This is a genomic window from Caballeronia jiangsuensis, from assembly GCF_046030135.1.
Lineage (GTDB): Bacteria > Pseudomonadota > Gammaproteobacteria > Burkholderiales > Burkholderiaceae > Caballeronia > Caballeronia jiangsuensis.
This window is the reverse complement of sequence record NZ_JAQQDB010000009.1, coordinates 113,229-168,867: the sequence shown is the minus strand read 5'-3', so window position 1 is coordinate 168,867 and position 55,639 is coordinate 113,229. Positions and strand designations below refer to the sequence as shown.

At 64.0% G+C, this 55,639-nt stretch carries 54 protein-coding genes and 1 pseudogene (1 of these 55 running past the window's edge); 28 read left to right on the top strand and 27 right to left on the bottom strand.

Going from position 1 to position 55,639, the window contains the following annotated elements; all coding sequences use genetic code 11:
- A protein-coding gene (locus PQR08_RS12165) for a class I SAM-dependent methyltransferase (protein ID WP_250483320.1) crosses the window boundary here: on the top strand, positions 1 to 281 show its end. The gene continues 457 nt to the left of window position 1, outside the view; only the last 281 of its 738 coding nucleotides appear in the window; the start codon falls outside the window, past its left edge; its stop codon occupies positions 279 to 281.
- 14 nt (positions 282 to 295) lie between these two features.
- Here the strand turns inward: PQR08_RS12165 and PQR08_RS12160 are convergent, their stop codons facing one another.
- Positions 296 to 478, bottom strand: a complete 183-nt coding sequence (locus PQR08_RS12160; RefSeq protein ID WP_250483321.1) for a rubredoxin — start codon at positions 476 to 478, stop codon at positions 296 to 298.
- 243 nt (positions 479 to 721) lie between these two features.
- Here PQR08_RS12160 and PQR08_RS12155 point away from each other — a divergent pair, with 243 nt between their 5' ends.
- The 6 genes and pseudogenes from PQR08_RS12155 (at position 722) to PQR08_RS12130 (ending at position 8,350) form a co-directional block, all read left to right on the top strand.
- Positions 722 to 1,105 carry a DUF4399 domain-containing protein gene (locus tag PQR08_RS12155; RefSeq protein WP_371881110.1) on the top strand — a complete coding sequence of 128 codons (384 nt, stop codon included), beginning with the start codon at positions 722 to 724 and terminating at the stop codon, positions 1,103 to 1,105.
- Positions 1,106 to 1,307: 202 nt separating this feature from the next.
- Entirely contained in the window at positions 1,308 to 3,242 is a 1,935-nt protein-coding gene (locus PQR08_RS12150) for an ATP-binding cassette domain-containing protein (protein ID WP_250483323.1), read from the top strand.
- Positions 3,243 to 3,499: 257 nt separating this feature from the next.
- On the top strand, positions 3,500 to 5,479 hold the full coding sequence (locus PQR08_RS12145) for a DNA topoisomerase IV subunit B (RefSeq protein ID WP_035506368.1): 1,980 nt from the start codon (positions 3,500 to 3,502) through the stop codon (positions 5,477 to 5,479).
- A gap of 44 nt (positions 5,480 to 5,523) precedes the next feature.
- On the top strand, positions 5,524 to 7,842 hold the full coding sequence (parC, locus tag PQR08_RS12140) for a DNA topoisomerase IV subunit A (RefSeq protein WP_250483324.1): 2,319 nt from the start codon (positions 5,524 to 5,526) through the stop codon (positions 7,840 to 7,842).
- A 66-nt stretch (positions 7,843 to 7,908) separates the two neighbouring features.
- A pseudogene (locus tag PQR08_RS12135) lies at positions 7,909 to 8,040 on the top strand (type II toxin-antitoxin system RelE/ParE family toxin); the annotation flags it as partial.
- Complete coding sequence (locus PQR08_RS12130) at positions 8,027 to 8,350, top strand: helix-turn-helix domain-containing protein (protein ID WP_250483325.1); 324 nt, start codon at positions 8,027 to 8,029, stop codon at positions 8,348 to 8,350. The pseudogene PQR08_RS12135 and the gene PQR08_RS12130, both read left to right, overlap by 14 nt.
- A 74-nt stretch (positions 8,351 to 8,424) precedes the next feature.
- Here the strand turns inward: PQR08_RS12130 and PQR08_RS12125 are convergent, their stop codons facing one another.
- Together PQR08_RS12125 and PQR08_RS12120 are read right to left on the bottom strand one after the other, a co-directional pair.
- Entirely contained in the window at positions 8,425 to 9,000 is a 576-nt protein-coding gene (locus tag PQR08_RS12125) for a PIN domain-containing protein (protein ID WP_250483326.1), read from the bottom strand.
- Positions 8,997 to 9,464: a helix-turn-helix domain-containing protein gene (locus PQR08_RS12120; protein WP_250483327.1), complete on the bottom strand. Its 468-nt coding sequence runs from the start codon at positions 9,462 to 9,464 to the stop codon at positions 8,997 to 8,999. Before PQR08_RS12120 ends, PQR08_RS12125 begins: the two co-directional genes overlap by 4 nt.
- Before the next feature lie 74 nt (positions 9,465 to 9,538).
- Between PQR08_RS12120 and PQR08_RS12115 the strand changes: the two genes are divergently transcribed.
- Positions 9,539 to 9,997 (top strand): CopD family protein, encoded by a 459-nt coding sequence (locus PQR08_RS12115; protein ID WP_238288120.1) that lies wholly within the window; start codon positions 9,539 to 9,541, stop codon positions 9,995 to 9,997.
- Positions 9,998 to 10,005: 8 nt separating this feature from the next.
- Here the strand turns inward: PQR08_RS12115 and PQR08_RS12110 are convergent, their stop codons facing one another.
- A complete protein-coding gene (locus PQR08_RS12110) occupies positions 10,006 to 12,435 on the bottom strand; it encodes a bifunctional diguanylate cyclase/phosphodiesterase (RefSeq protein ID WP_250483329.1) in 2,430 nt (809 codons plus the stop codon).
- Between the two features lie 68 nt (positions 12,436 to 12,503).
- On the opposite strand from PQR08_RS12110, the gene PQR08_RS12105 reads away from it, so the two are divergent.
- Positions 12,504 to 12,791 (top strand): hypothetical protein, encoded by a 288-nt coding sequence (locus PQR08_RS12105; RefSeq protein ID WP_408161312.1) that lies wholly within the window; start codon positions 12,504 to 12,506, stop codon positions 12,789 to 12,791.
- Positions 12,792 to 12,890: 99 nt separating this feature from the next.
- On the opposite strand, the gene PQR08_RS12100 is transcribed toward PQR08_RS12105, so the two are convergent.
- From PQR08_RS12100 to PQR08_RS12080, 5 genes are all read right to left on the bottom strand, one after another.
- On the bottom strand, positions 12,891 to 13,781 hold the full coding sequence (locus PQR08_RS12100) for a PhzF family phenazine biosynthesis protein (protein WP_250483332.1): 891 nt from the start codon (positions 13,779 to 13,781) through the stop codon (positions 12,891 to 12,893).
- Positions 13,782 to 13,866: 85 nt separating this feature from the next.
- Positions 13,867 to 14,328 (bottom strand): RidA family protein, encoded by a 462-nt coding sequence (locus PQR08_RS12095; RefSeq protein WP_035506296.1) that lies wholly within the window; start codon positions 14,326 to 14,328, stop codon positions 13,867 to 13,869.
- Positions 14,329 to 14,352: 24 nt separating this feature from the next.
- Positions 14,353 to 15,549 carry an aminotransferase-like domain-containing protein gene (locus PQR08_RS12090; protein WP_250483333.1) on the bottom strand — a complete coding sequence of 399 codons (1,197 nt, stop codon included), beginning with the start codon at positions 15,547 to 15,549 and terminating at the stop codon, positions 14,353 to 14,355.
- 106 nt (positions 15,550 to 15,655) lie between these two features.
- On the bottom strand, positions 15,656 to 16,597 hold the full coding sequence (locus PQR08_RS12085) for a DMT family transporter (RefSeq protein ID WP_250483334.1): 942 nt from the start codon (positions 16,595 to 16,597) through the stop codon (positions 15,656 to 15,658).
- A gap of 35 nt (positions 16,598 to 16,632) precedes the next feature.
- Entirely contained in the window at positions 16,633 to 17,433 is an 801-nt protein-coding gene (locus tag PQR08_RS12080) for a VOC family protein (protein WP_250483335.1), read from the bottom strand.
- A 177-nt stretch (positions 17,434 to 17,610) separates the two neighbouring features.
- Here PQR08_RS12080 and PQR08_RS12075 point away from each other — a divergent pair, with 177 nt between their 5' ends.
- From PQR08_RS12075 to PQR08_RS12040, 8 genes are all read left to right on the top strand, one after another.
- Positions 17,611 to 19,074 (top strand): aminotransferase-like domain-containing protein, encoded by a 1,464-nt coding sequence (locus PQR08_RS12075; RefSeq protein ID WP_408161311.1) that lies wholly within the window; start codon positions 17,611 to 17,613, stop codon positions 19,072 to 19,074.
- A 781-nt stretch (positions 19,075 to 19,855) separates the two neighbouring features.
- Positions 19,856 to 21,760, top strand: a complete 1,905-nt coding sequence (htpG, locus tag PQR08_RS12070) for a molecular chaperone HtpG (protein WP_250483337.1) — start codon at positions 19,856 to 19,858, stop codon at positions 21,758 to 21,760.
- 99 nt (positions 21,761 to 21,859) lie between these two features.
- Positions 21,860 to 22,501, top strand: coding sequence for a chorismate--pyruvate lyase family protein (locus PQR08_RS12065; protein ID WP_250483338.1), 642 nt, complete (start codon positions 21,860 to 21,862; stop codon positions 22,499 to 22,501).
- Positions 22,498 to 22,992, top strand: coding sequence for a DNA-deoxyinosine glycosylase (locus PQR08_RS12060; protein ID WP_250483339.1), 495 nt, complete (start codon positions 22,498 to 22,500; stop codon positions 22,990 to 22,992). Before PQR08_RS12065 ends, PQR08_RS12060 begins: the two co-directional genes overlap by 4 nt.
- On the top strand, positions 22,989 to 23,891 hold the full coding sequence (locus PQR08_RS12055; RefSeq protein WP_250483340.1) for a class I SAM-dependent methyltransferase: 903 nt from the start codon (positions 22,989 to 22,991) through the stop codon (positions 23,889 to 23,891). The genes PQR08_RS12060 and PQR08_RS12055 overlap by 4 nt, the downstream gene beginning before the upstream one ends.
- A gap of 225 nt (positions 23,892 to 24,116) precedes the next feature.
- Complete coding sequence (locus PQR08_RS12050) at positions 24,117 to 24,365, top strand: DUF3311 domain-containing protein (protein WP_008350708.1); 249 nt, start codon at positions 24,117 to 24,119, stop codon at positions 24,363 to 24,365.
- Entirely contained in the window at positions 24,365 to 25,915 is a 1,551-nt protein-coding gene (mctP, locus tag PQR08_RS12045) for a monocarboxylate uptake permease MctP (RefSeq protein ID WP_035506375.1), read from the top strand. Before PQR08_RS12050 ends, mctP begins: the two co-directional genes overlap by 1 nt.
- Positions 25,916 to 26,057: 142 nt before the next feature.
- Entirely contained in the window at positions 26,058 to 27,161 is a 1,104-nt protein-coding gene (locus PQR08_RS12040) for an FUSC family protein (RefSeq protein ID WP_187609478.1), read from the top strand.
- A 35-nt stretch (positions 27,162 to 27,196) separates the two neighbouring features.
- On the opposite strand, the gene PQR08_RS12035 is transcribed toward PQR08_RS12040, so the two are convergent.
- The 7 genes from PQR08_RS12035 to PQR08_RS12005 all read right to left on the bottom strand — a co-directional run bounded on the left by PQR08_RS12035 (position 27,197) and on the right by PQR08_RS12005 (position 33,137).
- Positions 27,197 to 27,625: a VOC family protein gene (locus tag PQR08_RS12035; protein WP_187609477.1), complete on the bottom strand. Its 429-nt coding sequence runs from the start codon at positions 27,623 to 27,625 to the stop codon at positions 27,197 to 27,199.
- A 177-nt stretch (positions 27,626 to 27,802) separates the two neighbouring features.
- On the bottom strand, positions 27,803 to 28,756 hold the full coding sequence (tal, locus tag PQR08_RS12030; protein WP_187609476.1) for a transaldolase: 954 nt from the start codon (positions 28,754 to 28,756) through the stop codon (positions 27,803 to 27,805).
- Between the two features lie 205 nt (positions 28,757 to 28,961).
- Positions 28,962 to 29,210 (bottom strand): energy transducer TonB, encoded by a 249-nt coding sequence (locus tag PQR08_RS12025; RefSeq protein WP_250483342.1) that lies wholly within the window; start codon positions 29,208 to 29,210, stop codon positions 28,962 to 28,964.
- A 72-nt stretch (positions 29,211 to 29,282) separates the two neighbouring features.
- Complete coding sequence (locus PQR08_RS12020; RefSeq protein ID WP_250483343.1) at positions 29,283 to 30,479, bottom strand: benzoate/H(+) symporter BenE family transporter; 1,197 nt, start codon at positions 30,477 to 30,479, stop codon at positions 29,283 to 29,285.
- Positions 30,480 to 30,494: 15 nt separating this feature from the next.
- Positions 30,495 to 31,670 carry a vWA domain-containing protein gene (locus tag PQR08_RS12015; protein ID WP_250483344.1) on the bottom strand — a complete coding sequence of 392 codons (1,176 nt, stop codon included), beginning with the start codon at positions 31,668 to 31,670 and terminating at the stop codon, positions 30,495 to 30,497.
- 25 nt (positions 31,671 to 31,695) lie between these two features.
- Positions 31,696 to 32,286 (bottom strand): GNAT family N-acetyltransferase, encoded by a 591-nt coding sequence (locus PQR08_RS12010; protein ID WP_187609472.1) that lies wholly within the window; start codon positions 32,284 to 32,286, stop codon positions 31,696 to 31,698.
- Between the two features lie 8 nt (positions 32,287 to 32,294).
- On the bottom strand, positions 32,295 to 33,137 hold the full coding sequence (locus tag PQR08_RS12005) for an AAA family ATPase (RefSeq protein ID WP_238210206.1): 843 nt from the start codon (positions 33,135 to 33,137) through the stop codon (positions 32,295 to 32,297).
- Positions 33,138 to 33,534: 397 nt separating this feature from the next.
- Between PQR08_RS12005 and PQR08_RS12000 the strand changes: the two genes are divergently transcribed.
- Positions 33,535 to 33,900 carry a c-type cytochrome gene (locus PQR08_RS12000; protein WP_014190874.1) on the top strand — a complete coding sequence of 122 codons (366 nt, stop codon included), beginning with the start codon at positions 33,535 to 33,537 and terminating at the stop codon, positions 33,898 to 33,900.
- 43 nt (positions 33,901 to 33,943) lie between these two features.
- Positions 33,944 to 34,321, top strand: a complete 378-nt coding sequence (locus PQR08_RS11995; RefSeq protein WP_187609470.1) for a c-type cytochrome — start codon at positions 33,944 to 33,946, stop codon at positions 34,319 to 34,321.
- A gap of 87 nt (positions 34,322 to 34,408) precedes the next feature.
- Here the strand turns inward: PQR08_RS11995 and PQR08_RS11990 are convergent, their stop codons facing one another.
- The 3 genes from PQR08_RS11990 to rsxB form a co-directional block, all read right to left on the bottom strand.
- Complete coding sequence (locus PQR08_RS11990; RefSeq protein WP_187609469.1) at positions 34,409 to 34,840, bottom strand: DUF1841 family protein; 432 nt, start codon at positions 34,838 to 34,840, stop codon at positions 34,409 to 34,411.
- A gap of 73 nt (positions 34,841 to 34,913) precedes the next feature.
- The gene (gene nth / locus PQR08_RS11985; protein WP_250483345.1) at positions 34,914 to 35,558 is read right to left on the bottom strand and encodes an endonuclease III; all 645 of its coding nucleotides are present in this window, start codon (positions 35,556 to 35,558) and stop codon (positions 34,914 to 34,916) included.
- A 16-nt stretch (positions 35,559 to 35,574) separates the two neighbouring features.
- Positions 35,575 to 36,453: an electron transport complex subunit RsxB gene (gene rsxB / locus PQR08_RS11980; RefSeq protein WP_250483346.1), complete on the bottom strand. Its 879-nt coding sequence runs from the start codon at positions 36,451 to 36,453 to the stop codon at positions 35,575 to 35,577.
- Between the two features lie 361 nt (positions 36,454 to 36,814).
- On the opposite strand from rsxB, the gene PQR08_RS11975 reads away from it, so the two are divergent.
- The gene (locus tag PQR08_RS11975) at positions 36,815 to 37,447 is read left to right on the top strand and encodes a TetR/AcrR family transcriptional regulator (protein WP_035506335.1); all 633 of its coding nucleotides are present in this window, start codon (positions 36,815 to 36,817) and stop codon (positions 37,445 to 37,447) included.
- 105 nt (positions 37,448 to 37,552) lie between these two features.
- Here PQR08_RS11975 and PQR08_RS11970 read toward each other — a convergent pair whose 3' ends face one another.
- Both PQR08_RS11970 and PQR08_RS11965 read right to left on the bottom strand, forming a co-directional pair.
- A complete protein-coding gene (locus tag PQR08_RS11970) occupies positions 37,553 to 38,824 on the bottom strand; it encodes a polyhydroxyalkanoate depolymerase (RefSeq protein ID WP_035506338.1) in 1,272 nt (423 codons plus the stop codon).
- A 355-nt stretch (positions 38,825 to 39,179) separates the two neighbouring features.
- Positions 39,180 to 41,054: a glycoside hydrolase family 15 protein gene (locus PQR08_RS11965; RefSeq protein WP_250483347.1), complete on the bottom strand. Its 1,875-nt coding sequence runs from the start codon at positions 41,052 to 41,054 to the stop codon at positions 39,180 to 39,182.
- 475 nt (positions 41,055 to 41,529) lie between these two features.
- Here PQR08_RS11965 and PQR08_RS11960 point away from each other — a divergent pair, with 475 nt between their 5' ends.
- The gene (locus tag PQR08_RS11960) at positions 41,530 to 41,778 is read left to right on the top strand and encodes a hypothetical protein (protein ID WP_035506343.1); all 249 of its coding nucleotides are present in this window, start codon (positions 41,530 to 41,532) and stop codon (positions 41,776 to 41,778) included.
- Between the two features lie 157 nt (positions 41,779 to 41,935).
- Here the strand turns inward: PQR08_RS11960 and PQR08_RS11955 are convergent, their stop codons facing one another.
- Entirely contained in the window at positions 41,936 to 42,088 is a 153-nt protein-coding gene (locus tag PQR08_RS11955; protein ID WP_074168899.1) for a DUF3096 domain-containing protein, read from the bottom strand.
- A gap of 204 nt (positions 42,089 to 42,292) precedes the next feature.
- Between PQR08_RS11955 and PQR08_RS11950 the strand changes: the two genes are divergently transcribed.
- The 3 genes from PQR08_RS11950 to PQR08_RS11940 all read left to right on the top strand — a co-directional run bounded on the left by PQR08_RS11950 (position 42,293) and on the right by PQR08_RS11940 (position 45,384).
- Positions 42,293 to 43,609 (top strand): lactonase family protein, encoded by a 1,317-nt coding sequence (locus PQR08_RS11950; protein ID WP_408161310.1) that lies wholly within the window; start codon positions 42,293 to 42,295, stop codon positions 43,607 to 43,609.
- A gap of 69 nt (positions 43,610 to 43,678) precedes the next feature.
- Positions 43,679 to 44,245 carry an antimicrobial peptide resistance and lipid A acylation PagP gene (locus PQR08_RS11945; RefSeq protein WP_250483348.1) on the top strand — a complete coding sequence of 189 codons (567 nt, stop codon included), beginning with the start codon at positions 43,679 to 43,681 and terminating at the stop codon, positions 44,243 to 44,245.
- Between the two features lie 86 nt (positions 44,246 to 44,331).
- Positions 44,332 to 45,384 carry a transporter gene (locus PQR08_RS11940; RefSeq protein ID WP_187609462.1) on the top strand — a complete coding sequence of 351 codons (1,053 nt, stop codon included), beginning with the start codon at positions 44,332 to 44,334 and terminating at the stop codon, positions 45,382 to 45,384.
- A 3-nt stretch (positions 45,385 to 45,387) separates the two neighbouring features.
- Here the strand turns inward: PQR08_RS11940 and PQR08_RS11935 are convergent, their stop codons facing one another.
- Together PQR08_RS11935 and PQR08_RS11930 are read right to left on the bottom strand one after the other, a co-directional pair.
- Positions 45,388 to 48,897, bottom strand: a complete 3,510-nt coding sequence (locus PQR08_RS11935; protein WP_408161309.1) for a DNA translocase FtsK — start codon at positions 48,895 to 48,897, stop codon at positions 45,388 to 45,390.
- Positions 48,898 to 49,067: 170 nt separating this feature from the next.
- Entirely contained in the window at positions 49,068 to 49,658 is a 591-nt protein-coding gene (locus PQR08_RS11930) for an META domain-containing protein (protein ID WP_250483350.1), read from the bottom strand.
- A 274-nt stretch (positions 49,659 to 49,932) separates the two neighbouring features.
- Between PQR08_RS11930 and purT the strand changes: the two genes are divergently transcribed.
- From purT to PQR08_RS11915, 3 genes are read left to right on the top strand one after another with little or no spacing between them, the layout of a single operon-like run.
- Positions 49,933 to 51,165 carry a formate-dependent phosphoribosylglycinamide formyltransferase gene (gene purT / locus PQR08_RS11925; protein WP_238288096.1) on the top strand — a complete coding sequence of 411 codons (1,233 nt, stop codon included), beginning with the start codon at positions 49,933 to 49,935 and terminating at the stop codon, positions 51,163 to 51,165.
- Between the two features lie 25 nt (positions 51,166 to 51,190).
- Positions 51,191 to 51,367, top strand: a complete 177-nt coding sequence (locus tag PQR08_RS11920) for a DUF6726 family protein (RefSeq protein ID WP_238288093.1) — start codon at positions 51,191 to 51,193, stop codon at positions 51,365 to 51,367.
- A 44-nt stretch (positions 51,368 to 51,411) separates the two neighbouring features.
- Positions 51,412 to 51,768 (top strand): MliC family protein, encoded by a 357-nt coding sequence (locus PQR08_RS11915; protein WP_250483407.1) that lies wholly within the window; start codon positions 51,412 to 51,414, stop codon positions 51,766 to 51,768.
- Positions 51,769 to 51,835: 67 nt separating this feature from the next.
- Here the strand turns inward: PQR08_RS11915 and PQR08_RS11910 are convergent, their stop codons facing one another.
- Positions 51,836 to 52,270 (bottom strand): hypothetical protein, encoded by a 435-nt coding sequence (locus PQR08_RS11910; RefSeq protein WP_250483409.1) that lies wholly within the window; start codon positions 52,268 to 52,270, stop codon positions 51,836 to 51,838.
- On the opposite strand from PQR08_RS11910, the gene PQR08_RS11905 reads away from it, so the two are divergent.
- A complete protein-coding gene (locus tag PQR08_RS11905; protein WP_238210217.1) occupies positions 52,188 to 53,672 on the top strand; it encodes a DEAD/DEAH box helicase in 1,485 nt (494 codons plus the stop codon). The two genes, PQR08_RS11910 and PQR08_RS11905, sit on opposite strands and share 83 nt — an antisense overlap.
- Positions 53,673 to 53,737: 65 nt before the next feature.
- Here PQR08_RS11905 and gluQRS read toward each other — a convergent pair whose 3' ends face one another.
- A complete protein-coding gene (gene gluQRS / locus PQR08_RS11900; protein WP_250483351.1) occupies positions 53,738 to 54,607 on the bottom strand; it encodes a tRNA glutamyl-Q(34) synthetase GluQRS in 870 nt (289 codons plus the stop codon).
- A 7-nt stretch (positions 54,608 to 54,614) separates the two neighbouring features.
- Entirely contained in the window at positions 54,615 to 55,478 is an 864-nt protein-coding gene (locus PQR08_RS11895; RefSeq protein WP_250483352.1) for a sulfurtransferase, read from the bottom strand.
- Positions 55,479 to 55,639: the final 161 nt, after the last annotated feature.

The window sequence follows — 55,639 nt, the reverse complement described above, 5'->3', positions numbered from 1 at the left end:
GCGTCGAAGCGCCGGACGGACGAACGGTGGAAGTTTGGCAGGAACTGCACGCGCAACCCGATCCTTCGACGACAGGCCACGCTGCGTTCACGACGTACTATCGCTTCACGTCGGCGCCTGAAGATACCTTGAGCGCCACGAGCGAACTACGTTTCCGCACGCTCGATGCACTCGCGGGCCTGCTGACCGATGCGGGTTTCGCGCGTATCGACTGGTCTGGAGACTGGGATCGCGCGCCGGTGGACGAGACGAGCCGCGAACTGATCGCGGTGGCGCGGTGAAACAGCAGTGAGTATCAGAACTCGACGACGACGAAATCGGCCTTGCCCACGTCGCACAGCGGGCAGCGCCAGTCGCCGGGGATATCGCCGAAACGGGTGCCGGCGGGAATGCCTTCGTCCGGCAGACCGTCTTCCTCGTTATAGATCCAGCCGCAAATCAGGCAGACCCAGCTCTTGAATTCGATGACTTCGCTCACGACAGACTCTTGATTCGAAAGAAATAAACGGACCGCGTGCACTCGAAGACGATGCGCGGCGCGGCGACCCGGCATCTTACAGGAATCGGCGCGATCGTCCCCGGTAGCACCGTCCGCAGGATGGTCCCGATTCCGCCAAACCGAAAGCCCGGTGTATGCTTTTTGGGTCTCGGGCGCCGCATTCGCGCCAGCGACCGGTTTCACAACATGGAGAAAACGATGAACAAAAAGGTCTTGGGTGCGATGCTGACGGGCGCGATCCTGCTCGCGCAATACGCCGGTGCGGCGCATGCGCAGGCGCGCGTCTATTTCATCGAGCCGAAGGATGGCGCAACCGTCACGAGCCCCGTGCACGTGAAGTTCGGCGTCGACGGCATGTCGATCGCGCCGGCGGGGACGATGACCGATGGCACCGGCCACCACCATCTGCTGATCGATGGCAAGGCGCTGCCGAAGGGCACCGTGATTCCGGCGAACGACACGTCGCTGCACTTCGGCAAGGGCCAGACCGAAGCCGATGTGAAGCTCCCGCCCGGCGATCACACGCTGACGATGCAGTTCGGCGACGGCGCGCACCGTTCCTACGGGCCGGAAATGAGCCAGACCATCAAGGTGCATGTGAAGTAACGCGTTTTTCCGGCACGAGACATGGGAAGGCCGCCACGGATCGAATCCGGGCGGCCTTGCTGTTTTTTTGGGCTGCAAAGCCTCATCCGATCGGCCTAAGCCGCGTGCGTCGTGCGTTGTCGGGCGCGGCGCCCGGTACAATGGCCGCTTCCATCGGTCGTCGTGTTCGTCGCCGATTCTTCGCCATTCATCCGGTTTTCCCATGTCGCTTTATTCCATTTCGGACGCGCAGCTCGCGTTCGGCCACGTCGCATTGCTCGACCACGCCGACTTCTCGCTCGAAGCGGGCGAGCGTGTCGGGCTGATCGGCCGCAACGGCGCGGGCAAGTCTTCGCTCCTCAAGATCGTCGCGGGGCTCGCCGCGCCCGATGACGGCCTCGTCACGCGCCAGAGCGAGCTCACGACCGTCTATGTGCCGCAGGAGCCCGAGTTCGATCTCGACGCCTCCGTATTCGATGTCGTCGCCTCCGGCCTGACCGATGCGCGCGCACTGCTCGACGAGTACGACGCCGTAGCGCACGCCCTCGCCGACACACCCGAAGGCGCGCAGCACGACGCGTTGCTCGCGCGCATGAACGCGTTGCAATCGGCGCTCGATTTGCGCGATGCGTGGAACTGGCGCACGCGTGTCGCAACGACGCTCGCGCAAATCGGCCTCGACGGCGACGCGCGCGCGGGCGATCTGTCCGGCGGCATGAAAAAGCGCGTGGCGCTGGCGCGCGCGCTCGTCGTGCAGCCCGACGTGCTGCTGCTCGACGAGCCGACCAACCATCTCGACTTCGACGGCATTCGCTGGCTGGAAGACCTGCTCGTCACGTTGCGCACCGGTCTGCTCTTCATCACGCACGATCGCGCGTTTCTCGATCGCGTGGCGACGCGCATCGTCGAACTGGATCGCGGGCGTCTGCTGTCGTATCCGGGCAATTTCAGCGCGTATCAGACGAGAAAGGCGCAGCAACTCGAAGTCGAAAAGATCGAGCAGGACAAGTTCGACAAGCTGCTCGCGCAAGAGGAAGTGTGGATTCGCAAGGGCGTCGAGGCGCGGCGCACGCGCAGCGTCGGGCGCATCGCGCGGCTCGTGGAAATGCGCAATGAGCGCGCGGAACGCCGCAATGTGCAGGGCAACGTGAAGCTCGATGTCGGGCAGGGCGAGAAGTCGGGCAAGATCGTCGCCGAACTGACCGATGTGACGAAGCGCTACGGCGAACGCACGATCGTCGACCGCTTCACGGCCACCGTGATGCGCGGCGACAAGATCGGTCTCGTCGGCCCGAACGGCGCGGGCAAGACGACCTTGCTGAAACTCATTCTCGGCGAACTGCAGCCCGACGAAGGCCGCGTGCGTATCGGCACCAACATTCAGGTCGCGTACTTCGACCAGATGCGCGCGCAGCTCGATCTCGACAAATCGCTCGCTGACACCATCAGCCCTGGCAGCGAATGGGTCGAAGTGAACGGCGTGAAGAAGCACGTGATGAGTTATCTCGGCGACTTCCTGTTCGCGCCGGAACGCGCGCGTTCGCCGGTGCGCTCGCTTTCGGGCGGCGAGCGCAATCGCCTGTTGCTCGCGCGGCTTTTCGCGCGGCCCGCGAACGTGCTCGTGCTCGACGAGCCGACCAACGACCTCGACATTCCCACGCTCGAACTGCTCGAAGAACTGCTCGCGGATTACGACGGCACCGTGTTGCTCGTGAGCCACGACCGCGCGTTTCTCGACAACGTGGTGACATCCGTGTTCGCCGCGGAGGGCGGAGGCTTGTGGCGCGAGTATGTCGGCGGCTTCTCCGACTGGCAGATTCAGCGCGAACGTTCGGAGCGTATCGCGGAAGACGCGGCGCGTCAGACCGCGAAGGAAGCGCCGAAGGACGACACGCCGAAAGAAAGCGCCGCTGGCCGCAACGCGCAGCGCACGGTGAAGCTGTCGTTCAAGGAACAGCGTGAACTGGAAGCGCTGCCGGGGCGTATCGCCGAGCTGGAAGAAGAGCAGAAGGCGATCGGCGCGCAGCTCGAAGACGGTTCGATCTTCGCGAAGGACGCGAAAGAAGGCGCGCGTCTGTCGGAGCGCCACGCGGCGATCGAAGAAGAATTGCTCGTCGCGCTCGAGCGCTGGGAAGAACTGGAAGCGAAACGCAAGTAGGCGCGTTTTATCGGTCCGAGGTGGGCGCGGCGGGCGAAAACCGCTATTCTCCTAGCGCGGCTCGGATCGGCGGGCGGTTTTCCGCCTCCCGCACCGGCATCCGGCCAGGCATTTTCATCACGCATTCGCCGGCAGATCGGGCGTCACGTTGTGGCATTTTCCGCGAGAACGCCCGAGAGCCGGATCAACGTTCAACTATGTCCACGAAAAAATCCAGCGCAATGGCGACAGGCACTGAACGAGGCAAACGCCTCGTCATGAACGCCAAGGCAGCCGGCTACAGCGAAGCATCGATCAAGGTGCTCAAGGGCCTGGAGCCGGTCAAGCAGCGGCCCGGCATGTACACGCGGACCGAGAATCCGCTGCACATCATTCAGGAAGTGATCGACAACGCCTCCGATGAAGCGCTCGGCGGCTTCGGCAAGCAGATCATCGTCACGCTGCACAACGACAATTCCGTGTCCGTCGAAGACGACGGCCGCGGCATTCCGTTCGGCCTGCATCCGGAAGAAGGCGTGCCGGTCGTCGAGATCGTGTTCACGCGGCTGCATGCGGGCGGCAAATTCGATAAAGCGGCGGGCGGCGCCTATACATTCTCCGGCGGTCTGCACGGCGTCGGCGTCTCGGTGACGAACGCGCTCGCGACGCGCCTCGAAGTAACGGTCTGGCGCGACAACAAGGTCGCGCAACTCGCGTTTTCCAACGGCGACGTCATCGAAGCACTCACGACGCGCGCAGCCGAGCGCGGCGCCAAGAAAAGCGGCACGCGCGTGCGTGCATGGCCGAATCCGAAATACTTCGATTCCGCCAATCTGCCGCTCGGCGAATTGCAGCGTCTCCTGCGCTCGAAGGCCGTGTTGCTGCCGGGCGTCGAAGTGGCGCTCGTCATCGAGAAGACGGGCGAGCGTCAGACGTGGAAGTATGAAGACGGCCTGCGCGGCTATCTGCTCGAAGGCATGGGCGGCAGCGATCTGCTGATTCCCTTGTTCGAAGGCGAGCGCTATGCGGAAAGCTCGAAGAACACCGAGGAAACCTTCGCGGAAGGCGAGGGCGCGTCGTGGGTCGTCGCGTGGAGCGAGGAAGGGCCGCTCTTGCGCGAGTCGTATGTGAACCTGATTCCGACGCCGGCGGGCGGCACGCACGAATCCGGCCTGCGCGACGGTCTTTTTCAGGCGGTGAAGAACTTCGTCGAGATTCATAACCTGCAGCCCAAGGGCGTGAAGCTGCTCGCGGAAGACGTGTTCGCGCGCGTGTCGTTCGTGCTGTCGGCGAAGGTGCTCGATCCGCAATTCCAAGGGCAGATCAAGGAACGTCTCAATAGCCGCGACGCGGTGAAGCTCGTGTCGTCGTTCTCGCGGCCCGCGCTGGAGTTGTGGCTGAATCAGCACGTCGAGTACGGCAAGAAGCTCGCGGAACTCGTGATCCGTCAGGCGCAGGCCCGCACGCGCGCCGGCCAGAAGATCGAGAAGAAGAAGAGCTCGGGCGTCGCCGTGTTGCCGGGCAAGCTGACCGATTGCGAATCGACCGACATCGCGCGCAACGAGCTTTTCCTCGTCGAGGGCGATTCGGCGGGCGGCTCCGCGAAGATGGGCCGCGACAAGGAGTTCCAGGCGATTCTGCCGTTGCGCGGCAAGGTGCTGAACACGTGGGAAACCGAGCGCGACCGCCTCTTCGCGAACAACGAAGTGCATGACATCGCGGTGGCGATCGGCGTGGATCCTCACGGTCCCGACGATCAGATCGATCTCACGAATCTGCGCTACGGCAAGATCTGCATCCTGTCGGACGCGGACGTCGACGGCGCGCACATTCAGGTGCTGCTGCTCACGCTCTTCTTCAAGCACTTCCCGCAACTGATCGAACGCGGCCATGTATGCGTCGCGCGTCCGCCGCTCTTTCGCGTCGATGCGCCCGCGCGCGGCAAGAAGCCCGCGCAGAAGCTCTACGCGCTCGACGAAGGCGAGCTCGAAGCCATCCTCGACAAGCTGCGCAAGGACGGCGTGCGGGAAACCGCGTGGACCATCAGCCGCTTCAAGGGTCTCGGCGAAATGAGCGCGGAGCAGCTCTGGGATACGACGATGAATCCCGACACGCGCCGTCTTCTGCCCGTCGGCCTCGGCGATCTCGGCTTCGATCTCACCGTCTCGCGCATGACGATGCTGATGGGCAAGGGCGAAGCGGCGTCGCGCCGCAGCTGGCTCGAAGAGAAGGGCAACGAAGTCGAAGCGGACATCTAAATCCAAGCTCGACTCAGGCAACACACAACGGATATTGATATTCGATGGGAATCACAGACGATCTCTTCGCCGAACAGACCGCACCGGACGGCGAACAACTGACGCTCGGCGATTACGCCGAGCGCGCTTATCTCGACTACGCGGTGAGCGTGGTGAAGGGCCGCGCGCTGCCCGATGTCTGCGACGGACAGAAGCCCGTGCAGCGCCGCATTCTCTATGCGATGAGCGAGATGGGCCTCGCGTCCGGCGCGAAGCCGGTGAAGTCGGCGCGCGTGGTCGGCGACGTGCTGGGCAAGTATCACCCGCACGGCGATCAATCGGCGTACGACGCGCTCGTGCGTCTCGCGCAGGATTTTTCGATGCGCTATCCGCTCATCGATGGTCAGGGCAACTTCGGCTCGCGCGACGGCGACGGCGCGGCGGCCATGCGGTACACGGAAGCGCGCCTCACGCCCATCGCGCGTTTGCTGCTCGATGAAATCGATCAGGGCACGGTCGATTTCATGCCGAACTACGATGGCTCGTTCGAAGAGCCGAAGCTGCTGCCCGCGCGTCTGCCGTTCCTGTTGCTGAACGGCGCATCGGGCATCGCCGTGGGTCTTGCGACGGAAATCCCGTCGCACAATCTGCGCGAAGTCGCGCAGGCCGCCGTCGCGATGATCCGCGATCTGAAGCTCGGCCACGCGGGTCTAATGGAGAAAGTGCCCGGTCCCGATTTCCCCGGCGGCGGGCAGATCATCTCGTCGCCCGCGGAAATCTCGGCGGCTTACGAGACCGGTCGCGGCAGCCTCAAGGTGCGCGCGCGCTGGAAGATCGAAGAGCTCGCGCGCGGCCAGTGGCAGGTCGTCATCACGGAATTGCCGCCGGGCGTATCGAGCCAGAAGGTGCTCGAGGAAATCGAGGAACTGACCAACCCGAAGATCAAGCTCGGCAAAAAGACGCTCACGCCCGAGCAGGTTCAGACCAAGCAGACCTTGCTCGGCCTGCTCGACGCCGTGCGCGACGAGTCCGGCAAGGACGCGCCCGTGCGTCTCGTGTTCGAGCCGAAGTCGAGCCGCATCGATCAGACCGAGTTCGTCAACTCGCTGCTCGCGCATACGAGCCTCGAATCGAACGCGACGATCAACCTCGTGATGATCGGCGCGGATGGCAGGCCGCGTCAGAAGGGCATCGTCGAAATTCTGCACGAGTGGATCGGCTTCCGTTTCGTGACCGTGACGCGGCGCACGCAGCATCGCCTCGGCAAGGTCAACGACCGCATCCATATTCTCGAAGGGCGGATGATCGTCTTTCTGAATATCGATGAAGTCATTCGCATCATCCGCGAATCGGAAGAGCCGAAACAGGCGCTGATCGCGCGCTTTAACCTCACGGACCGGCAGGCCGAAGACATCCTCGAAATCCGGCTGCGTCAACTGGCGCGGCTGGAAGCGATCAAGATCGAACAGGAGCTGTCCGACTTGCGCGACGAGAAGACCAAGCTCGAAGAACTGCTCAACAGCGATGCCGCGATGAAGCGCGTGCTCATCAGGGAAATCGAAGCCGACGCGAAGCAATACGGCGACGATCGCCGCACGCTCATTCAGCAGGAAAAGCGCGCGACATTCGAGGCGCGTGTCGTCGATGAACCGGTGACGGTCGTCGTGTCGCAAAAGGGCTGGGTGCGCGCGCTGAAGGGTCACGGACTCGATCCGGCGGGCTTCACGTTCAAGCAGGGCGATGGACTCTATGCGGCGTTCCTGGCGCGCACGCCGGATTCGCTGGTCGCGTGGGGCAGCAAGGGGCGTGTCTATTCGGTGCCGGTATCGGCGTTGCCGGGCGGGCGGGGTGACGGCGTGCCCGTGACGTCGCTGATTGAGCTCGAATCGGGCACGCATCTGCTGCATTACTTCGCGGCGAATGCGGAGCAGCAGTTGCTGCTGGCATCGAGCAATGGTTTCGGCTTCCTCGCGAAGCTCGGCGATATGGTGAGTCGTCAGAAGGCGGGCAAGGCGTTCATGACGATCGACGAAGGCGCGGCTCCGCTTGCGCCGATGCCTGTCGTTCACGGCGCGACATACGTCGCGTGCCTGTCGAGTGTGGGCAAGCTGCTCGTCTTCGGTATGGACGAGATGAAGACGCTGTCGGGCGGCGGTCGCGGCGTCATTCTGATGGGCCTCGACGCGAAGGAAACGCTGCGGCAGGCGCTCGCGTTCGATGCGCGTGGCGTGATGATGATCGGCACCGGGCGTGGCGGGAAGGCGAAGGACGAGAAGCTCAGCGGGTCGCAGTTGCAATTGCATCTCGGCAAGCGCGCGAGGAAGGGGCGCGCGCCGGATTCGTCGTTGAAGGTGACGGAGTTGAGGCCGGTGTTCGAGGGGTGACGGTTTCGATCTGGCATCCCTTGAGTTCGTTTGCTCCGTACCTTGAAAGCCCGCTTCGTGCGGGCTTTTGTATTGCACTGTTTCCAGAAAAAGTCGACAGACGGCATCGCAACGCCGAAGCCGGACATCGACATCGTTCGGGCGAGGCTGAAAGCCGCGCAGGACCATGCCGCAGGAGAACGCAATGATCGAGATTGAAGAGGGCAGCGGCAACGTCTACGCCGATCTGGGAACGGCCGATGCCGACGAAATGCGAGTCAAGGCGCAACTCGCCAGCAAGATAGGCGAGATCATCAAGGCACGTCGCTGGACACAACAGCGAGCATCGGAGGTGCTGGGCATCAGTCAGCCCAAACTATCGCAACTGCTGCGCGGCCAGTTTCGGGGCATCAGCGAGGCGAAGATGCTGGAGCTGCTGGCACGTCTCGGCCGCAACGTACAGATCGTCGTTGGTCCGCCGCGGCGCTCGACGAAGGCGGGGCGAGTCGAAGTTGTTTTCGCCGCGTGACCGGGAATTCACGTTTGCGAGCGATACGGTGACGGTGGTGAGCGTCATCGCGGTGATTGCTCGCCGCGCCGCGCTCACAAGATCGCCTTGTACATCGCAAGCGCTTTGCACGTCTGAACAAGCCCCTGCTTCAGCAGGATTTCAATGAACCGCTCCGCGTCCATCGGCGGGTGCCGCAGTTGCTTGCGCTGCTGTTGCGCCGCGTGAATGACGGCGGCCGGAGCGAGATCGAAGAGCTCATCGACGAAAGCGTCCGGGTGTTGCGCCTCGATCCCGAACGGGCCCAACACCTCGTTCGGAAAGTCCCTTTCGTTGAACGTGACGATCACGCTTGCGCTGCAGCGAATGGCCGCCGCCAGAACGTGGCGATCGTTCTCGTCGGGCAAGCTCAATCCGGCGATCAAGTCTTCGTGCCCGGTGACGAGCGCATCTGGAATCGCCAGGTCCATCAGTTCAGCCGTCCGCTTCACTTGTTCTCTCGTCAGGTCGGGCCGGTTCTTCAAGAGATTGCGTTGCCACTCTTCATGAATCTGCCTGCTCCATCTTGCCCGGAACTGGCCAGATAGCCCCAGCCACATCAGAAAGTCTCGCAATGGAGCCGGATACAGCACGCAAGCGTCAAATATGACTATGAAACGGGAACTCTTCATTCGTAGTCCATTCCTAGTCTCTGTGCCTGCTCGGCCAGTGCCTTCATCGCTTCTTCGCTCGTGCGCTCGCGCTCGGACTTGTATTGCATGACATCGGCAAAGCGGATGCGTCGATGTTTGCCGGTTTTGTGAAACGGCAGCGCAGCGGCGTCCAGCAGTTTGACGAGATGTGGGCGCGAAACATTGAGCAGGTCGGCGGCTTCCTGCGTCGTCAGTTCAGCATGAACCGGCACGATCTTGACGGCGTTGCCATCGGCGAGCTCGGCGAGGATGTCGACCAGAAGACGCAGCGCCGATGTCGGCAACTCGATCTGATGCGCTTCGTCCTTGTCGTCGAAAATCTGGATCCGCTGGGTCTTGAAACTGGTCGACAGATACGTGGCAAGTGCGCGTTGTCCCTCGACTGCGGCTTGCATTTCGCGTTCGACCGGCAGGCTCACTTCGGGATGGGTACTTCGTGTCATGGCGTGCTCCGCTTGAATGAGCGTAGAACGTCATCTTATTCGAAATAAACGAAAAACGAAATAAACGAAACAAAATGAACAAAGCCATCGAAGCGGCGCTCTTTCTGCATCTGCTCGGCGTAGCCGTTTGGATCGGCGGCATGATCTTCGCGCATTTCTGCCTGCGTCCCGCGCTCGGCGATCTCACGCCGCAACTGCGCCTGCCGCTCTGGGAGTCGGTCTTCGCACGGTTCTTCAACTGGGTGGGAGCCGCGGTCATCGTAATTCTGCTCACCGGCGGCTTCCTGCTCATGGAGTTCGGTGGCGGTCACGCGGCGTGGCCATTACATGCGATGGCCGGTCTCGGCATCGTGATGATGTTGATCTTCGGTCATATCCGCTTCGCTGTGTTTCCGCGCATTCGTCGCGCGGTGCAGGCGCAGAACTGGCCCGATGGGGCGAGGGCGGTTGGGACCGTGAGACGGCTCGTCGTGATCAATCTCGTGCTGGGCGTCGTGACGATCGGCACGGCGGTGCTGTCGCGCGGGTTCTGAGTCAGCCGTCAGCCGCCGCGCTCGTCACTGAGCGCGGTGCTCGATTCGCGGCCCGCATCGTTGCGCGAGCGCGGCGACTGTCCGCGCGGCCATCCGCACACGCCGAAGCGATCGAGCAGCGCCTGCACGCCATCCGCCGGCACGGGACGTGAAAACAGGAAGCCTTGCGCTTCCACCGGCCCGAGCGCCGCAAGCCACGTAATCTGCTCTTCGCGCTCGGTGCCTTCGACGACCACCGTCAGCCCAAGCGAACGCGCCAGATTGATGATTGCCGACACCATCACGCACACGCTGCGGTCCTCGGGAATCGCCTGGACGAACGAGCGATCCACCTTGAGCGTATCGACCGAGAAGCGGTTCAGATACGACAGCGACGAATAGCCCGTGCCGAAGTCGTCGAGCGCGATGCGCACGCCCAGACGCTTCAACGCGACGATCTTCTCCTGCACGAGCTCCGGATATTCGACCATCACCGTTTCGGTGATTTCGAGTTCGAGCTTGTCGGGCGGAATGCCGCTCGCCTCGATCGCGCGCGCGACCGTCTCCAGCAAGTCGCCGCGCCAGAACTGCACGGCAGAAATGTTCACGGCAAGCGACAGCCCGTTATAACCGTCGCGCTGCCATTGCGCGAGCTGCATGCACGCCGTGTAAATCACGAAATCGCCGACCGCGACGATGAGCCCCGTCGACTCCGCCACCGGAATGAACTCGTTCGCCGGAATGAGCCCGTGCTGCGGATGATTCCAACGCACGAGCGCCTCGAAGCCGGTGATGCAGCGGCGCGTGAGATCGATCTTCGGCTGATAGACGAGGAAGAGCTGCTGCTCCGTCAGCGCGACGCGCAGTTGCTGCTCCCACTTCATCAGATGGTCCGCGCGATGCGACAACTGCGGCGAATAGAACTGATAGCAGTTCCGGCCCGCGTCCTTCGCGCTGTACATCGCGAGATCGGCCTTCTTCAGCAGATCGATCTCGCTTTCGTTCGATACCGAAAAGAGCGCGATGCCGATGCTCGCATGCAGCACGAACGCGCTGCCGCGCACGTCGAACGGCGTGGCGAACATCGTCGCGATGTCGTCGGCGAGGGTGACGGCGCGCTGTTCGACGTCGTCGCCCTTCACGACGACCACGAACTCGTCGCCGCCGATGCGCGAGAGCGTGCCGCTTTGCCCCACCGTCTCCGCGAGCCGCGACGCGGTCATCTGCAAGACGATATCGCCGGCGTTGTGGCCGAGCGTGTCGTTGACCGTCTTGAAGTTGTCGAGGTCGATGAAGAGCAGCGCGAGCCGCCCGATGTTCTCCGGCTGCGCCACGTCGTGCCTCAGCGCGCGCAGCGTCGAGTAGCGGTTGCGCAGACCGGTCAGCAGATCGAATTCGACGAGATGCGTCATCTCGCGCTCGCGCCCGAGCAGCTTGCCGATGAGCCCCGTCGCCACCGCGAAGAAGCCGAGCATCGCGAGCGAGATGAAGCTCGCCATCAGGAGATAGACATTGCGCGTGTGGTTGTAGTCGATCATCTCCTCGCGCTCGGAGAGACCGACGAGCACGCCGAGCGGATAGCCGTCGATATGCCGGTACGAGACGATGCGCTTCACGTGATCGATCGGATCGACATAGATGCCCGACGCGTGGTCCGTCGTCGGATAGACGCCGCTCGCGCTGAAGGCCGCATGCGCGCGGTCGGCCGGACCGCTGTGCGTCGCGCCCTTCGCGGCGGAGCTGGCCGCGGCGCTCTCGGCGAGGCTGCCGCCCGTGCTGCGCGCGAGCACTGAGCCGTTGTCCGATACGACCGCGATCACGCCTTCGCGCCCGATCGACGCGACGTTGTAGAAATCGCTCGTGAAATAGGCCGGATCTTCCGACACGACCACGACGCCCGCGAACGAGCCGTCCGCATGATTGAGCCGCCGCGTGATCTGCAAGGTCCACAGGCCCGACACGCGGCCGCGCACCGGGCGGCTGATGTACAGCAGGTCGTCGTTCGAATGGGCGTGGACCTTGTAGTGCTCGCGATCGGACAGGTCGATCGGCTTCGGATGCGGATCGGACGTATTGCCGATCAGCGTGCCGTATTCGTCGATCAGCGAGACTTGCACGAGGGTGTCGCTTTGCACGACGCCTTTCTCGACAGTGGCGATCAGATCGAAATTGTCGGGCGACTTCTCATACTCGTATTTGACGAAGCGGGTGATCTGGTCGACCTGATGGATCGCCTTGATGGTGTGCTGTTCGAGCGCCGACGAGAGGATCGCGGCGGAGGCCATCGATTCATGTGTCGTCGCTTCACGCTCGACGGAGAGGCGGGCGAATATCACGGCCCACAGCAGCACCAGCACGAAGGTGCCGAGCACGGGAATCGCGAGGAGCGCGCGCCGACGCCGCGCCGACGGCGCGCCGAAGAGGGTGTCGGATGAGGCGTGGGAGCGCGTGCGCTTCATGGCGCATCCGTGGGCGCTGTGTCGCGTAGCGCGTGGCGTGTTGCGAACTGCGCGAGGAGGATGAAGCGATGCATGTTTTGAGGCGTTCAGCCGAAACGGGTGAATATACCGTGCGCGGCGCGCAGCGGATGATCGGCGGCTTGTTTCTCCGAGACCCGATCCACGTCCGGATTCACGTCATGAAGCAGCACAACGGCCGTTCGGCGAGCGATTTTTTGCGGCAGCGCCCGAAGCCCGGCATGAGTGAGACGGCCAGCATTCGATGTCGTCAAGAGCATACGTTTGCGCTGCGGCGCAAGCGGCTCAATCTCGCGACGCCCATTGTCCGCCGATGTGAAACCGCGTTTGCGTTCTGATCCCCGATTGTTCAGATATTAGCGAAGCCTCGAAGATTAAGAAAGGGGCGGCGCTTGGGGGTATACGCGCGCCCTCGCGAACACGCGTAGGTCATTGTTTCAGATGCAAAATGTCCCGTCGATCACAGTTACCGACGAGCCGCCGATCCAGATCGGTGCACCGTGTGCCTCATCGTCGTACTCGATGCTCACGCGGCCGTCGCGGTCGAGCGCGGTGCCCTGGCGCACGGTGTACGAGGCGCCGGGCCGTCTGCCCTGTTGCGTGAGAAGCGTCGCGAGCGCCGCGTTCGCACTGCCCGTCACCGGATCTTCGATGTTCTCCGCGCCGAGCAGGATCACGCGCAGCTCGAAGGTCGCGGGTCCGTCGGCGTCATGCGGTCCGTACACGGCGATGCCGTGCGTATCCACTTCCGCGACGAGCGCCTGCAGCGTCTCGCGCGCCTGGCCGCGCAGCGACAGCGCGAGACACTGCGCCGCGTCTTTCACGCGCACGACGAGCCACGGCGCACCATTGTTGACGGCAGCCGGCGGCGCGCTGAAATCGATTACCGCGGGCGAGAGCGCATCGGCGAGGCGCTGGTTCTGCGCAGCGCTCAGCGGCGCGATCGTCGCGGGCGGCGCGGCGAACGCCCACTCGCCGTTGTCCCGCTCGGCGAGCGTGACGAGCCCAACGCCGCACTCCTGCACGAGCCGGCCAGGCGTCTTCGGCGTGTAGCCGCTATCGAGGAGCGCGTGCGCGCTGCCGAGCGTCGGATGTCCGGCGAAAGGCAGTTCGACCGCTGTCGTGAAAATGCGCACGCGATAGTCGGCGCGCGGATCGGTCGGCGGCATCAGGAACGCCGTCTCCGACAGATTGGTCCAGCGCGCGATTTCCTGCATGCGTTGCGTCGAAAGGCCTTCGGCGTCGAAGATCACCGCGAGCGGATTGCCCTTGAACGGAACCGGCGTGAAGACGTCGACCTGTTTGAACTGGACAGTGCGTGTAGGCATGAATGTCATCGGTTGGATCAGGACACAAAAAAACCCGACGGCCTGAGCGCATCGGGTTTCGCTGACGAGCGACGGGAGACGCGCCTTATGCGACTTCCGCGATCAGCTCGATCTCGACGCACGCGCCGAGCGGAATCTGCGCGACGCCGAACGCCGAGCGCGCATGTTTGCCCGCATCGCCGAACACTTCCGCGATCAGCTCCGATGCGCCGTTCGTGACGATGTGCTGCTCGGTGAAGTCGAATGTCGAGTTCACGAGGCTCATCACCTTGACGATGCGCTTCACCTTGTTCAGATCGCCGACGTGCGCATGCAGGGTCGCGATCAGGTCGATGGCGACGCTGCGCGCCGCGGCCTTGCCTTCTTCGGTCGTGATGTTGTCGCCGAGCTTGCCGACATGCACCTGGCCAGCCTTCTTCGCGATGTGCCCGGAGAGATACACGGTATTGCCGCTCTGCGCGCTCATCACATAAGCGGCGGCGGGCGCGCCCGCGACGGGCAGTTCGATGCCGAGTTCCTTCAGCTTGTCATACACGTTCGATGCCATCGGTTGCTCCTCTAAACGTTGAAATCAGATGCTCGCGCGAATCAGCGCGCCGAGTTTCGCCACGCCTTCGTCGATCGTCGCGGGCGGAACCGTCACGAACGAAAGACGCATCGTATTGTGCTCGGCTTCGTTCGCGAAGAACGGGCCGCCCGGCACGAAGGCCACATTTTGCGCGATCGCCTGCTCGAGCAGCTTCATCGAGTTGATGTGCTGCGGCAGCTTCACCCACACGAACATGCCGCCTTCCGGCCGGTTCCATTCGACGCCCGCGGGCATGTGACGTTCCAGCGCGTGGAGCATCGCCTCGCACTGGTCGCGATAGAGCGCGCGGATGGTCGGCACGTGCCGGTCGAGGAAGCCGTCCTTGACCACTTCGTAGACGATGCGCTGCGTGAGGCTCGGCGTGTGCAGGTCGGTTGCCTGCTTCGCCTGCACCAGTTTGAAGTGCAATTCCTCGGGCGCGATGATGTAGCCCACGCGCAGGCCCGGCGCCAGCACCTTCGAGAACGAGCCGAGATGCACGATGTGCTCGGGCGCCATCGAGAGCAGGGTCGGCAGCGGCGCGCCGGCGTAGTCGAGCGCGCCGTAGGGATCGTCTTCGATCACCGGGAACGGCGCTTTCTGCGCGAACGCGGCGAGCGCGCGGCGGCGCTCGAGCGGCAGGCGGCGGCCCGTCGGGTTCTGAAAATTCGGCTGCGCGTAGAGCAGGCGCGCATTGGCGGTGAGCGCGGCGTCGAGCGTTTCGGGGATCAGGCCGGATTCATCGGTCGGCACCTGCACGTAGTGCGGCTCGAAGAGCGAGAACGACTGCAGCGCGCCGAGATACGTCGGCGTTTCGACGAGCACGCGGCTGCCCGGATCGACGAGCGTCTTGCCGAGCAGATCGAGTGCCTGTTGCGAACCGGTCGTGATGAGCACCTGCGTCGGACGGATATGTGCGCCGTTCACCGAGTAACGCGCCGCGACCCATTCGCGCAGCGGCATGTAACCTTCGGTCGCGCTGTACTGGAGCGCGGCCGCGGGCTGATCGCGCAGGATGCGTTCCGACGCGTGGCGCATTTCCTCGACGGGGAACGTCGCGGGCGAGGGCAGGCCGCCCGCGAAGGAAATGACTTCGGGCCGCTCCGTGACCTTCAGGATTTCGCGAATCGCCGAACTGGTGAGCTTGCGTGCGCGTTCGGAGAGTTGCCACGGCGTGGCGCGGAGATCGGCTTGATTCATGAAATGCCTCGGTTGTCTCGGGGATGATGTCTCTCGCGGCGCGGGCCGCGAGTTTTTGAACCTGTTCTGACGAGGAACGGCAATCCGCAATTATCGCGCGAGTGCGTCATCTTGCGTGCGTTGTGCCCGCGCCGACGACCGCGGCTTGCGGCGCGGGACGCACGGCGGTCTTGCGCCCGAGCACGACGGTCGCGATGACGGCGGCCGCATACAGCCACGTCGATGCGCTCACGTGCTCGCCGAAGAAGAGCGCGGAAAACGCCATCGTGAAAAAGATCTGCAGCAGTTGCACCTGCCCGACGCGCGCGATGCCGCCCATCGCGAGCCCGGCGTACCACGCGAAGAAACCGATGAACTGCGAAAACAGCGTGACATAGCCGAACGCGAGCCAGGTCTTCAGCGCGAGCGGTTCGGGATGCGTCGCGTGGCTGCCGAACAACTGCGCCCACGCGAGCCAGCCGACCGGCAGCAACAGGAACGGCGCAGAGAGCACGAGCGCCCAGCAGATCACCTGCCAGCCGCCCATCTGACGGGCGAGCCGCGCGCCTTCCGCGTAACCGAGCGCGCCGATGCCGACCGCGACGAGCATCAGCAGATCGCCCGCCTGCAAACCGCCGCCGCCCGCCTGCAACGCGAACGCGACGACGATCGCGCTGCCCGCCACCGCGCTTGCCCAGAACGCCTTCGACGGCCGTTCGTGCGAGAGCCACGCGGCATAGATGGCGACGCACAGCGGTTGCAGGCCGTTCACGACCGCGCCGTGCGACGCGGGCACGGTTTTCATCGCCCATGCCGAAAACACCGGAAACGCGATGATCACGCCGAGCGCGACCACCGCGAGACTCTTGACCTGCGGCCACGTCGGCAGCTTTTCGCGACGCCACACGAGCAGGGCGGCGGCCGGAATCGCCGCGACGAGCGCGCGCCCGAGGCCGTTCAGCAGCGGATGCACCTCCGCGACCACGATGCGCGTCATCGGCAGCGTCAGGCTGAAAATGACGACGCCGATCAGGCCGAGCAACATGCCTTCGGTTTCGCGGGTTTTCATCGTGCGGTGTCTCCTTGTTTGTTCGATGCGCGGCCTCAGTCGGGCTGCGGCGGTGTTTCCGGGTCGTCCTGCGTATCGGTTTTCTTCACGCGACGTCGTTTGGACGCCTGCCGCGCGTCTTCCTCGCGCGCCATTGCCTCTTCCGCCGATTCACCGAGCGTCAGCGTCGATCCGTCCGGCAGATCGAACTGCGCGACGAGCACCGGCGCGCCCGCCGTATTCTCGACGCGCATCAGATGCGCCGCGCCGAGCCACGCGAGTTGCTCCGTCACCGCATCCGCGGCCGGATGGAATCCGGTCAGCGTGCGCAGCGCGATGCCCGTTTCCGGCAGCGCGTCGCTCGGATGACGCGGCGTGTCCCACTGGATCAGCGACGGCAGCACGCCGTCACCGGCGCCTTGCCACGCCGGAAACGCGCCGTCGTCGGGCACGGTGAGGCCCCACGTATTGCCGGCGCGCGACATGGCCGCGACAGGCGCGATGCGCGCCGGATACTGCTCACGCCAGCGCACGAGCGACTTCGGACGATCGACGCGCGCGACCCAGTGCACGAGCTGCGGACCGTCGTCTGCGAGACGACGCTGCATCGCCGGGTCGTCCAGCGCGAAAAGGCGCGGCCGGGGCGACTCGACGCCCCCCGCCGACGGATCGATCGCGATCACTTCCAGATACGCGCCGCCCCACAGATTCAGCAGCCGGTTGTGCGTGCGCATCAGCGGATGCGCACCGCCGGCTACCGTCTCGACGCCGAATTTCGCGGCGACGAACTGCGCGCCTTCTTCCAGCGTGCGGGCGGCGATCACGAGGTGATCGAGTTTGAGTCGATGATCGGTCATGACGGGGCGATGCGATAAACAGGGGCCAATAGCATAACGCTTCCGTTTCGCGCACCGGAGCGCCCGAAAGCAAAATGTAGCCGCTATCACCATAACAGTAACGGTACAATCGGCCCAATACTATTCGGTACAGTTTTCCTGGCGCACAGCCGCGCTTACGGTACACCGGAGGCCCGCATGTCCGTTCCGCTCGATCAGATTCCCGCGCCGCACGACGCCGCGCAACTCACGCTCGTCGATCAACTGGTGCAATGGGGCCGCCGCCGCATCGACGAGCGCGTGTTTCGGCCGGGGATGCGCATGCCGTCGATCCGCAAGCTCGCGCTCGACAAGGGCGTGTCGCGCTTCACCGTCGTCGAGGCGTACGAGCGGCTCGTCGCGCACGGCTATCTCGACTCGCGGCGCGGCTCGGGCTTCTACGTGCGCGAGCGCGTCGCGCCGGCGCTCGTCGCGAAAGGCGAGGCGCCTGCCGTCGCGGCGGAGCGCGAGCCCGTGCAGAACACCATCGACGTGGTCTGGCTGCTGCGCAACATGCTGCATACGTCGAGCCCGGAGAAAGGGCCGGGTCTCGGCTATCTGCCGGGCCGCTGGCTCGACGGCGAACTGATCACCAACGCGCTGCGATCGCTGTCGCGCCAGAGCGGGGCGCAGATGCTCGGCTTCGGCACGCCGCAGGGTTTCCTGCCGCTGCGCCAGCAGTTGCAGACGCGGCTCGAAGAACTGGAGATCGGCGCGTCGGCGGCGCGGCAGATCGTGCTCGTGTCGGGCATCACGCAGGCGATCGACCTGATCTCGCGTCTGTACGTGAAGCCGGGCGACGCGGTGATCGTCGGCGATCCGGCGTGGTTCCAGATGTTCGGGCGCTTCGCGTCGCAGGGCGCGCGGCTCGTCGGCATGCCGTATACGCCCGACGGTCCGGATCTCGACGCGCTCGAAACGCTCGTCGCGACATGGCGGCCGAAGATGCTGATCATCAATTCGGTGCTGCAGAATCCGACCGGCACGTCGCTGACGGCGGCGCAGGCGTTCCGCATTCTTCAGCTCGCGCAGGAATACGATTTCATCGTCGTCGAGGACGATGTGTACGGCGATCTGTGTCCGGCGGGCTTTCCCGCGACGCGCCTCGCATCGCTCGATCAGTTGAAGCGCGTGATCTTCCTCGGCAGCTTTTCGAAGACGCTCGCGGCGAATTTGCGCGTCGGCTATATCGCGGCGGCGCCGGACGTGGCGAAGGCGCTCGCGGATCAGAAGATGCTCGTCGGCATGACGAGTCCGGAAATCAACGAACGCGTGGTTTATAAGGTGCTGACCGAAGGGCATTATCGGCGGCACGTTGAACGGCTGCGCGCGCGGCTCGACGGGGTGCGCGACAAGACCGCGCGCATGCTCGAGAAAACCGGCTTGCGGCTGTTCGCGACGCCGGCGGCGGGGATGTTTCTGTGGGCCGACGCGGGTGTCGATTCCGATGGTCTCGCGGCGGCGGGACATGAGGCGGGGTTTCTGCTGACGCCTGGCAGCCTGTTTTCGCCGCATCAGTCGCCGACTACGTGGATGCGGTTCAACATCGCCAATTGTGGGGATCCGGCGTTGCCCGGGTTGCTTTCGAACTATCTGGAGAAGGCGGCGCGGCGCAGCGCCTAGGGTGTGGTTGCGGTTTTGTTTACCTGGGCTTCTATGGGTGGCCTGTGTTCTTTTTGGTTTATTAACGTTGCCCCTGTGCGGGGCGGCAGTCACTTTCTTTGCTGCTGCAAAGAAAGTAACCAAAGAAACAGCTTTCCCCAGCCTAAGCACTTCACGCCGGCCGCGGCACAGGCGATTGGCCTAATGGCCCGGCAGTAGCGAGTGCCCTCGTAGGTCTCGCGGGGCTTGGACCGCGCACGGTCTGACGCCCTAAACATCCAAGCGCGCTGGTTCAGCACGATAAAGTTCCGGCACAGCGCTACGCGCTGCCGTTGGGTATACAAGGGAAACCATCGGTATGCGTGGGCAGTGAGATGGTGGCCTCAGAAAAGAAGCGCACGCATCCCCGATTGACCCGTCGACCGCGAAGCGGGCCGGAGCTATTTGGTGCTGAACCAGCCACGCGTGTGGTGCGATGTGGCAGACCGTGCGCGGTCCAAGCCGGGTGAGTTTTGTGGGGGCACTCGCTACTGCCGGGCCATTCAGCCAATCGCCTGTGCCGGGGCCGGCGTGAAGCACTTTGGATGGGGAAAGCTGTTTCTTTGCCTACTTTCTTTGCAGCAGCAAAGAAAGTAGGTGCCGCCCCGCACAGGGGCAACACAAATAGACCGACACGAACACGGGATCCGGCGACCTCTTGAAAAACCCCCACCCGCCCTCATATCACGCAAATTGGCCGCGTCGGCCAAACACGCCGTCGCGACAATCGCACTAAACGAAATCAACACAGAGGACCCCGACCATGGCGCAAGAAACCATGAGCTTTCAGGCAGAAGTGAAGCAGCTTCTGCACCTGATGATCCATTCGCTCTACAGCAACAAGGAAATTTTCCTGCGCGAGCTGATTTCCAACGCATCCGATGCCGCGGACAAACTTCGCTTCGAAGCCATCGAAAACAGCGCGCTCTACGAAAACGATCCGGACCTGCGTATCCGCGTGTCGTTCGATAAAGCAGCGCGCACCGTCACCATCGACGATAACGGCATCGGCATGAGCCGCGAGGAAGCGATTTCCCACCTCGGCACGATCGCGCGCTCGGGCACGAAGGAATTCTTCTCGAAGCTCTCAGGCGACCAGCAGAAGGACGCGGCGCTCATCGGCCAGTTCGGCGTCGGCTTCTATTCGGGCTTCATCGTCGCGGACAAGATCACCGTCGAGACGCGCCGCGCCGGTCTGCCGGCGAACGAAGGCGTGCGCTGGACGAGCGCGGGCGAAGGCGATTTCGAAGTCGAGGACATCGAGCGCGCGCAACGCGGCACGACCATCACGCTGCATCTGCGCGCCGACGAAGACGAACTGCTGTCGTCGCACCGGCTGAAATCGATCATCCAGAAGTACTCGGATCATGTCGCGCTGCCCATTCTGATGAACAAGGAAGAGTGGGATGCCGAGAAAGGCGAGATGGTCACGAAGGACGAGGACGAGACCGTCAACCAGGCGAGCGCGCTCTGGACGCGTCCGAAGAACGACATCAGCGACGATCAGTACAAGCAGTTCTATCAGCATATCTCGCACGATCACGACGATCCGCTCTCGTGGACGCACAACCGCGTCGAAGGCCGCAGCGAGTACACGCAACTGCTGTACGTGCCGAAGCACGCGCCGTTCGATCTGTGGAATCGCGAGCATCGCGGCGGGCTCAAGCTCTACGTGAAGCGCGTGTTCATCATGGACGATGCCGAGCAACTGCTGCCCGCGTATCTGCGTTTCGTGAAGGGCGTCGTCGATTCGGCCGATCTGCCGCTCAACGTGTCGCGCGAAATCCTGCAGGAAAGCCGCGACGTGAAGGCGATCCGCGAAGGCGTGACCAAGCGCGTGCTGTCGATGCTCGAAGAGATCGCATCGTCCTCCGCCGAAGCGACCGAAGACGCCGACAAAGAGAAGTACGCGACCTTCTGGAACGAATTCGGTCAGGTGCTGAAGGAAGGCATCGGCGAGGACTTCAGCAATCGCGAGCGCATCGCGAAGCTGGTGCGCTTCGCATCGACGCAAAACGACAGCGACGCGCAAAACGTGTCGCTCGCTGATTACGTCGCGCGCATGAAGCCCGAGCAGACGAAGATCTACTACGTCACCGCCGATAGCTGGCAGGCCGCGAAAAACAGCCCCCATCTCGAAGTGTTCCGCAAGAAGGGCGTCGAGGTGCTGCTGCTGACGGATCGCGTCGACGAGTGGATGCTGTCGTTCCTCAATGAGTTCGATGGCAAGCCGCTCGCGAGCGTCGCGCGCGGCGACCTCGATCTCGGCGCGCTCGACGACGAGGAAAAGCAGCAGCAGGAGAAGGTCGGCGAAGAAATGAAGCCGCTCGTCGAGAAGATGAAGGAAGCGCTCGAAGGCAAGGCGAAGGACGTGCGTCTCACCTTCCGTCTCACCGATTCGCCGAGCTGTCTCGTCGCCGATGAAGGCGACATGAGCGGCTACCTGCAACGCATGCTGAAGGCGGCGGGGCAGAAGGCGCCGCAAGCCGAGCCGATTCTCGAAGTGAATCCGGAGCATCCGCTGGTGAAGGCCTTGAACGCGGACAGCGCCAATTTCGTCGACTGGTGCCACCTGCTCTTCGATCAGGCGTTGCTGGCCGAAGGCGGCGCGCTGGAAGATCCGGCGAGCTTCGTGAAGCGCACGAACGCGCTGTTGCTCGCGCGATAAGCTGCCTGAGCGTTTCGAATGAACGCGCCGCCGGGAAACCGGCGGCGCGTTTTTTCTTATGTTCGTGCGCCGTAAGACGCGGAATTTATAATCCGCAGCATGCTCACGCCCAACGATCCCATCGATGCGCACTGGCGCGTCGTCCCGCTTTCATCGCTCACCGATGCACAAAAGGACTGGCTCACGCGCGGCGGTTCGCTGACCGCGCATCTGCGCACGCTCGGCGCGGTGACGGTCGAAGTCACGCGCGAAGCCGTCGATATGCCCTGGCACGACGAAGCGCGCGCGCTCGATATCACGCCGCGCACGCCGGTGTGGGCGCGTGAAGTCGCGCTGAAAGTCGATGGCGTGCCGTTCGTCGTCGCGCATAGCATCGTGCCGCTCGCGCACAGCACGGGCGTGTGGCAATCGATGCGCCGACTGCGCACGCGCCCGCTCGCCGAACTGCTCTATAGCGACAGCAGCGTGTCGCGTTCGGCGCTCGCGAGCCGAAGAGTCACCGCGCGGCATCCGCTGCATCGGCTCGCGTCGGCGCAATCGGATGAGCAGCCGCACACGCTCGTCGCGCGTCGTTCGGTGTTCAAACGTCACGACGCACCGCTGATGGTCACCGAATGCATGCTCGATGCGCTCTGGGCGAAGCTCGCCACGATGCACGACCGGCATCGGCGCGAACATGCTCGCTCTTACGATCATCTGAGCTCGCATGCGAAGCGCGTCGCGCACGGCGAGGCGAAATGAAGCTCGACGCGAAGCTTGCAGGATTTGCGCCCATCGGCGATGAAGAAACGCACACGCTCATCCTCGGCAGTTTTCCGGGCGTCGCGTCCCTCGCGGCGACGCAGTATTACGCGCATCCGCGCAATCAGTTCTGGCGGCTCGTCGGCGCGGCGATCGGCGAGGATCTGCACGCACTCGTCTACGATGAACGCATCGCGCGTCTCGTCGCGCACGGCATCGGTCTGTGGGACGTGCTCGCCGCCTGCGAACGCGAAGGCAGCCTCGATACGGCGATCCGCAACGCATCGCCCAATGACTTCGCGCAGTTCCGCACGCGCTTTCCGAAGCTGCACAAGGTGTGCTTCAACGGCAAGACATCGGGCAAATTCGCGCCCATCCTGAGCGCCGCGGGCTACGCGACGCTCGTGCTGCCATCGTCGAGCGCGGCCAATGCTATCCTCTCGTTCGATCAAAAATTGCGCATCTGGCGCGACATCCTCACCACACAATGACGAATCTCATCAAGCGCGCATCGGCTGAAGCGCGCGCGTTCAGCCGTAAAAAGAACGACAGCAAGGCGAAGCGCAAGCGCAGCGACGACGATCGCGACGATCTCGCAAACGCGCCGCGCATCGACGCGCCTCGCAAGCCGCGCTTCGCGCCCGTGACGTTCTCGGAAGAGGGCGGCGTGCGCTATCTGCACTTCGGCACCGAATGGGTGCAAGGCGCGATGCGTCTGAAGAAGCCCGATCACATCGAGCTCGAATATGCGCAGCAGATGATGGCGTGGCTGCTTTTCGTCGAAACGCCGGAACGCATCGTGCAGCTCGGGCTCGGCGCCGCCGCGCTCACGAAGTTCTGCTATCGCTTTCTGAAGCACGCGAAAGTGGAAGCCGTCGAGCTGAATCCGGCGGTCGTGATCGCCGCGCGCGCGATGTTCGAACTGCCCTACGACGATGCGCGCCTCACCGTCACCGAGCGCGACGCGTGGGAGTTCGTCAACGACCGCGCGAATCACGGCACGATCGGCGCGTTGCAGATCGATCTCTACGACGCCACCGCGCGCGGCCCCGTGCTCGACAGCGTCTCGTTCTATCGCGCGTGCCGTGCCTGCCTCACGCCGCAGGCGGGCGTCGTCACGATCAACCTGTTCGGCGATCATCCGAGCTTCGTGCGCAACATGCGTCATCTCAACGAAGCGTTCGATCATCGCGTGATCGCGCTGCCCGAAGTGCACGACGGCAATCGCGTCGCGATCGCGTTCGCCGGTCCCGCGCTCGACGTTTCGTTCGAGGCGCTCGACACGCGCGCGAAGCTCATCGAAGCGCAACTCGGCTTGCCCGCGCGCAAATGGGTGAAGGGTCTCGCTGCGAGCGCGGGCGGCGCGGCGAGCGGCGCGTTCTCGATCTGATTGACCCGGCGCAAGAAGCCCTGGCCAGAACGAGGGTTTTGGCCTATTTACAAGATGCTTTCAAATCAGCGGAATAGTCGGGATTCCCCCTGCTTGACCGTGTTTTAAGGGTCCATATACTCCCTCTGTTATTTCGGGGTGCTTTCAGCGGCATGTCTACCCGACGACCGGCATCCCGCCGGGCTCGCAATAACGACGCGAATCAAAACAAAGAGGAGACCGTTCATGGCTCACGAAGCTACGACCGGCACCGGACAACCGCGCAACAAGCATTGGCTATGGCTTCTGATCCTTCCGTGGATCGGTGTGGTATGGGTGCCGTTTTACAACAAGATCGAGCCCGTTCTGTGGGGCTTTCCGTACTTCTACTGGTATCAGCTCCTGTGGGTGCTGATCAGCGCGGTCATCACCGCCGTCGTCTATAAGAAGACGAAGGCGCTGCCCTCGGGACGCAAGAACGGAGGTGCGCGATGATGAACGCCACCGCAACTTTCGTCTTCGTTCTCTTCTTCGTCGGCGTCACGATTCTCGGCTTCATCGCCGCGCACTGGCGCAAGGGCGATCTCGCCCAGCTCGACGAATGGGGTCTCGGCGGACGCCGCTTCGGCACCATCGTCACGTGGTTCCTGCTCGGCGGCGATCTCTACACCGCCTATACGTTCGTCGCGGTGCCGGCGCTCGTGTTCGGCGCGGGCGCGACGGGCTTCTTCGCGCTGCCGTACACCATCCTCATCTATCCGTTCGCGTTCGTCGTGTTTCCGAAGCTCTGGAGCATCGCGAAGCGTCACGGCTATGTGACCGCCGCCGACTTCGTGCACGCGCGCTACAACAGCCGCATGCTCGCGCTCGCGGTCGCGGTGACGGGCATTGTCGCGACGATGCCGTATATCGCGCTGCAGCTCGTCGGCATCGAAGTGGTGATCGGCGCGCTCGGATTCTCGACGCAAGGCTTCGTCGGCGATCTGCCGCTCATCATCGCGTTCGCGATTCTCGCCGCGTACACGTACACGTCGGGCCTGCGCGCGCCCGCGATGATCGCCGTGGTGAAGGACGTGCTGATCTACATCACCATCATCGCCGCGATGATCGTGATTCCGGCGCAGCTCGGCGGCTTCGGCCATATCTTCAGCGTCGTGCCGCCCGAGAAGCTGCTCCTGAAAGCGCCCGATGCCGCGAGTCTGAACGGCTACAGCGCCTACGCGACGCTCGCAGTCGGCTCGGCGCTCGCGCTCTTCCTGTACCCGCACTCGGTGACGGCGATTCTCTCGTCGAACTCCGGCAACACGATCCGCCGCAACATGGCGCTCCTGCCGGCGTATTCGCTCGTGCTGGGCCTGCTCGCGCTGCTCGGCTACATGGCGCTGGCATCGGGCGTGAAGGATATGCCCGAGTTCGCGTCGTACTTCAAGGCCTACGGCGCGAACTTCGCGGTGCCGGCGCTCTTCCTGCACTACTTTCCGTCGTGGTTCGTGGGCGTGGCGTTCGCGGCGATCGGCATCGGCGCGCTGGTTCCGGCGGCGATCATGTCGATCGCGGCGGCGAATCTCTACACGCGCAACGTGCATCGCGAGTTCGTCAATACGTCGATGACGCCGGAGCAGGAAACCAACGTCGCTAAGCTGGTGTCGCTGATCGTGAAGGTCGGCGCGGTGGTCTTCATTCTCGCGCTGCCGCTCACCTACGCGATCCAGCTGCAACTGCTCGGCGGCATCTGGATCATCCAGACGCTGCCCGCGCTCGTGCTCGGCCTCTATACGCGCGTGCTCGATCATCGCGGCCTGCTGCTCGGCTGGGCGGTGGGCATCGGCGTCGGCACGTGGATGGCCGTGTCGCTGCAACTGAAGGGCTCGATCTATCCGCTGCATCTGTTCGGCTACGTCGTGCCGGGCTACGCGGCGGTGTGGGCGCTGATCGCGAACCTGATCGTCTCGATCGTCGTGAGCCTGCTCGTGCGCGTGCTGGGCCTCAAGCGCTCGGATGACCGCACGCGTCCGGAAGACTATCTGGATATCGTGGAAGGCTGATTCCGGCCGGTCGCGCACGCGTGCGGCGCGGCGCGCGAAAAGCTGGTAAAACGCCCGTAACAGCCGTCTGGCCGTTACGGGCGTTTCGTTTTCCGGCTGCCTTGATTTGACGGGCGTGCGTGTTCATCGACTTGAGCGAACCATGCTTTCTCCGACATCGACGTCACATAGGCGCAGCCGTCTCGCGCGCTTCTTCCATTCGATCGCGTCACCGTACTTCCGCTACCGGCACGCGAACGTGATCCACGCGGTGCGCGTCGGGATCGCGATGGCGGTGTCGATCGCGGTCACGACGGGCATCGACATGCCGCACGGCGTGTGGGCGTCGGTATCGGTGCTGGTGGTGATCGGCGGATTGCAGCATTACGGCAATATCCGCAAGAAGGCCGGCGAGCGCGCGATCGGCACGATGCTGGGCGCGTTCTTCGGGCTCACGCTTATCCTCGCGCAGATGCTCACCGGCTCCGTGATGGTGTTCTTCGTGCTGATGTGCGTGATCGCGGGCGGCTGCGCCTACTATGCGATCGGCAAGGCCGGCTATGTCGCGCTGCTCACGGCGATCACCATGGTCATCGTCTCGGGCCACGGCGACCTGCCGCTTTCCACCGGCTTATGGCGCACGGCCAATGTGATGATCGGCGTCGTGATCGCGCTCGCGCTCTCGTTCGTGTTGCCGCAATACGCGACGTATTCCTGGCGCTATCGGCTCGCGGACAATCTGCGCGAGTGCGCGAAGCTGTACGGCGCCTTGCTCGACGGCACGCCGCTTCACGCGGAGGACACCGCGCGGCGCTTCTATGCGATGAGCCAGCGGCTCGTGCAGTCGCGCGGGCTGATGGAATCGGTCTCGAAGGAAACCGATGTGCCGATGGCGCGGCTCGAAGAGATCCAGCGGCTGCACCGCTCGATTCTCGCTGCGCTGGAAATGCTGGTGATGTCGATGCCGGAAGTCGCGAGCGCGACGCCCAGTCGTTTCGCGATCGCGTGTTCGCCGGGCGAGTATGCGGTGCGCCAGCAGCTTCTGCAGATGGCGCGCGCATTGCGCTTCGGGCGCGTGGGCCTGCTGTACCGCGTGGTGGATGCGCCGACTGTGCCGCCATGCGCCGACGACGATGCGAACATGTCGACGCAGGGCATGCACTGGCTCGCGATGCGTTTCGTGGAGCAGGTGGACCGGCTGCGGCTGCGTCTGTCGGAGATCGAGCGGCAGTGGAATATCGAAGGCGCGCGGCCGCTCAATCCTTGATGTGACGAAGCGATGAAGCGATGAAGCGATGAAACTCAGGCCGGCTGCGCTTCGCCTTCGTGCACCACATTGATGAGCCAGGGCACGCCGAAACGATCCGTCAGCATGCCGAAGCCTTGCGTCCAGAACGTGGATTGCCACGGCGTCAGGACGTTGCCTCCTTCGGCGAGCATCTTGAAGATGCGCTCGCCGGATTGCGCGTCGCTCGCGGCGATCGATAGCGTGAAGCCCGAGTATTCCTTACGCGGCTGATCGTAGCGGCCGTCCGAGACCATGATCGCGTTCTGCCCGACAAAAAACACCGCGTGCATGACCTTGTCCTGCCAGTCGGGCGGTGCGTTGCCGCCGTCCGGCACGTCGCGAAAGCGGACCAGTGTGGCGATCTGCGCGCCGAATGCCGCCTGATAGAGTTCGAGCGCCGCCGCGCAATCGCCGTTATAAAAAAGATACGTGTCCAGTTGCATGACCGGTGACTCCGTGCATATGAAGCGGACATGCCGCCAAAGCCAACAAGTCTATTGCAACGAAGTCCCACGCTGACTCGGAAAGAGTCAAATTACGTGGTGAAGCGGCGAAATGAAAAAAACCGCGGATCGCGCCAATATTTCGGCGCGATCCGCGGTTTTCGTTTGAGGCATGCGTTACTGAAGCGCGGTGATCAGCTTCTCCAGCTTGATCGCATCGGCGGCAAACGCGCGGATGCCTTCCGCGAGCTTTTCGGTCGCCATCGCGTCGTCGTTGACGAGGAAGCGGAAGGTCGGCTCATCGACGGCGATCTTCTCCACGTTCTCGTTCTTCACCGCTTCCGGCGAGAGCTTGCGTTCGACCGTATCGTTGCTGTCGGCGAGTTTCTTCAGGAGATCGGGGCTGATCGTCAGCAGGTCGCAGCCGGCGAGCTCCGTAATCTGGCTCACCGTGCGGAAGCTCGCGCCCATGACCTCGGTCTTGTAGCCGAACTTCTTGTAGTACGAGTAGATGCGCCGCACCGACTGCACGCCGGGATCGTTCGCGCCGCCGTTCTTCACGTCGTCCCATTCCGCGCCGGCGGACTTCTTGTACCAGTCGTAAATGCGGCCGACGAACGGCGAGATCAGTTGCGCGCCCGCTTCGGCGGCCGCCACGGCCTGCGCGAGCGAGAACAACAGCGTCATGTTGCAGTGGATGCCTTCCTTCTGCAGCACTTCGGCCGCGCGGATGCCTTCCCACGTCGATGCAAGCTTGATGAGCACGCGCTTGCGATCGACGCCCGCGTTTTCATACAGCTTGATGATCTCGCGGCCCTTGTCGATCGAAGCCTTGGTGTCGAACGAAAGGCGCGCATCGACTTCGGTCGAAACGCGGCCCGGAACGATTTTCAGAATTTCGGTACCGAACGCCACGAGCAGATTGTCGATGATCTGCGGCATCGGCTTCTTCGCGTGCTCCTTGACGGTATTTTCGAGCAGCGGCTTGTAATCGTCCTTCTGGACGGCCTTCAGGATCAGCGACGGATTCGTGGTCGCATCCTGCGGCTTGAACTGGATGAATTGCTGGAAGTCGCCCGTGTCGGCGACGACGGTCGTGTACTGCTTGAGCTGGTCGAGAGCGGATGTCATGTCGAGTCTCAGACGCGTTGCGCCTTGTCAAATTGCGGTAACCAACCCGCGGATTGCCCATGATTGCGACGCCGCGCGGCGACTTCGTTCGCGCGGCGCGCCCCTTGAATGTCATTCTCCCATTCTAGTCCCGAGCGTGGCGAGCGCGCTGATACCGTGCGCGCCGGTTTTCGACCGGGCGCGGGACTGCGCGTTCAATCGGCCTTCAATCCACCGCGTAGGCGAGTTCGTGCCAGCGCCGCACCGTGCCCGAGCCGAGTTGACCCCGTGCGAAGCGCATTTTGCGGACCTCGTCGAGCGCGTGGGCCTCCTTCGCCGTATCGCCGCAGCTCATTTTCAGGACGACGTCCTGGACGTGCCCGGCGTCGTCGAGCAGTACGCGCACGATCGTCTTGCGTTTCTGGGCGGTGCCGGGCGGCGCGGAGCGCGCCAGCAGTTTGTCGATCAAAGCCATGACGGAATTACACAGTTCGGTTGCGGAAAAACCGGCCGGAAATCGGGGCCGATTCCGTCATTGTAGGCTGCGTCAGGATCGTCTGGCGTTGAGCACGATATGTGTCGCGACGCCCGCGATCAATCCCCAGAAGGCCGAGCCGATGGAGAGCAGCGTGAGGCCCGATGCCGTCACCATGAACGTGACGAGCGCGGGCTCGCGCTGACGCGCGTCCTGCATCGCGTTGGCGAGACCGCTCATGATCGAGCCGAAGAGCGCGAGCGCGGCCACGGACACGACCAGTTCCTTCGGAAAGGCCGCGAAAAGGGCGGCGATGGTCGCGCCGAACGTGCCTGCGATCAGATAGAAAATGCCGCACCAGACGGCGGCCGTGTAGCGCTTGTCGCGGTTCTCGTGCGCCTCCCGGCCGGTGCAGATCGCGGCGGTGATGGCCGCGAGATTCACGCCGTGCGAGCCGAACGGCGCGAGCACGAGCGACGCGATGCCGGTCGCCGAGATGAGCGGGGCGGAGGGCGTCGTGTAGCCGTCGGCGCGCAGCACGGCGATGCCCGGCACGTTCTGCGAAGCCATCGCGACGACGAAAAGCGGAATGCCGATGCTGATCGCCGCGGCGAGCGAGAACGCGGGCATCGTGAAAACCGGATGCGCGAGCGCGACGTGAAAGTGCGTGAAGTCGAGCAGCCCGAGCCCGCCCGCGATCGCGATGCCCACGATGAGCGTGGCCGGAATCGCGTAACGCGGCACGAAGCGCTTGGCCGTGAGATACGTGAAGAACATCGCGATGACGAGCGCGGTCCGATGCTCGGCGGCGCGGAAAATCTCGATGCCGATCTCGAACAGGATGCCCGCGAGCAAGGCGGCGGCGATGCCCGTCGGGACGCGCTTCATCAGCGTGTCGAACCAGCCGGTGAGGCCGACGGCGGTCAGGAGCACCGCGCAGACGATGAACGCGCCGATCGCATCGGCATAGGCGACGTTCGGCAGCGACGACACGAGCAGCGCCGCGCCCGGCGTCGACCACGCGATGACGATCGGCGCGCGATAACGCAGCGACAGCCCGATGGTGCAGACCGCCATGCCCATCGAGAGCGCCCAGATCCACGACGAAATCTGCGCGTTCGTGAGATGCGCGGCCTGGCCCGCCTGGAACATCAGCACGAGCGAACTGGTGTAGCCGGTCATCATCGCGACGAAGCCGGCGACGACGGTGGACAGCGAAGTATCAAAGAGGAAGCGCGGCGCGGCGGGCGCCGGTGCGGAAGCTTTCATTCGTGTTCTTTTCGGTTACTTCGACAGCGCGCGCATGGCGGTTTCCAGGCCGGCCATCGTGAGCGGATACATGCGATTGCCGAGCACATTGCGGATCGCGGAAATCGACTGCCGGTATTCCCATAGCCGCTCGGGCTCGGGATTGAGCCACGCGTGATGCGGGAATTGATCGGCGAGCCGGCGCAGCCAGACCGCGCCCGCTTCGGCATTGTTGTATTCCACGGAGCCGCCGGGCTGCAGCACTTCGTAGGGGCTCATGGTCGCGTCGCCGACGAAGATCAGCTTGTAGTCGGGCGTGAACTTGTGCAGCACGTCGAAGGTCGGAGTGCGTTCGGCGTGACGCCGGCGATTGTGCTTCCACAGATAGTCGTACACGCAGTTGTGGAAGTAGTAGAACTCGAGATGCTTGAACTCCGCCTTCGCCGCCGAAAACAGCTCTTCGACGCGCTTGATGTGATCGTCCATCGAGCCGCCGACATCGAGCAGCATCAGCACCTTCACGTTGTTGTGGCGCTCGGGGACCATCTTGATATCGAGCCAGCCCGCATTGGCCGCGGTGCTGCGAATCGTGTCGGGCAGATCGAGTTCCTCGGCCGCGCCTTCGCGCGCGAAGCGCCGCAGGCGACGCAGCGCGACCTTGATATTGCGCGTGCCGATTTCGACCTGATCGTCGTAGTCTTTGTACGCGCGCTCGTCCCACACCTTCACGGCGGTGCGATTCCCCGACGATTCCCCGCCGATGCGAACGCCTTCCGGGTTATAGCCGCCGTGTCCGAAGGGCGACGTGCCGCCCGTGCCGATCCACTTGTTGCCGCCTTCGTGACGCTCCTTCTGCTCGTCCATGAGCTCTTTCAGACGCTCCATGAGCTTGTCGATGCCGCCGAGCGCCTCGATGCGCTTCTTTTCCTCCGCGGTGAATTCGCGGTCGAGGCGCTTTTTGAGCCAGTCGAGCGGAACGTCGAAAGCTTCGTCGGGAAGCTGCGTCACGCCGTGGAAATACGCGCCGAACGCGCGATCGAACTTGTCGAAGTACTTCTCGTCCTTCACGAGCGTCATGCGAGAGAGGAAGTAGAACTCGTCGAGCGACGGTGAAATCACCTGCGCCTTCAGCGCTTCGAGCAAGGTCAGATATTCCTTCACCGAGACGGGCAGCTTCGCGTCGCGCAGCGAGTAGAAAAAGTCGATCAGCATGGCGCGCTCTCCATCGTGACGGGTTTCAGCGGTCGAGCCGGTAGTTCAGATTGGCGCGCACCGCCGGCCACTCCGACTGGATGATGGAGAACACGACGGTGTCGCGCATCACGCCATCACGGCCCACCTGATGATTGCGCAGGATACCGTCCTGCTTCGCGCCGAGCCGCGCGATCGCGGTGCGCGACGCGTGGTTCATGAAATGCGTGCGGAACTCCACGGCGATGGCATCGAGTTTTTCGAACGCGTGCGTCAGCAGCAGCAACTTGGCTTCGGTGTTGAGCGCGGTCTTCTGCACGCGTCTCGCGTACCACGTATGGCCGATCTCCAGCCGCCGGTTCGCTTCGTCGACGTTGAAGTAGCGCGTCGAACCGACGACATCGCCCGTCTTCGCATCGATCACCGCGAACGGATGCGCGCCGAGTCGATCGCGCATGTCGAGCGCCGTGTCGATATAGCCGCGCGTCTTGTCGGGCGAGGGCACGAAGGTGTACCAGAGCTTCCACAATTCACCGTCGCTGGCGGCGGCCGTGAGGGCCGGTTCGTGTTCGCGCGTGAGCGGCACGAGCCTGACGTGCTCGCCTTCCAGTGTGACGGGTTCGATCCAGCGGCTCATTTATCTTTTTAGCGATGGTTGCGATTCATGAAGAGCAGACGCTCGAACAGCGCGACGTCCTGCTCGTTCTTGAGGAGCGCGCCGTGCAGCGGCGGGACGATCTGCTTCTGATCCGACGAGCGCAGCGCTTCGGGCGGAATGTCTTCGGCCAGAAGCAGCTTGAGCCAGTCGAGCAGTTCGGAAGTGGACGGCTTCTTCTTGAGGCCCGACACGCCGCGCAGCTCGAAGAAGCTCTGCATGGCGGCGGCGAGCAGGTCCTGCTTGATGTTCGGGAAGTGCACCTCGACGATCGCCTTCATCGTCTCGGCGTCCGGGAACTTGATGTAGTGGAAGAAGCAGCGGCGCAGGAACGCGTCCGGCAGTTCCTTCTCGTTGTTCGACGTGATGATCACGAGCGGCCGGTGCGCGGCCTTCACGAGCTCGCGCGTCTCGTACACGTAGAACTCCATGCGGTCGAGTTCGCGCAGCAAATCGTTCGGAAATTCGATGTCCGCCTTGTCGATCTCGTCGATGAGGAGCACGCTCTGCTGGTCCGACTCGAACGCCTGCCACAGCACGCCCTTGACGATGTAATTGCCGATGTCCTTCACGCGCTCGTCGCCGAGTTGCGAATCGCGCAGACGCGAGACCGCGTCGTATTCGTACAGGCCTTGCTGCGCCTTGGTCGTCGACTTGATATGCCATTGCAGGAGCGGCATGCCGAGCGCGAGCGCGACTTCCTCCGCAAGCATGGTCTTGCCGGTGCCGGGTTCACCCTTGATGAGCAGCGGCCGTTGCAGCGTCATCGCGGCATTCACCGCGAGCTTGAGATCGTCGGTTGCGACGTATTGCGATGAGCCTTCGAAACGCATGACGAAGATCCGGTTGGCAAAAAAATCCCAGTATAAGTCAGAAGACCTTTCGATATTGAGGCGCGCCGGGTATCGTTTGAGCCGCTCTATCGGCGGGTTGCCGAAGCGAGTCCGAATGCTGCGCAGCGTGCGCGCAAGCGGGCTCATCGCTTGTACAGGGGCGAATTGTCGCAGGCAAAACGGCTGCTTTTCAGCCGATTCCCCTTGCCAGCAGGGCTTCGGCGCGGTTCGCGTGTGGACGGGGGGTAGGTCGCGCGGTACAATTAGCGCGATTTTTTTGGCCTGCGTGGCGACCAACCCTGTAGCAGCAAACAGTCCCGAGAAGGTTGTAATGCGCTCGGCGCGGGCCGCGGCCTTTTGAGCGCCGGATTTCCCCTCAAGCCAGGTTAGAAGAGCTATGAACAATTTCGTCGGCAAATGTGCCGTGATTGCAGCGCTGTCCGGTCTCGCCGGCTTCGCGACCGAGGCGTCGGCCGACGTCGTCGGCAACGCGAAGGCCGCAGAGGGCAAGGTCGCGATGTGCATCGGCTGCCACGGCATCCCCGGCTATCGCACCGCGTACCCCGAAGTCTACGAAGTGCCGATGCTCGGTGGCCAGAACGCGCAGTACATCGCCAATGCGCTGCACGCCTACAAGAAGGGCGACCGTCATTTCGACACGATGCGCGCCATCGCGACGACGCTGTCGGATCAGGATATCGCCGATATCGCCGCGTACTACGCCGCGCAGACTCCCCAATCGAAGAACAATCCCGACAAGTGATCCGCGCGTGACACGGCAAAGCGATAAACGGGAAGGAGAATTCATGAAGCCGTCCAAGGCACTTCATTCAAGCTTCAAGGCAGCATGCGCGGCAGCGGCGCTCATCGGCATGACGGTCGGCGCCGCGCACGCGGCCGACGTGAGCAACGGCAAGGCGCTCTCCGACAGCCACAACTGCGCGGCCTGCCACGGCCCCGGTCTCAACAAGCCGGTGAGCGGCGAGTATCCGCGCCTCGCGGGACAGCATGCAACCTATATCTACTGGGCGCTGCGCCAGTATCAGATCGGCGGCAACAATCCGAACTTCGGCCGCAACAACGCCATCATGGCGGCGCAGGTGCAGAGCCTGTCGCAGAGCGATCTGAAGGATCTCGCGGCGTATATCGAATCGCTCGACGGCAATCTCGTGCTGAAGAAGTAAGCGCGCGGCTTTCGAGGATTCGCCGGCAAGCAACACCCCGCTTCTCAAGCGGGGTGTTTTCATTTTGACGGCGCGTATTTCGGATGCTTAGTCGCGCGAAGCACGACGCTCGATCAGCGCGAGATAGGCATCGGTATCCGGCGGCGTGCCCGTGCGCTGCGCTTCCCAGATCACCTGTCCGAGGCAATCCATGATCGCGTGCTGCGCGTCGTGCGGCGAGCCGAGGCGCGCGACCAGCCTGTCGTGCGCGCGGCGGATGCCCGGCGGCTGATCGATCGACAATTGCTCGCTGATCGCGAGATGCATCGACAGATGCAGAAACGGATTGGTCTGGCCGCGATCGGGCGAGTAATCGGCTTCGCGCGATTCGGGTTTCGCGAGCGCGTCGTGATATTCCGGATGCTCGCCGATCCAGTCGGCGGCCATGCTTTCGAGCGGCGTCAGAATCTCGCCGGCGCGCTCCTTGCGCCAGGTTTCGGTAAAGAACTGGCGGACTTCGTCGCGGCTAGGGTTGAACATAAGGTATTGATTCGATTGCGGGTTTCTGAACCCGCTATTGTAGACCGTGGCGCGTGCGGTCTGCCCAAACCGCTCATTCGACCGGCGCGGGCGTCTTCGGCCGATATTCGCAGAGCGGCTCGATCGCGCAATGCCAGCACTCGGGCACGCGCGCCTTGCACACGTAACGCCCGTGCAGGATCAGCCAGTGATGCGCATCGTGCAGGAACTCTTTCGGCGTGAACTTTTCGAGCGCGGTCTCGACGGCGCGCACGTCCTTGCCGGGCGCGATTCCCGTGCGATTCGCAACGCGGAAGATGTGCGTATCGACGGCGATGGTCGGCTGCCCGAACGCCGTGTTCAGGATGACGTTCGCCGTCTTGCGTCCGACGCCCGGCAACGCTTCGAGCGCCTCGCGGTTATCGGGCACGTCGCCGCCGTATTGATCGATGAGAATGCGGCACGTCGCGATCACGTTCTTCGCCTTGGTGCGATAAAGCCCGATCGTGCGGATGTATTCCGTCACGCCTTCCTCGCCGAGCGCAAGCACCGCCGCCGGCGTGTTGGCGACGGGAAACATCTTGCGCATGGCCTTGTTGACGGAAACGTCGGTCGCCTGCGCGGAGAGCAACACGGCGATCAGCAGTTCGAAGGGCGTCGTGTATTCGAGCTCCGTCGTCGGATGCGGATTGATGCTTTGCAAGGTCTCGTAGATGGCGCGGCGCTTCGTGGCGTTCATGGTTCGATATCCGTTCTCACGCGGGTTTGTCGCTTCGATCGCCCTCGCCGGGATGGGACGCGTTTTCATCCTCCGTCAGCCCGAGACGGCGACGGCGCTGCTCGGCGCTGTCGATCTGCGCCTGCACCGCGGCGCTCACGTGATCCGTGTTTTTCGGACCCGCGCCGAGCTTCGCCATCTCTTCCTTCTTCTTGCGCGCGCGTTCCAGCGCGGCCTGAATGATCGCGCGTTTCTTTGCTTCCGGATCGTCGCTCGAAGCTTGCGTCGCAGCCGGCGCGACCGGTTGCGTCGACGGCGTTTGCGGCGTTTGCGGCACCGGCTGGTCCGCGTGCGCGGCGCGCGCCGCCTGACGCGCGCTTGCCCGCGCCTCGGCGGCCGCGCGTTCGCGTTCGAGACGCGCCATGCGGCGGTCGTGCCGTGCGCGGGCCGCATCGGCTTCGTCCTGGCTCCATGCGTCCCAGCCGGTGCGCGTGCCGGTGACGGGCACCATCGCGATGCAATCGACCGGGCAGGGCGGCACGCACAGATCGCAACCCGTGCACAGCTCGGCGATGACCGTGTGCATCTGCTTCGCCGCGCCGACGATCGCATCGACCGGACACGCCTGCATGCACAGCGTGCAACCGATGCATACGTTCTCGTCGATCACGGCGACGGGCCGCGCGCGCTCGACGCCGTGCGTCGTATCGAGAGGAATATCGGGCTTGCCGAGGAGCGCGGCCAGTCGCGCGACACCTTCGGCGCCGCCCGGCGGGCATTGGTTGTAGTTCGCCTCGCCCGCGGCGATGGCGTCGGCGTAAGGCCGGCAGGCGGGATAGCCGCACTTGGTGCATTGCGTCTGCGGCAGCAGATCTTCGATGCGCTCAGCGAGCGTCTTGGGAGCGGTTGCGGTCACGAGGAATTGCGATGATGCCTTGGGGACTGGCGCAGCATGTGCGCGACGCAGGCGAAGCGCGTGGCTGTGATCACGTCCACAACGACGACGGCGGCACGCTGCCTGTTCGGCGCGTGTCCCGCTCTTTCGGTCACGCGCTCGGCTTTAATCGACATTATCGCCGAAGTCCTCACCAGTCGTGCCGAATGGCTTTCAATCCTAATTGCCAATGTGCTTCGATGTGCGCATAATCGAAGCGCTTTTCCGTTTGACCGCAGGACGGTGTTTCCCAATAACCATGGGCAGCGCCCGTTCACGTCATGTACCCCAACGCGGGCCGCGTGACGCTAATCCGGCAACGCGGCTCCCGAGTCATGCCACCATGAATCAGCCGAAAATCAAAAGAGATCCTGAAGGCACCCGGCGCCGTATTCTGCTTGCCGCCGCAGAAGAGTTCGCTGCAGGCGGTCTGTTCGGCGCACGCGTCGACCAGATTGCGCGCCGGGCGGAGACCAATGAACGCATGCTCTACTACTACTTCGGTAGCAAGGAGCAGTTATTCACCGCGGTGCTCGAACATGCTCTTTCGGCGCTCGTCGAAGCCGAACGCACGCTCGAACTCGACGGCATCGCGCCCATCGAAGCGATGACGCGTCTCGCGCATTTCGTCTGGGATTACTACCGGGATCACCCGGAATTGCTGCGCCTCATCAATAACGAAAATCTGCATGAGGCGAGATATATCAAAGGATCGAATCGAATCCGCGAACTCATTTCGCCGATCGTCGCGACGCTCACGGCTATTCTCGATCGTGGCCAAAAGGCCGGGCTGTTTCGCACCGACGTCGATCCGCTCAAGCTCTATATCGTGCTGTCGGGGCTCGGCTATTACATCGTGTCGAACCGCTTCACGCTCGAAGCGACGTTCGGCCTCGACTTCAGCGAGCAAGGCCAGCGCGAGCAGATCGTGCGCATGAACACCGAGTTGCTGCTCGCTTATCTGACGCGCCGCTGATCGACCGCTTTCGCGTTCGCGCCGTCTGAAGAAAAAACGTCGCGCCCTTTGCAAGGCGCGACGTTTTCATTTGACGTGATGGAATCGGTCCCGGCGCATTCACGCTTATGCGGGCACGGCTTCCGTCTTCGGCGTCTTGTCGTGCTCGAGAATGAACTCGCGCAATTGCGGATACACCATCGTGCGCCAGCGGCGGCCCGAGAAGATGCCGTAGTGGCCGGCCTTCTCCGCCGTGAAATGGCGCTTGTGCTTTGGCGGGATGCCGGTGCAGAGATCGTGCGCGGCGCGCGTCTGGCCGCTGCCGGAGATGTCGTCGAGCTCGCCTTCGATCGTGAAGAGGGCAGTGTGCTTGATGTCCTGCGGACGCACGAGTTCGTCGTTGACTTCCCACGTGCCTTCGGCGAGCCGGAACTCCTGGAACACGACGCGGATCGTCTCGAGGTAATACTCGGCGGCCATGTCCAGCACGGCGTTGTATTCGTCGTAGAAACGGCGATGTTGCTCGGCGTCGTCATCGTCGCCGCGCAGCAGATTTTGATAGAAGTCCCAATGGGCCGTGAGATGGCGTTCGGGATTCATCGCGACGAAGCCCGCATGCTGCAGGAAGCCCGGATAAACCTTGCGGCCCACACCCGGATAGTTCGCGGGCACGGTGTAGATGACGTTGTTCTCGAACCACCCGTACGAGTGCTCGTTCGCCAGCGAGTTGACGGACGTGGGGCTGCGGCGCGCGTCGATCGGGCCGCCCATCATGGTCATCGTGCGGGGCGTGTCTTCGCCGCGGCTCGCCATCAGCGAAATGGCGGCGAGCACCGGCACGGTCGGCTGACACACCGATATCACGTGCAGATCCTTCGCGCCGATGTGGCGGATGAACTCCTGGATGTATTCGACGTAATCGTCCAGATGGAACGGACCGTTCTCGGTCGGCACCATGCGCGCGTCGATCCAGTCGGTGATGTACACCTTGTGGTCCTGCAAGAGCGTCTTGACCGTATCGCGCAGCAGTGTGGAATGGTGACCGGAGAGCGGCGCGCACACGAGCACGATCGGCTCGTTCTTCAGCTTGGTGACGGTGGCGCTGTCGTCGGCGAAGCGCTTGAAGCGCAAGAGACGGCAGAACGGCTTCTCGACCACCGTCTGCTCGACGATCGGAATGTTATGTCCGTCCTTGACGATCTGATGAATGCTGAACTCGGGCTTCTCGTAGTCCTTGCCGAGCCGGTAGAGCAACTCGTAACCCGCGGCCAGACGGCTTGAGCCGGGAATATAGGCGAGCGGACTGGCCGGGTTGACGAACGACTTCGATGCAGCTTCGGCCCATGCTGTAAGAGGAGACAGCATGGCTCGCTGAAATTCGTGAATTTGATAGAGCATGGTTGCCCCAGTAACTCCGGTGGAAACCGGCACGCCCGTTGATCCCGGCAAAACATCCGGCGATGAGGCTCAACGGCATTCGATGACCCCCGGCGGCGCGGCGGGCTGTCGCCATGCTGCCGGGGCACTGTCTTTCCTGCAATTTCCTGCCTGCCTTTCCGTGCTGCCACTCGCGCAATATCGACTCTTGTACGACGAACCTTGAGCGGAAGCAAGATTTTCCGCGTACTAAGCGTTCAATTCAATAAATCGGTCGGAATTGCCTGCGTGAAAACAACACATTCCGACATCCTACATTTTGTGCATTGCACCAATATTACCGGGAAACGCGAATTTCATCAAACAAAACATAGATTTATGACTTTCCTGTTGCAGCATCGATGGCGGCTTGCTCATCCGGCACGTCGTGGTTTTCCGGGCCGGATGGCTGGCCAATCGCTTTCGCCATCTCCTCTTCGTGCCGCATCAGATTCATTCCGGTATGCACCAGCGCCACGTGGGTAAAGGCCTGCGGGAAATTCCCGACCATGCGCTTGGCCACCGTGTCGTACTCCTCGGCCAGCAACCCGACATCGTTCGCGAGACCGACGAGACGCTCGAACATCTCGTGCGCTTCATCGATCCGGCCTTGCAGCGCCAGATTGTCGACCAGCCAGAAGCTACAAGCCAGAAACGTGCCTTCTCCGGGCGGCAAGCCATCCGCGACTTCGGCGGTGTGATAACGCTTCACGAGCCCATCGTGCGTCAACTTGGTCTCGATCGCATGTACGGTTCCGGTCACTCGCGGATCTTTAGGCGGCAAAAATCCGAGCAACGGGATGAGAAGCAGGCTCGCATCGAGCGCATCGCTGTCGTAGGCCTGCGTGAAGGAGTTCAGTTCGGCGTTCCAGCTTTTCTTCAGCACCTCGGCGCGGATACGCGCGCGCATCTCGCGCCAGTGGTCGATCGGGCCCGGGAGCTCGAACTTTTCCGCCGATTTGATCGCGCGGTCGTAGGCGACCCACGCCATGACCTTCGAGAACGTGAAGTGCTGGCGTCCGCCGCGCACTTCCCAGATGCCTTCGTCGGGCTGTTCCCAGATCGTGTCGAGGTGTTGCAGCATGGCGCACTGGATCGACCAGGCGGTCTCGTCGCTCTGCAGGCCGCCGACGCGCGCGAGGTGCAGCGCGTTCATCACTTCGCCGTAGACGTCGAGTTGCAACTGATCGACCGCGCCATTGCCGATACGCACCGGCGACGCGCCCTCGTAACCGGGCAGCCACGGGATCTCCCACTCGGGCAGGCGCCGCTCGCCCGCGATGCCGTACATGATCTGGATCTGCGCCGGCGAGCCCGCCATCACGCGGCCCAGCCACGCCCGCCACGCGCGGGCTTCGTCGTAGTAGCCGCCGCGCATCATCGCAAGCAGGGTGATGGTCGCGTCGCGCAGCCAGCAGTAGCGATAGTCCCAGTTACGCGTGCCGCCAAGCTGTTCCGGCAGCGAGGTCGTGGGCGCGGCGACGATGCCGCCCGTCGGCTCGTAGGCGAGCGCCTTCAGCGTGATGAGCGAGCGGCGGATCGCGCTCGCCCAGCGGCCCTTGAGCTCGCTCTGCCCCGACCATTCGCGCCAGTGGTTTTCGGTGCGCGCGAGTTGCGTGTGGGGATCGGACGCGTGCGGCAGGCGCAGATGGGATTGCGAATAGCACAGCGAGAAGGGCACGCGCTCGCCCGCGCTTACATCGAAGCTGGCGGCCGTATGCATGTTTTCGCCGACGAGATCGACCGGCGTGCGCAGCACCGCGAGATCCGGTCCGGCGATCGCGCGAATGCCGCTGTCGTCGGGCAGACGGCTGACCCACGGCACGGCCGAGCCGTAGTCGAAGCGCAGCACCAGCTCCATCTTCATGCGCACCGTGCCACGCCGTCCGATCACGATGCGCACGAGTTCCGAATGCCCGTTGCGCAAGGGCATGAAGTCGACGATCGTCACCGCGCCTTGCGATGTTTCGAAATCCGTTTCGAGGACCAGCGTGTCCTCGCGATAGCGACGGTTGATGACGGGCGTTTCGCCGTCGGGCATCTCGGGAGCGATGAGCCATCGGCCGTGCTCGGGCGTGCCGAGCAGCGCCGCGAAGCACGCGCCGGAGTCGAAGCGTGGCCAACAGAGCCAGTCTACGGAGCCGTCGCGGGAAATCAGGGCTGCGGTGTGGCCGTCGCCGACCATCGCATAGTCTTCGATCAAAGCTGGCATAAGCGAACATCTTCCTGCTGGCGGCGCGGGCCGAATCGAAACGCGCCGCGGGTTGAGCAAAAGATTCGGGACGCGGCGCGCCCCGAGCGAGGCGCGGCGTCAAGGACAAAGAAAGCGACCGACGCCACGCATGCTTTCTGGCCGCATTCTGCCGCAATCGTTCGTTGCAAGCAGAAAACCGGGCCGCGTGTGATCACGGCGCGCAACGGCCGGTGCGACAGCGGTCGCGCCGTGATTGGCGGAAAAGCGCTAGCGAAGCGCCGATCGCGCTGTTGAAAAAGCATTCGACTGATGTTTAGAATGAAGTTTCGTGAAAGGTCGAAGCGCCGTTTCCTTTGTTACTCCCGGCGCTGAAACTCTTGCGCCTTTCACGCGTCTTTCATGCATGACCCCGGCGCGTGACGCGCGCGAGCCATGCAACGGCCTGCGCGCTCCCGGCCGGTCCCTAACGTAGCGTTTTCGAGGAACGGAACCCATGCTCTATCCGTCGAAAGCCGACTGCATCGCCATTCTTTCCGCAGCAAGCCGCGTCTCGGATGCCGAGGCGCTTCTCGCGCTCGATCACAAGCATCTCGGTCTGTCGCGCAACGCGATGGAAACCGCCGCCGCATTTCTCACGGAGCGCGGCTGTTTCAGCCGCTACACCTTCGGCGTCGCTGGCGTTTCGGTCGGTGCGCTGTCGTTGCAGGGACGCCTGCGTCTCGACCAGCTCGCGAACGGCTGACGACACACGCTCGCCCCACGCGGGCCATCCGCGTGTCCTTTTTTCGTGACACTTTGCGCACGCGCACGGCTCAACCCGTGCGCGTGCGTTCGCGTTTCCGTTCGCATGTCCGGAACCGCCGAGATGAATCGGCGTCACAACGACAGTCTCGCGTCCGTCAGAAATGGGCCGATCCCATGCCGAACAGCCCGATCAGCCCGATCACGATCAGATAGATCGCGACGATGAAGTTCAGCAACCGCGGCATGATGAGAATCAGGATCCCGGCGATCAGGGAAACCAGCGGGCCAAGGCTTAGGTGAATAGTCATCGCGGCAACTCCTGTTGTTGGTTCGAATCGTGTCGGTTGGCCTGTCGTGCGTGGTGTATCTTGGCTGCGAACCCCGTCGCGCATGATGGCGGTCCACGCGGTTTGGAGCGAAATTTGCTCCCGCACGTCCTTGGGCCTCGCGATGCCGGCGAACTCGCGCGTCGCCCCCGATAACAAGCAGCAAAGAGACGATGAGGAGGTTTCATGCACCCGAGCCATCCCTGCGGCGCGAATTCGCCCGCATCGATGTTGCAAGACGCGCGCCCGATGCGCGTGAGGCCCATCGCGTGGGCGAAAGGTGTCGCGCTGATGCTGTCGCTGGCGGCGGCGCAGTCCTTCGCGCAGACCGCCACGATGCCCGCCACGCCGGGCGCAGCGAGCGGCGCGGCCACGACGGGCGCGCCGGGCAAAGAAGTCTACGATTTGCTGATCGGCACCTACACGGGCGGCGGCAAGAGCGAAGGCATCTATGTCTATCGTTTCGACACGGCCAGTGGCGAACTGTCCCGCATCGCATCGGCGCAGACGGTGAATCCGTCGTATCTCGTCGTGAGCCGTGACCGGAATTACGTGTATGCAGTGAACGAATTGCCCGGCGACAACGGCCCCGCGACCCAGCGCGGCGGCGTGAGCGCCTTTCGCTTCGATCGCGCGACCGGCCAGTTGAGCTTCCTCAACCGCGTTTCATCGGACGGCAACGATCCGTGCTACCTCGCGCTCTCGCCTGACGGCAAGTATCTGCTGACCGCCAACTACTCCGTCGCATCCAATCCGGGCGGCAGCTTTGCGGTCTTTCCGCTGTCCTCCGATGGCCACGTCGGCAACTCGGTGCTGACCGTGCATCACGAAGGCGGCGGCCCGGTGAAGGGACGGCAGGACAATTCGCACGTCCATTCGACCGTGTTCTCGCCCGACGGCAAGTATCTCTTCGCGCAGGATCTCGGTGTCGACAAGGTCTTCGCGTACCGCTACACGCCCGATCCGTCGGCATCGGGACGCGGCCTCTTAGGTCCGACCGAAGCGCGCTACGCGTTGATCAAGCCGGGTTCCGGGCCGCGCCATCTGATCTTCGACGCAGGCGGCAGACACGCCTATCTGACGACCGAACTGAACGCGTCGGTGCTCGTGTTCGATTACCGCGACGGCAAGCTCACGCAGGTTCAGACCAATTCGATGATCGCGCCGGGTTTCAGAGGCAAGATCGGCGGCGGGGCGATTCATATGTCGCCGGACGGACGTTTCCTTTACGCGACCAATCGAGGCGACGCCAACGAGATCGTCCAGTTCTCGGTCGATCCGAAGAGCGGCCATTTGAAGTACGTCAAACGCTATCCGACGCTCGGCAAGACGCCGCGCGAATTCGCGATCGATCCGACCGGGCGCTGGCTCATCGTCGGTAATCAGGAGAGCGACAGCGCGTATTTCTTCCGCCGCGATCCGCAGACGGGCGAGCTCGCGTCGGACCCGAAGCAACTGTCGATCGGCTCGCCGGTCGATTTCAAGTTCGTATCGCCGTCGTGACGGTCTGATCGGAGCGACGAGAGCGGCCGACGAGCCGCGATTCACACAGCGACACGCTGTCCGATGACGATGAAACAGAAACTGCTCAAGGCGGTCATGATTTCGATGTTATGCGCGCCACTCGCGGCGCGCGCGGACGACAGCAAGGAATGCGATTTCAAGCGGGACTGGATGTCGTCGGCGTGCCAGCGCGTGATGCGCGTCGCGCACGACGGCACATGGGATCTCTACGTGACGGGTTACGGCTGGCATATCGACGGCTTCAACGATCGCAGCGAACTCAATCCGTGGTCGTACGGCGGCGGCGCGGGCAAGCACTGGATCGACGCGAACGGCAACGAGGACATTCTGTTCGCGTTCGCCTTTTCGGATTCGCATCACAACTTCGAACCGATCGGCGGTTACGCGCGCCAGTGGTACACGCAGCCGGTGCTCGGCGGATTGCAGGCGGGCGGCGGGTTCTTCGTCGGCGTCACGGCGCGCAGCGACATCGGCCATTACGTGCCGTTGCCGCTCGCGCTGCCGATCGGCTCGGTGCGCTACCGGCGCGCGTCCGTCATGGCGACGATCATCCCGCACATCCCCGGTCTGAACGACGGCGACGTCGCGTTCTTCTGGGGCCGCTACGAGTTCTAGTACGATGCGTTTCCGAGGCGCTTTTCTTTCGCATCGACTGAAAGGTGTACTGAGGAAATCGAAAGGCAACAGCAGGGAATGCAAGATTGAACACGACTCAACCATTCGACGCGCGCGAGCGTCCGCTCAAGCGCAATGAACCGGCGCCGCCGGGATTCATCAGCGCGTTCAGCTTCGCTGGCGGCGAGGCGCTGCGCCTGACCTGGGACGAAGCGCGCGATGCCGTCGTGGGCGATGGCCCGACGTGGCTGCATCTGTCGGCGAACGACGATGCCGTCGAGGGCTGGCTCGAAGGCGTCACGTCGATGCCGGATGTCGCGCGCGAGTTCCTGAACGGCGAGGACAAGCGTCCGCGCGTGCACATCGGCTCGAACTTCATGTACGGCGTCGTCGCGGACCTCGAACTCGTCGCGAAGACGCCGGATGCCGCCGCGCCGGGCGTGCGCGAGGCGAACCGCGCGACCGGCGCGCTGCGCTTTTACGTGGACAGGCATCGCATGATCACGGTGCGCGCGCGGCCGCTGCAATCGACCGACCGCTTGCGCCACGCCGTCCTCGAAGGCGCGATGTTTCGCGATTCCGTCGATCTCTTCGCCGGGCTCATTCGCGCGCTGAACGATACCTTCGCGGACCGTATCGATGAAATCGGCGACTGTCTCGACGATGTCGAGGAAAGCGTGCTCGAAGGAGGCCATTCGAAATGCCGCGCGATGCTGGGCGGCGCGCGGAGGCGCATCGTGGAAGTGAAGCGGTTCATCGATCCGGAGCGCAACGCGCTGACGCAACTCGTGTTGCGTCGCCTGGAATGGGCCGAACCGCGATCGATGGAAGCGCTCGTGCAGGCGATTCAGGTGCTGAACGGTCTGGGCGGCGGTCTGGAAGGGCTCTACGAGCGCGCGAAGCTGCTGCAGGATGAAATCGCCGCGGCGCTTTCGGAAGACATCAACCGCAAGCTGCTCTGGCTCGCGATCATGTCCGCGTTGCTGCTGCCCGCCACGCTCGTGACGGGCATTTTCGGCATGAACGTGGCGGGTTTGCCGGGCACCAAGGATCCGGCGGCGTTCTGGATCGTGGTCGGCGTGATGACGGGCTGCGCCGCCATCACGATCTTTCTGCTGCGCCGCCTGCGGCTCTGGTAACGCTCACTCCGCCGGGCCGGGCGGGGCGAGCACTTCGCGATTGCCGTTGTTGCTCATCGACGAGACGAGGCCGGCCGCTTCCATCTGTTCGACGAGGCGCGCCGCCCGGTTATAGCCGATGCGCAACTGCCGTTGCACCGACGAAATCGACGCGCGCCGCGTGCGTACGACAAAAGCCACGGCTTCGTCGTAGAGCGGATCGGCTTCGGCGTCGGGTGTTTCGCCGAACAGGTCCTGTCCGCCGCCGCCATCGGACGTCGGGCCGGACAGAATGCCTTCCTCGTACTCCGGCTCGCCGAACTGCTTCAGATACTCGACCACGCGATGCACTTCGTCGTCCGCGACGAACGCGCCGTGCACGCGCTGCGGATAGCCCGTGCCGGGCGGCAGGAACAGCATGTCGCCCGCACCGAGCAACGATTCCGCGCCCATCTGGTCGAGAATCGTGCGTGAATCGATCTTCGATGACACCTGAAACGCCACGCGCGTCGGAATATTCGCCTTGATGAGGCCGGTGATCACGTCGACGGACGGCCGCTGCGTCGCGAGAATCAGATGGATGCCGGCCGCGCGCGCCTTCTGCGCGAGACGCGCGATCAACTGCTCGATTTGCTTGCCCGCGACCATCATCAGGTCCGCAAGTTCGTCGATGACCACGACGATGAGCGGCAGCGTGGACAGCGGCTCGGGCGCGTCGGGCGTGAGCGAGAACGGGTTCGTGAGCTTCTTGCCCGCGGCCTCGGTGTTGCGGATTTTCTGGTTGAAACCTTGCAGATTGCGCACGCCGACCGCCGACATCAGCCGGTAGCGCTTCTCCATTTCGCCGACGCACCAGTTGAGCGCGTTCGACGCGAGCTTCATGTCGGTGACGACCGGCGCGAGCAGATGCGGAATGCCTTCATACACGGAAAGCTCCAGCATCTTCGGATCGATCATGATGAGGCGCACGTCCTCGGGCTTCGCCTTGTAGAGCAGCGAGAGGATCATCGCGTTGATCGCGACCGACTTGCCCGAGCCCGTCGTGCCCGCGACCAGCATGTGCGGCGCGCGGGCGAGATCCGTCACGACCGGATTGCCGACGATGTCCTTGCCCATCGCGATCGTCAGATTCGACTTCGACGTGCGATACACGTCGTCTTCGAGAATCTCCGAGAGGCGGATCATCTGGCGCTTCGCGTTCGGCAGTTCGAGGCCCATGCAGGTCTTGCCGGGGATCGTTTCGACGACGCGGATCGACGTGAGGCCGAGGCCGCGCGACAGATCCTTCATCAGCCCGACGATCTGGCTGCCGCGCACGCCGAGCGCCGGTTCGACTTCGAAGCGCGTGATGACCGGACCGGCCGACGCGCCGACCACCGTCACCGGCACCTTGAATTCCTGAAGGCGCTGCTCGATCAACTGGCCGGTTTCGCTCAGATGTTCCTCGGAGACGGGCTCGATCTCGTCGGACGCGGCTTCGAGCAAGTCGAGCGTCGGCAATTCCACCGCCGACGCGTGCGGCGCATGGAATTCGAACTCGGTCGGCGCGGAGCCGCGTACCGGCTGGCGCGGTTCGGGCGGCGTCGCGTTCGGCTGACTTGGAGCCTGCGTTACGGCGGGCGGCGCGGCCGCGATGCCCGGAAAGCGCACGACGTTCGACGGCGAAGCGAATTTGTCGCCCGCAACCTGGCGCTCGGCGATGGGCAGCGGTTCTTCCTCCGGCATATCGAGCACGTCGTCCTGCTCGTCGACGACGCGCAAGAGCGGCGGGGCAGGGGGCTCGCTGTCTGTATCGCGCGACGTGGGTTCATCTAGCCACGGCGGCGTCGGCGCGAGATCGCGGGCGTCCGGTTCGTGTTCTGGTTCCGGCGCTCGCGCGGCGGGCGGAGGCTCGGGCGTCTCGCTCGGCGGGTCGATGCGCGCGGGCTCTTGCGTCGCGTTTGCGTCGAACGCAGAGGCAGGGGTGGAAAGCGATGGCGCGATCGGGATTTCGGCGCTCGGCGGCTCCGGCAGACGCAAGTCGAAGAGCGGTGGCGGCTCGACGAGCGTGGGTGCGATCACGTGAGCGTCTATGAGCGGCGGCTCGACGCGCGCTTCGAATTCCTGTGTTTTTGCGGGAGGCGGCGTTACCGGCTCGATGCGCGATTCGGGTGCCGTCTCGACGACGTGTTCGTCGGCGGTCGTCTCGGCGTTCGGCTGAACATCGGGTTGGCCGCCACGCGCCATCGCCACATGACCGCGAGCGAGACTCGCGCCCGCGAGCGATGTCCAAAGCGCGGTCTTCTCCTCGATGGATCGCAACGTCGCCTGAATCGCTTCGGGTGCCGGCGGCGTGATCGGCCCGAGCGGCGCGGCCGGGCGCGAGAACGCCGGTGCGGCGAGCGGCGCCGGCGCGAACTCACGCGTCACTGTGCCCGCGGACGGACGCGCGGGCGGTGCGGCGCGTCGAATGCTCTGTGGCGTTTGCGGCAAAGGCGTTCTGCGCGCGGCGCTCACGCCGGTCGCGACGGACGTGGATGTGCTCGCTACACCCGACGACCGTTGCGCAGGCATCGACGTCACCGGACTGCGCGGGCGATCCATGCGAGGCGCGGGCGGCGGCGTGGACGCGCGCGGCTTGTCGACGGCGACGGAAGCGCGCAAGCCCGAACCCGAAGGCTCGAATGCCGACGCCCGACGCGGCGCAAACGCCGAGCCGGCCTCGCGATTCGCCGATGACGCCGACGGGTTCAGCCAGTCCGCAGGCACGACCGGCTCCGTTTGCGCGGCCGGAGGCGAGACGCCGGCGGCTTCGAAGGCGGGGCGCTTGGCGTAAGCCTCGGCGGTGGCGATTGCGCTCGCGGTGGCCGCCGAAGCGCGGCTGACGGCGCTCTTGCCGGTCGCAGGCGGGCGCCACGGCGTCGGACGTTGATAACGGCTGCTACGGGGGCCGGTCGGGAGGCCGAGCGTCGGCTCGTCGTGTGACGTGCGCGGCGGCGGCGCATCGAAACGCTCGGCGCGATGGGCACGTTCCTGCGAATCGCGCGCGGCCCTTTCGCGGGTGCGGCGTTCGAACCAGCTGCCTGCCTTGTCGCGACCCTTGTCGCGACCCTTTTCGCGGCCGGGCGAGGCCTGGCGCGGTTCGCTTTCGCGTTCGCGCGGCGTGAGCCAGGTTTGCGGCAGGCCGAAGCCGAATGCTTCGTCCGCCCACGCCAGCACCGAACGCCAGCTGAATTCGATCAGCCAGGGCAGGAATATCGCGAGCACGATTGCCGCGATCGCGGCTGCGCCGCCGAGATGCGCGGGTCCGCTCAACGCGGTGGCGAGCGCGCGTCCGCAGCGATTGATGTTCGCCTGCGTTTCGAGCGAGTTTGCGAGCGCGCCCTCGAGCGTGCTGCTCGCGAGCAGCACGCCGATAAATCCGAGCCAGAGACGGATCGTGCCCGGGCCGCGTACGCCTTCCCTGCCCGGCAGCGCCAGCTTGACGATGCGCCAGAAGAGCGGAAGGAACCAGACGACCGATGCACCGAACCAGCCGAGAACTACCATGTGCATGCTTGAGCTTGAATCAATGTTGGGTGAAACGAATCAGGTTGTGACCCGAAGACTGCGCCCGGCCGCGCGTGCCGGCCGGACTGTTCGATCGAGCAGTTTAACGGGAAACCGCGCGGGAACCGCGCGGGTGCCGCGCACGCGCGACGCGTGTGCCGCATGTACGCAACACATCACTTCGCGCGAGCCGAGAAGGCGAGCACCTGACCGTCGTCGAGCGTCAGTTTCAGCGCGGGCGGCGGATTCATCTGCACGCCGCTTTTCGCGATATGCGCGAGCGCGTCGAGATAGGGCCGCTCCAGCGCCGCGCCCGCACCCGAGACGCACGCCATGCGCGTGCCCGCGAGCGGGCCGAAAGTCAGCTTGCCGTCCTTCAGATCGTAGGTGCCGCTGTAGCGATTGCAGCCCGAAAAGCCGCTCGCCTGGCGATGACCGTTCGCGGTCGAGAAATCGAGCGTGAGCGGCCGCGCGCCGTTCTCGCCCGCGTGCGGCACCGCGCGCGGCTGGCCGCTCGCGTCGGTCCAGCTCGTGAGCTCCCATTGCGTGTCGTCGAGCAATTGCGTGGCGGCAGGATTATAAGGATCGGTGGGCGGCGCGCTTGTATCGGGGTGCTTCGGCATCGCGCAACCAGTGACGACGCTCGCCGCGACGACGAGCGCGCACGCGCGGGACGCAAGCGAAAGCGCCGCTTTGCGACGCGACAGGAAGTTTGACGATGAGTGCGCCGAACGAAGAGCGGACGCGCGAAGGAAATGCGTGGGCATCGATGATCCTGAAGCAGGCGAAACCGTAAGGGTATCGCACGCGTCCTGCGATTTGTCTAGCGTCCGCAAGCAACAAAATGTTTGCCGCGGCTGTCATCGATCGGAGATGCGCGGGGAATTCCGATCCACATTCACGTGTCAATACCGTTCATGACGACGCCGTCAATAGACCGAACGGCAGAGTGTTGCGGCGGGCGCTGCGTGTTAACATCGCGCCCAATTCCGCCGCTTTCGCTTTACTGGCCTCGTCACCCGATCGATTCCCGGAGCACTCATGCAGACCGATTCATTTCGTCCTGATGCCTTGCGCATCGGCACGCCGCTTTCCGCCAACGCCACGCGCGTGATGCTGCTCGGCGCGGGCGAGCTTGGCAAGGAAGTGATCATCGCGTTGCAGCGCCTGGGCGTCGAAGTCATCGCGGTCGACCGCTATGCGAACGCGCCGGGACATCAGGTTGCGCATCGCGCGCACGTCATCGACATGACCGACGCCGCCGCGCTGCGCGCGCTCGTCGAGAAGGAGCAGCCGCATCTGATCGTGCCGGAGATCGAGGCGATCGCGACCGATGCGCTCGCTGAAATCGAAGCGGCGCAACTCGCGACCGTCATCCCGACGGCGCGCGCCACGCAACTCACGATGAACCGCGAGGGCATCCGGCGTCTCGCCGCCGAGGAACTCGGCCTGCCGACATCGCCCTATGCGTTCGCGCAATCGCTCGACGAGATGAAGGCGGCGATCGCCACGATCGGTTTTCCATGTGTCGTGAAGCCGGTGATGTCGTCGTCGGGGAAAGGGCAATCGGTGCTCAAAAGCGACGCCGATGTCGAGCCGGCATGGAATTACGCGATGGCGGGCGGGCGCGTGAATCACGGCCGCGTGATCGTCGAGGGCTTCATCGACTTCGAGTACGAGATCACGCAGCTCACCGTGCGCGCGGCGGACCCCGAGAGCGGCGAAACGCAAACCTACTTCTGCGATCCGATCGGCCATGTGCAGGTCGCGGGCGATTACGTCGAATCGTGGCAGCCGCAGCCGATGAGCCCGGCCGCACTCGAAAAAGCGCGCGACGTCGCGGCCAAGGTGACGACCGCGCTCGGCGGGCGCGGGCTTTTCGGCGTCGAGCTTTTCGTGCGCGGCGACGACGTCTGGTTCTCCGAAGTGAGCCCGCGTCCGCACGATACCGGTCTCGTCACGCTCGCGACGCAGCGCTTCTCCGAGTTCGAATTGCATGCGCGCGCGATCCTCGGCTTGCCCGTGGATACCGCGCTGCGCGCGCCCGGCGCGTCCGCCGTCATCTACGGCGGTCTGGATGAAACGGGCATCGTGTTCGAAGGCGTGGCGCAAGCGCTCGCGGTGCCGGGCGCGGACTTGCGGCTTTTCGGCAAGCCGGAGAGCTTCGTGAAGCGCCGCATGGGTGTCGCAGTGGCGACGGGCGCCGACACCGACGAAGCGCGCGAGCGCGCGAAACTCGCGGCGTCGAAGGTGCGGCCGGTTTCGGCACAATGACCGGCGCGCGGACGTCGGCGGGAGCATGAACGTGAAATGGAAAGCGCTGGCCGCGCTCGTCGCGGTTTCCCTGGGACTCTCGGGCTGCGGACTTGCAGCGGCGCCGTGCCGCATCGCCTCGGCGGGGCTGAAGATCGTGCCGGTCGTCGGGCATGTCGCGGCCGCGCCGACCGACGCATGCGCCGAAGTGATCGATCCGTGATCGCCGGCGCGCGCATCGACATCGAAACCATCGCGAATCGGATGATGAAGAAAATAATCGCACTCATGCTCGCGTCGCTCGTGGCACAGTCGGCGCTCGCCATGCCGCTCACCGTGCCGCAGATCCAGACCGCGTCGACGCAAACCACGCGCTACGACTGCAAGGACGGCAAGAGCGTGTCGGTCCAGTACACGAACACGCGCAATCGTCAAAGCTTCGCGGCGCTGACCGTCGACGGGCGCAAGCTGCTGTTCGTGAACGTGATCGCGGGATCGGGCGCGAAATACGTCGCCGATCAATACACGTGGTGGACCAAGGGCCCGCAGGCGAACCTGTACGATGAAATGGCCGCGAAGGATTCGCCGCCGCTGCTCGAAGATTGCGAAGCGCGCAAGAAGTAGGCGCGCGGCATGCCGGAATGCGGTCTGACCGTGCTTTCGCGCCGCGGGAGCGCACTCGCGTGCGGTGCTACAATGTGCGGCTTTCCGGCTGTGGAAATCGCAGCCGGTCCGAATTCCGGATTTTCGGCATCGCCGTTCGATGCCGGCTGAGCGGTACACGGGCCTCGAGCGAACCGCCGCTCAGAAAATCGGGGATGCCGCTTGCCTTCAAGGCGTCATCGAAGCCGTGTCCCATCTGAGCGCAGGCTCGATACCGGCCGCCCCGTGCAGCGCGCACCGTGTGCCTGTTTGATGCGCCGCGTGCGCCAACGAAACCCATCCGCGTAAGCAAGCGGTCGCGACGTTCGACCGAACGATTCGACCGATTTTTTACGCGCGCCGCATCGAGCGGCACTTTAGCGAAAGCCAATATAGTCACCATGTCCGATTCCGCCGCCACGAACACGTCCACCGCAGGGGCCGACGCGTCGACGTTCGACCAGTTCGGATTGTCCGCCGACATCCTGAAAGCGGTGAGCGAGTCCGGCTACACCACGCCCACGCCGATTCAGGCGCAAGCGATTCCGGTCGTCCTCGCGGGCCGCGACGTCATGGGCGCCGCGCAGACCGGCACCGGCAAGACCGCGAGCTTCTCGCTGCCGATCATCCAGCGCCTGTTGCCGTCGGCAAACACGAGCGCATCGCCCGCGCGCCATCCGGTGCGCGCGCTGATGCTCACGCCGACGCGCGAGCTCGCCGACCAGGTCGCCGCCAACGTCCAGACCTACTCGAAGCACACGCCGCTGCGCAGCACGGTGGTGTTCGGCGGCGTCGACATGAACCCGCAGTCCGACGCGCTGCGCCGCGGCGTCGAAATCCTGATCGCGACGCCCGGGCGCCTGCTGGATCACGTGCAGCAAAAGACGGTCAATCTCGGCCAGGTGCAGATGCTTGTGCTCGACGAAGCCGACCGCATGCTGGACATGGGCTTTCTGCCCGACCTGCAGCGCATCCTGAATCTGTTGCCGAAGGAGCGTCAGACGCTGCTGTTTTCGGCCACGTTCTCGCCTGAAATCAAGAAGCTCGCGTCGACGTATCTGCGCAATCCGCAGACGATCGAAGTCGCGCGCAGCAATTCGACCGCGACCAACGTGCGCCAGATCGTTTTCGAAGTGCACGAGAGCGACAAGTCCGGCGCGGTCGCGCAACTCATTCGCGAGCGCGAGCTGAAGCAGGTGATCGTGTTCTGCAACAGCAAGATCGGCGCGAGCCGGCTGGCGCGCGTGCTGGAGCGCGACGGCATCGTGGCGACCGCGATCCACGGCGACCGCACGCAGAGCGAGCGCATGCAGGCGCTCGACGCGTTCAAGCGCGGCGAAATCGAGGCGCTCGTCGCCACCGACGTCGCCGCGCGCGGTCTCGATATCGCCGAATTGCCGGCCGTCATCAACTTCGATCTGCCGTTCAACGCGGAAGATTACGTGCACCGTATCGGCCGAACCGGGCGCGCGGGCGCGTCGGGCGACGCGCTGTCGCTGTGCAGCGCGAACGAGCGCAAGCAGCTCGCCGATATCGAGAAGCTGATCAAGCGTCCGCTTGAAGTCGAGTCGCTCCAGGTGACGACGCGCGTGCGTCACGACGGATCGGCGCCGCGCCGCGATGAGCGCTTCGGCCGTCCGGAGCGCACGGAGCATCGGCATGCGTCGCGCGATGAATCCGGTTCGCGCCGCCGTCCGGCGGGCGCGCACGATCGGCCGCGCGGCCGTCAGCAGCCCGTCGACGAGTTTTTCCTGAAGCCGTATGAGCCGTCGCCGTCGGCGATGAAGCGTCACGAGGAAACGGTCGAACCCGAGCGCAAGAGCGCGCCGAAGCAGCCGCTCGCGGCATTGCTCGGCGGGCTGGGAATGCCGCGCAAGTCGTCGTGATTTCCTGAAGCCGAATGAAAAATGGCAGCCCGTACGGCTGCCTTTTTTACTTTCGGGCGATGGATCTAGCGTGCGAAGCGCTTCGCCCATTCCGCCGTCGCGGCGCTGTAGAACGCGTCGAGCGAACCGGCCGAAACGTGGATGCCCAGATGCCTTGCCGCCTCGACGAGCGCTTCGAGCGGCGCGTGCCGGTCGAGCGGTGCCGCGCCCGTCTGCTTGCTCAGTTTTTCGCCGGCATCGTTGTTGACGACGTCCACGTGCAGATAAGCCGGTGTGGGCACACCGAGGCACTGCTGCAGATAGATTTGCCGTGCGGTCGAATCGAGGAGATCGGCACCGCGCACGATATGCGTGATACTGGCGTCGGCATCATCGACGACGACCGCGAGTTGATAAGCCCACAGCCCGTCCGCACGCTTCAGCGCGAAATCGCCGACTTCCGTTGCGAGATTCTGCGTTTGCGGTCCTTGCCAGCGATCGACGAACGTAATGACCGCCGCATCGCCATCCGGCACACGCAGCCGCCATGCGCGCGCGGGCTTGCCGTGCAGGCCATCGCGGCATGTTCCCGGATAGGCGAGCGTCGCGTGGCGCGCATGCGCGTGGACCAGAGAATCCGCGATTTCGCGTCGCGTGCAGCCGCACGGATAGATGAAGCCCGCCGTCTGAAGGCGTTCGAACGCGGCCTGATACGCATCGCCGCGCGCGCTTTGCCAGACAGGAGCTTCGTCCGAATGCATGCCGAAATGCGCGAGCGTCGCGAGGATTTCATCGGCGGCGCCGGGCACCGTGCGCGGGGCATCGACATCCTCGATGCGCACGATCCAGCTTCCGCCGTGCGCGCGCGCATCAAGAAAACTCGCGAGCGCGCTGACAAGCGAACCCGCGTGCAGCGGACCGGTGGGCGAGGGCGCGAAGCGGCCGCGATAAGACATTGGGCGCTCAGGCCGCGCGGCTGACCTTTGCGTCGGGATGGCAAGCGGGGCACGTCTCGCCCGGCGTGTAGAACGGCGACGTCTGATCTTCGACCGACACCACCGCGCGGCAGCCGAAGCATTGCGCGGTCGCGGTGGGCTGCAGGCTCGGATCGAGCGCCGTGCGGTAATCGAACACGAAACATTCGCCGGTGTAATGCGCGCCGCCCACTTCCTCGAAGTACTTCAGAATGCCGCCTTCGAGCTGATAGACGTGCTCGATGCCAACTTCCTTCATGTGAATCGCGGCCTTTTCGCAGCGGATTCCGCCGGTGCAGAACGACACGATGGTCTTGTCCTGCAGATCCGCGCGATTCTGCTCGATCACCTCGGGAAACTCGCTGAATTTCGTGATGCGGTAGTCGAGCGCGTTGTCGAACGTGCCGACATCCACTTCGAACGCGTTGCGCGTGTCGAGCATCACGACCGGACGGCCTTCGTCGTCATGGCCGCGGTCGAGCCAGGCTTTCAGCGTGGGTGCATCGACGGACGGCGCGCGGCCGAGTTCCGGCCTGATCGCGGGCTTCTTCATCGTGATGATTTCGCGCTTGAGCTTCACCAGCATGCGGCGAAACGGCTGCTTCGCGGAAATACTTTCCTTGAACTGAAGATCGGCGAAACGGCCGCCGAAGAGCGCATCCGTGCGGATGTAGTCGATGAATTCGCGGACTTCGGCGATCGGCCCAGCGATGAAAAGGTTGATGCCCTCCGGCGCCAGCAGAATCGTGCCTTTCAGGCCGAGCGCGTTGCAGCGTTCGGTGACGAGCGGCCGCCACGCGAGGCCGTCCTCGATGGTGACGAATTTATAGGCGGAGAGGTTCAGAATGCTCATGATCGGATGACGCGCAAACGGCTGTAACGGGTAAAAAGTGCGCGGATGAATCGCGCGCAAAACACGTATTATCCCGCAAACGGCGTGTGGCCCTCCCGGATTCGATCCGCCGCGTCGCTTCGCCTTGCGCGTGCGCAATTTCGGGCGTGCGCGCGGGCCTT

Bases quoted from the DNA above. Each gene is read 5' to 3' on its own strand.
- PQR08_RS12155 (WP_371881110.1), top strand. From the start codon at position 722: ATGCTGACGGGCGCGATCCTGCTCGCGCAATACGCCGGTGCGGCGCAT.
- PQR08_RS12150 (WP_250483323.1), top strand. From the start codon at position 1,308: ATGTCGCTTTATTCCATTTCGGACGCGCAGCTCGCGTTCGGCCACGTC.
- PQR08_RS12145 (WP_035506368.1), top strand. From the start codon at position 3,500: ATGAACGCCAAGGCAGCCGGCTACAGCGAAGCATCGATCAAGGTGCTC.
- parC (WP_250483324.1), top strand. From the start codon at position 5,524: ATGGGAATCACAGACGATCTCTTCGCCGAACAGACCGCACCGGACGGC.
- PQR08_RS12130 (WP_250483325.1), top strand. From the start codon at position 8,027: ATGATCGAGATTGAAGAGGGCAGCGGCAACGTCTACGCCGATCTGGGA.
- PQR08_RS12125 (WP_250483326.1), bottom strand. From the start codon at position 9,000: ATGAAGAGTTCCCGTTTCATAGTCATATTTGACGCTTGCGTGCTGTAT.
- PQR08_RS12120 (WP_250483327.1), bottom strand. From the start codon at position 9,464: ATGACACGAAGTACCCATCCCGAAGTGAGCCTGCCGGTCGAACGCGAA.
- PQR08_RS12115 (WP_238288120.1), top strand. From the start codon at position 9,539: ATGAACAAAGCCATCGAAGCGGCGCTCTTTCTGCATCTGCTCGGCGTA.
- PQR08_RS12110 (WP_250483329.1), bottom strand. From the start codon at position 12,435: ATGAAGCGCACGCGCTCCCACGCCTCATCCGACACCCTCTTCGGCGCG.
- PQR08_RS12105 (WP_408161312.1), top strand. From the start codon at position 12,504: ATGCATGTTTTGAGGCGTTCAGCCGAAACGGGTGAATATACCGTGCGC.
- PQR08_RS12100 (WP_250483332.1), bottom strand. From the start codon at position 13,781: ATGCCTACACGCACTGTCCAGTTCAAACAGGTCGACGTCTTCACGCCG.
- PQR08_RS12095 (WP_035506296.1), bottom strand. From the start codon at position 14,328: ATGGCATCGAACGTGTATGACAAGCTGAAGGAACTCGGCATCGAACTG.
- PQR08_RS12090 (WP_250483333.1), bottom strand. From the start codon at position 15,549: ATGAATCAAGCCGATCTCCGCGCCACGCCGTGGCAACTCTCCGAACGC.
- PQR08_RS12085 (WP_250483334.1), bottom strand. From the start codon at position 16,597: ATGAAAACCCGCGAAACCGAAGGCATGTTGCTCGGCCTGATCGGCGTC.
- PQR08_RS12080 (WP_250483335.1), bottom strand. From the start codon at position 17,433: ATGACCGATCATCGACTCAAACTCGATCACCTCGTGATCGCCGCCCGC.
- PQR08_RS12075 (WP_408161311.1), top strand. From the start codon at position 17,611: ATGTCCGTTCCGCTCGATCAGATTCCCGCGCCGCACGACGCCGCGCAA.
- htpG (WP_250483337.1), top strand. From the start codon at position 19,856: ATGGCGCAAGAAACCATGAGCTTTCAGGCAGAAGTGAAGCAGCTTCTG.
- PQR08_RS12065 (WP_250483338.1), top strand. From the start codon at position 21,860: ATGCTCACGCCCAACGATCCCATCGATGCGCACTGGCGCGTCGTCCCG.
- PQR08_RS12060 (WP_250483339.1), top strand. From the start codon at position 22,498: ATGAAGCTCGACGCGAAGCTTGCAGGATTTGCGCCCATCGGCGATGAA.
- PQR08_RS12055 (WP_250483340.1), top strand. From the start codon at position 22,989: ATGACGAATCTCATCAAGCGCGCATCGGCTGAAGCGCGCGCGTTCAGC.
- PQR08_RS12050 (WP_008350708.1), top strand. From the start codon at position 24,117: ATGGCTCACGAAGCTACGACCGGCACCGGACAACCGCGCAACAAGCAT.
- mctP (WP_035506375.1), top strand. From the start codon at position 24,365: ATGAACGCCACCGCAACTTTCGTCTTCGTTCTCTTCTTCGTCGGCGTC.
- PQR08_RS12040 (WP_187609478.1), top strand. From the start codon at position 26,058: ATGCTTTCTCCGACATCGACGTCACATAGGCGCAGCCGTCTCGCGCGC.
- PQR08_RS12035 (WP_187609477.1), bottom strand. From the start codon at position 27,625: ATGCAACTGGACACGTATCTTTTTTATAACGGCGATTGCGCGGCGGCG.
- tal (WP_187609476.1), bottom strand. From the start codon at position 28,756: ATGACATCCGCTCTCGACCAGCTCAAGCAGTACACGACCGTCGTCGCC.
- PQR08_RS12025 (WP_250483342.1), bottom strand. From the start codon at position 29,210: ATGGCTTTGATCGACAAACTGCTGGCGCGCTCCGCGCCGCCCGGCACC.
- PQR08_RS12020 (WP_250483343.1), bottom strand. From the start codon at position 30,479: ATGAAAGCTTCCGCACCGGCGCCCGCCGCGCCGCGCTTCCTCTTTGAT.
- PQR08_RS12015 (WP_250483344.1), bottom strand. From the start codon at position 31,670: ATGCTGATCGACTTTTTCTACTCGCTGCGCGACGCGAAGCTGCCCGTC.
- PQR08_RS12010 (WP_187609472.1), bottom strand. From the start codon at position 32,286: ATGAGCCGCTGGATCGAACCCGTCACACTGGAAGGCGAGCACGTCAGG.
- PQR08_RS12005 (WP_238210206.1), bottom strand. From the start codon at position 33,137: ATGCGTTTCGAAGGCTCATCGCAATACGTCGCAACCGACGATCTCAAG.
- PQR08_RS12000 (WP_014190874.1), top strand. From the start codon at position 33,535: ATGAACAATTTCGTCGGCAAATGTGCCGTGATTGCAGCGCTGTCCGGT.
- PQR08_RS11995 (WP_187609470.1), top strand. From the start codon at position 33,944: ATGAAGCCGTCCAAGGCACTTCATTCAAGCTTCAAGGCAGCATGCGCG.
- PQR08_RS11990 (WP_187609469.1), bottom strand. From the start codon at position 34,840: ATGTTCAACCCTAGCCGCGACGAAGTCCGCCAGTTCTTTACCGAAACC.
- nth (WP_250483345.1), bottom strand. From the start codon at position 35,558: ATGAACGCCACGAAGCGCCGCGCCATCTACGAGACCTTGCAAAGCATC.
- PQR08_RS11975 (WP_035506335.1), top strand. From the start codon at position 36,815: ATGAATCAGCCGAAAATCAAAAGAGATCCTGAAGGCACCCGGCGCCGT.
- PQR08_RS11970 (WP_035506338.1), bottom strand. From the start codon at position 38,824: ATGCTCTATCAAATTCACGAATTTCAGCGAGCCATGCTGTCTCCTCTT.
- PQR08_RS11965 (WP_250483347.1), bottom strand. From the start codon at position 41,054: ATGCCAGCTTTGATCGAAGACTATGCGATGGTCGGCGACGGCCACACC.
- PQR08_RS11960 (WP_035506343.1), top strand. From the start codon at position 41,530: ATGCTCTATCCGTCGAAAGCCGACTGCATCGCCATTCTTTCCGCAGCA.
- PQR08_RS11955 (WP_074168899.1), bottom strand. From the start codon at position 42,088: ATGACTATTCACCTAAGCCTTGGCCCGCTGGTTTCCCTGATCGCCGGG.
- PQR08_RS11950 (WP_408161310.1), top strand. From the start codon at position 42,293: ATGCACCCGAGCCATCCCTGCGGCGCGAATTCGCCCGCATCGATGTTG.
- PQR08_RS11945 (WP_250483348.1), top strand. From the start codon at position 43,679: ATGAAACAGAAACTGCTCAAGGCGGTCATGATTTCGATGTTATGCGCG.
- PQR08_RS11935 (WP_408161309.1), bottom strand. From the start codon at position 48,897: ATGCACATGGTAGTTCTCGGCTGGTTCGGTGCATCGGTCGTCTGGTTC.
- PQR08_RS11930 (WP_250483350.1), bottom strand. From the start codon at position 49,658: ATGCCCACGCATTTCCTTCGCGCGTCCGCTCTTCGTTCGGCGCACTCA.
- purT (WP_238288096.1), top strand. From the start codon at position 49,933: ATGCAGACCGATTCATTTCGTCCTGATGCCTTGCGCATCGGCACGCCG.
- PQR08_RS11920 (WP_238288093.1), top strand. From the start codon at position 51,191: ATGAACGTGAAATGGAAAGCGCTGGCCGCGCTCGTCGCGGTTTCCCTG.
- PQR08_RS11915 (WP_250483407.1), top strand. From the start codon at position 51,412: ATGAAGAAAATAATCGCACTCATGCTCGCGTCGCTCGTGGCACAGTCG.
- PQR08_RS11905 (WP_238210217.1), top strand. From the start codon at position 52,188: ATGTCCGATTCCGCCGCCACGAACACGTCCACCGCAGGGGCCGACGCG.
- PQR08_RS11910 (WP_250483409.1), bottom strand. From the start codon at position 52,270: ATGTCGGCGGACAATCCGAACTGGTCGAACGTCGACGCGTCGGCCCCT.
- gluQRS (WP_250483351.1), bottom strand. From the start codon at position 54,607: ATGTCTTATCGCGGCCGCTTCGCGCCCTCGCCCACCGGTCCGCTGCAC.
- PQR08_RS11895 (WP_250483352.1), bottom strand. From the start codon at position 55,478: ATGAGCATTCTGAACCTCTCCGCCTATAAATTCGTCACCATCGAGGAC.